The sequence below is a fragment of the Modestobacter sp. SYSU DS0511 genome, from assembly GCF_054050755.1.
On record NZ_JBJGZY010000016.1, the window covers coordinates 1 to 56885 of the forward strand.

A 56885-nucleotide genomic window follows, 5' to 3' on the forward strand; every position below is an offset into this window, starting at 1 on the left:
GCTGGCGCTCGCTGCGATGCTCACGCCCGCGTCACGGGACGACCGCTCTGGTCCCGTTCCGCGCGCGCTCCGCTCCTCACTCGCTGGCGCTCGCTGCGATGCTCACGCCCGCGTCACGGGACGACCGCTCTGGTCCCGTTCCGCGCGCGCTCCGCTCCTCACTCGCTGGCGCTCGCTGCGATGCTCACGCCCGCGTCACGGGACGACCGTCACCGGCCAGCGGCCCAGGCGCACGAGCCGCACCGCGACCGAGCCGACCACCCGGTGCCCGGCCTGCTCCGACGCGCCGACGACGACGGCGTCGGCCAGCAGCTGGTCGGCGATCCGGGTCAGCTCGGTGACCGGGTCGCCGTGCGCGGTGCGGTACTCCGCGTCCACCCCGAGCTGCTCGGCCGCCCGCCCCAGTTCGGCTCGCAGCTCGGCGTCCACCTCCGCCGCCGCGTCCCGGACCAGCGCCTGCGCGGTCGGCACCCAGCCCGCCATCGTCGGCACCGCCTCGGTCACGAAGACCGCGATGAGCCGGGACCGTTGCCGTCGGGCGAGCCCCGCCGCGTACGACGCCGCCCGCAGCGACGTCGGCGACCCGTCGACGCCGACCAGGATCACCCGCGGGCCATCGGTCCCCCGCTCGAACGGGCCCACCTCGGTCACGGCGTCATCCAAGCGCACCGGCGGCGGCGGCGGAGGTCAGGCGCTCGCGCGGTGCTCCAGTTCGGCGGCCCGGTCCAGGGCGGCGCACTCGGCCACGAAGTCGGCCAGAGCCCGGCGCAGCGCAACGCCCAGCCGGTCGGAGCGCACGTGCAGCTCGTCGCGCAGCAGCAACGGCAGGCCCGTGGTGGCGGTGCCCGCCACCAGGTGGAGGTCCTCGGCCAGCGCCGCCTGCTCGGCGGCCACCTCGGCCGCGACCACCTCGGCCGGCAGCGGCCGTCCGTCGGTGCCGGCGAGGAAGAGGCAGGTGAAGACCCGGGTCGAGTCGGCGTCCTCCGGCTGCAGCAGCGTGACCACGGTCGTCCCCGTGCCGTCGGGCGGGGTGAGCCGCAGCAGCAGCTGGAACGGGACCCGGTGCACGTAGGTGGCCTGCAGCACGCCGTCCGCGACGGCCCGCTCCTGACTGCTGCAGAACCCGCCGGGCTCCCGGACGACCGGCTGGTCGGGCACCTCCGCGTCGAGGCCGGCTGCCGTGGCGTGCACGAACGGCACGTGCGCGACGTCGACGAAGGCGTCGAGCAGCGGGCCGGCCGGCGCCGAGGTCCGGGCCGGGGGGAGCCAGGCGGCGGTGAACCGTGGGTCGGTGGCCTCGGGCACGGGCAGTGGCCGGTCCAGCGGCTCGTCGGGGGCCAGCCAGATCAGCCCGAGGCGCTCGGCCACGGCCCACGCCGGCGGCTCGGCGTGCAGCTCGCTGCCGCGCCGGTGCACGGTCCAGTTCCGCCCCAGGAGCCGTACCTGCACGTACCCGCCTTCCCGCAGCTCGCCGGCCAGTGCGATCGGGTGCCAGGCGTGCTCCAGTGCCGGGTCGAGGTTGCCGAACACCGGACCGGTCGGCTCGGGCAGTTCGGGCACCTGCTCCGGATCGGGCGCCGGGCGCGAGCCGCCGGCCCGGGGCGGCCGGGCGGCCGTCGTGCGGTCGGGGGCCAGCCACACCCAGCCGTCGCGTTCCTCGACCGCCCACGGCACCGCGAGGTCCGCGCGCGGCGGGGGCGTGCCCTGCGGGCCGAGCGCGGGGATGAGGGTGCAGCGGCCCTCGGCGTTGAACTCCCAGCCGTGGTACCCGCACCGCAGCCGGCCGTCGACGACGGTCGCAGTGGTCAGCGGCACCAGCCGGTGCGGGCAGCGGGCGCCCACGGCGGTGACCTCCGCGCCGGGCGCCAGTCGGACGACGACGTACGGCCGGCCGCCCGCGCCCACCGGCAGCGGCGTCGTCCCGACGTCGGACGAGCGTGCCACCGGGTACCAGCCGGCGCCGTCTCCGGCCGTCCCCGGCGTGGTCCGCGCGTCCGTGCCCCGAGTTCCGCCAGCCCAGGAGAACGCCATGTGCTCATGTCAGCAGGGGCGGGTTACCCCGGCGTTGCACCCGGGTGGAGTTCTGTGGCCGTTGCGGACGTTCTCGCAACTTTTCCGCAACGTGTCGCCATGTGATCTTTTCCATGCGGAGGGCGATCAGCCTATGGTGACCGCGATCACGACTCAGGCGATGCACAGAGAGGTGTGCCCGTGACCGCACCGAACGACCGCAGGTTGCTGACCGCGGAGGAGTACCGCCAAGCGCAGGACTCCCCGGAGTTCACCGAGCTACGGCGCCGCTTCCGCAGCTTCGCCGTCCCCATGACGGTCGCCTTCCTGGTCTGGTACGCCCTGTTCGTCCTGCTCTCCACGTACGCCGGTGACTTCATGTCCACCCAGGTGTTCGGCAACGTGAACCTCGGCATCCTGCTGGGGCTGGGCCAGTTCGTGAGCACCTTCCTGATCACCCAGCTCTACGTGCGGCACGCGAGCAAGAACACCGACCCCATCTCCGACGAGATGCGCACCCGTCTCGAGGCCCACGAGTTCGCCGCCCCCCGCACCGAGGAGACCCCCCGTGGCTGACGTGTTCGCCGCCGAGAGCGCGACGATCGGCGAGCCGGCGATCAACATCTCCATCTTCGGCGCATTCGTGCTGGTGACCCTGTTCATCACCTTCCGCGCCAGCCGGACCAACAAGAGCGCGGCCGACTACTACGCCGCGGGCCGCAACATCACCGGCACCCAGAACGGCCTGGCGATCGCCGGTGACTACCTGTCGGCGGCCTCGTTCCTCGGCATCGCCGGCGCCATCGCCATCTACGGCTACGACGGCTTCCTCTACTCGATCGGCTTCCTCGTCGCCTGGCTGGTGGCGCTCCTGCTGGTCGCGGAGCTGATGCGCAACACGGCCCGGTTCACCATGGCCGACGTCCTGGCGTTCCGGATGCGGCAGGGGCCGGTGCGCACCGCCGCCGCCATCTCCACCCTGTTCGTCTCGCTCTTCTACCTGCTGGCCCAGATGGCCGGTGCCGGGGGCCTGGTCGCCCTGCTGCTGGGCGTCAGCGGCGCCGCCGCCGAGGCCCTGGTGGTGGTCGTCGTCGGCGCGTTGATGATCTTCTACGTGCTGGTCGGCGGCATGCGCGGCACCACCTACGTGCAGATGATCAAGGCGACGCTGCTCATCGCCGGTGCGCTCGTGATGACGATCTGGGTGCTCGCCGAGTACGGCTTCAACTTCTCCGCGCTGCTGGGCGGGGCGGTGTCCTCGGAAGGGCAGCAGGTGCTGGAGCCCGGGGCCCAATACGGGGCGTCGAACGCCACCCGGCTGGACTTCATCAGCCTCGCGCTGGCCCTGGTCCTCGGCACCGCCGGCCTGCCGCACGTGCTGATGCGCTTCTACACGGTGCCCACCGCCAAGGACGCCCGGAAGTCCGTCGTCTGGGCCATCTGGCTGATCGGCGCCTTCTACCTGTTCAGCCTGGTCATCGGCTACGGCGCCGGCGCCCTCGTGGGCTCCGAGGCGATCCTCGCGGCGCCCGGTGGGGTGAACGCGGCGGCTCCGCTGCTCGCGTTCGAGCTCGGCGGCACGGTGCTGCTGGGCATCATCGCGGGCGTCGCCTTCGCCACGATCCTCGCGGTCGTGGCCGGGCTGACCATCACCGCGTCGGCCTCCTTCGCCCACGACGTCTACGCATCGGTGCTGAAGAAGGGCCAGGTGGCGGCGAACGCGGAGGTCCGGGTCGCCCGGATCACCGCCCTCGTCATCGGCGCGATCTCCATCGGGCTGGGCATCCTGGCACTGCAGGCCGGGATCAACATCGCCTTCCTGGTGGCGCTGGCGTTCGCGGTGGCGGCCTCGGCCAACCTGCCGACCATCCTCTACACGCTCTTCTGGAAGAACTTCACCACCCAGGGCGCGCTGTGGTCGATCTACGGCGGGCTGATCGTCTGCATCGGCCTGATCATCTTCTCGCCGGTGGTCTCGGGGTCGGAGACGGCGATGTTCTCCAACTTCGACATCGCGTGGTTCCCGCTGCGGAACCCGGGTCTGGTCTCCATCCCGCTGTCGTTCTTCCTGGGCTGGCTGGGCACGAAGGTCTCGAAGGAGAAGCCGGACGTCGACAAGTACGCCGAGCTCGAGGTCCGGTCGCTGACCGGCATCGGCGCGGAGAAGGCGGTCGCGCACTGAGGAAGGACCCTCCTGCCCCCCACCACTCGCAGGCTCGCGGCGGGACCCTGCAGGAGGGCCGTTCCAGCACGTTGCGCTGACACGAGGCCCGTCCCCGACAGGGGGCGGGCCTCGTGTGGTCACGGGCGCCGGCGGTGCGGACGGCGGCCCGGTGGTTCAGGCGGTGGCGCGAGCGGGCTCCTCGACCAGCGGTGACGCCGGCAGCGCGGTGTCGACGGCGTCCCGGGCGACGGGGACCGCCGCGACCACGGACCGGCGCCGGCGGACGGCCCAGCGGCCGACCAGCCCGGCGAGCACGAGGCCGCCGGCCAGGGCCTGCTCGGCCGGGGCGGCCAGCGCCACGGCCAGGGCGGCGAGGTAGACGGCCGTCAGCAGCGCCGACGCGGCGGTGACCCGGGTGGGGAGGCGCAACGTGGGCAGGTGGACGGCCGGCAGGTGCGGGGTGGGCACGGACATGTGCACGGGGACCTCCAGCAGGTCGGGCGCCCGCCGGCCGGCGCCCCGCTCCGCCCGGAGGCGGGTCGGGGCGCCGGCACGGCGGCGGCGCGAGGGGACGCCTTACTTCAGGGCGTCCTTCGCCTTCTGGATCAGCGTGTTCATCTTCGTCTGCGGCGTCGGGTACAGCCGCGGGTCACCCGGGGGCAGGATCGGCGCATCGGCGTTGGCCGCGATCGGGGCCGCGCGGAGCTGGTTGTCCGTGCCGTCCAGCGCCGGCCCGTTGGCCCAGCGGCCGTTGGCCGCGTCGGGGCCGTCGGAGGCGTCGATGAAGGTGTAGGCGAACTCGGGGAGCTCCTCGTCCATCGGGAACGCCTCGGGCACCGGGATGCCCTCGATCCCGTCGGACTTGAGCTCCTCGATGGCGGCGAGCCACTGCATCTGGTGCATGTGGTCACGGGCCAGGTTGAACCGCAGCATGTCCTTGACGCCGTGGTCGTCGGTCATGTTGAACAGGCGGGCGGCCTGCAGACGACCCTGCATCTCGGCGGTGGCGTTGTAGTGGAAGTCCGCCATCAGGTTGCCGCTCGCGGTCACGTAGCCACCGCTCCACGGCAGGCCCATGCTGTCGCGGTAGTAGGCGCCGGCGCCGTTGACGATCGCGTGCTGCGGGTTGTGCTGCCCGTAGCCGGCAGCCGCTTCCTTGGTGCGGTCGGCCGAGTCCGGCTTCAGCGGGACGTGGTCCAGCAGCCGGTCGATCATCGTCACGATCATCTCGACGTGGGCCAGCTCCTCGGTGCCGATGGCCAGCAGCATGTCCTTGTACTTGCCGGGCAGCCGGCAGTTCCAGCCCTGCAGCAGGTACTGCATGGCGACGGTCATCTCGCCCCACTGACCGCCCAGGATCTCCTGGAGCTTGCGCGCGAAGTCCGGGTCCGGGCCGTCGGGCTTGGCCTCGTACTGCAGGGCGTGGGTGTGCGTGAACACGGGCGTCTCCTCTGGTCGAGCCGTTCGCCGTCCGCCCCGTTCGGGGCGACACACTCCAGATGCCCCCGCCCGGTGACACCCCCGTGCCGTCCGGTGGCCCTCAGGGGCCGACCTGGTCAGCGGTCGGGGAGGCGCACCACCAGGGTGAAGGCGCCGTCCTCGGCGCGGCACCAGGCCAGCCGACCACCCAGCTCCCGGGTCTGCCGCTGCACCGACCACAGCCCCAGTCCGGTCAGGTCGACCGGGGGCGTGGGCCGGCTGAGGTGCCCGAGCACGCGCTCGGCCGGCACGCCATGCTGGGTCAGCGCCAGCTCGACCCAGCCGCGGGTTCGGCGGACGACGAGCCGGACCTCCTCGCCCCCGCCGTGCCGGTGGGCGTTCTCCAGCAGGTTGGTGAGGATCCGCTGCACCCGGGCGTCGGCGACCGCGACGTCCCCGGCGTCCGGCGCCAGCTCCAGCCGCAACTGGTGTTCGGGCAGGCCCGAGGCGCCGACGGACGCCCGGATCACCTCGGCCAGCCGACGCACCCCGCGCCGCTCGGGGGCCCCGGCGGTGGCGTTCGCGGTGCGCAGCATGGAGGACAGGTGGTGGGCCTGGTCCCGGGCCAGCTGGAGCAGCTCGGTGCGGCCGGCGGCGTCGCCGTCCAGCCGGTCGAGCACCGACTCCAGCGCGGCCAGGGGGCTGCGCATGTCGTGGCAGAGCGCGCGCACCAGCGCGTCGCCGGTGCTCACCGCCTCCTGGCCGGGCGTGGGCAGGTGGCTGCGCACCACCCGGACCAGGTCGGTGACCAGGGCGGGGAGTGACGCGGGTCGTGTGTCGGCAGCGAGGGTCACGGGCACCTCCGGGGTTGCCCCCCGGTCAGCCGCGCCGGGCGCGGTCGACCGGAGGGGAGTGACGTGGAGGGACCCGGAGCCGGAGCTGAGCACCGTCCCCCCGTGGACGTGGTCGTCATCGACGACCACCCGTTGTTCAGCCGGGGCCTGGAGCTGCTGCTCCCCCCGGAGAGCGGTGGCCGGGTCCGCGTCGTGGGCACGACGGACGACGCCTCCGCCGGTGCGGCGCTGGTGCGCCGGCACCACGCGGACGTCGCCGTCGTCGACCTGCACATGCCGCCCCCCGGCGGCGCCCGGGCGATCGCGGCGATCCGCCGGGCCGACCCGATGGTGCGCATCGTCGCGCTGTCCGGGCTGGCCGAGGCCGACGCCGCCCTGGAGGCGCTGCGCGCCGGGGCCAGCGGCTTCCTGCCCAAGACGGCCAGCCCGGAGGCGCTGGTGCGGCCGCTGCTGGCCGTGCTCGACGGCTGGTCGGTGATCCCCGAGTCGCTGCTGCGCCAGCTGCTCGACGACGCGGCCCCCGTGGCCGACCAGAGCATCGCCGCCCAGCTGTCCGCCGACGACCGGCGGCTGTGGCGGCTGATCGCCGCCGGCACGAGCACCGTCGACATCGCCACGACCCTGCACGTCTCCGAGCGCACGGTGAAGCGGCTGGTGGCCAACCTGCTGCGCCAGCTGAAGGTGTCCACCCGGGTGGAGGCCGCTGCGCTGGCCGGCCGCATCGGGCTCGGGCAGGACGGCGCGGCCTGAGAGCTCGGGGGCCACACCGCTGGTCTCCATCGCCCGCGCCCTACCCGGCGCGCTCGGCCGCACGCGCGGACCGGATAGTTCCGTTGTGCGCGAGCTGACGGTGCTCGGCCGGGCGCCTACCGTTCCCGCATGGCATCCCGGATCGTGCTCCTCGGCGCCACCGGCCACACCGGCGGCCGGACGGCGGCGGCGCTGGTCGCCCGCGGCGCCCGCCCGGTGCTCGCCGGTCGCGACCCCCACCGCCTGGCGGACCTGGCCGGCCGGCTCGGAACCGGCGACGGCCCGCTGGAGACCGCGGTGGTCGACGTGGGTGACGCCGCCTCGGTCCGCGCCCTGCTGACCGCCGGAGACGTGCTGGTCAGCACGGTGGGCCCGTTCCTCCGGCTCGGCGAGCCGGTGGTCACCGCCGCGGTCGAGGCCGGCGCGGTCTACCTGGACTCCACCGGTGAGCCCCCCTTCCTCCGCCGGGTGTTCGAGCGGCACGGCCCTCGCGCCGCGGCGACCGGTGCCGCTCTGCTCACCGCCTTCGGGCACGACTACGTGCCCGGCAACCTCGCCGCCGCGCTGGCCCTGGCCGACGCCGGGTCGCGGGCGCACCGGGTCGACGTGGGCTACGCCCTGGACGGGGTGCGCGGCCAGGCGTTCTCCCGGGGGACGTTCAGCTCGCTGGCCGGGGTGGTGCTCGAGGAGGGGCACGCCTTCACCGGCGGCCGGCTGGTCGACGAGCCGGCCGGCGCGCGCACCTGGGTGTTCGATGCGGCCGGGCGCCGTCGCGAGGGGCTGTCGGTCGGCGGGTCGGAGCACCTGGCCCTGCCCGGGCTCGCCCCGACGCTGCGGGAGGTCGGCGTCTGCCTGGACTGGTTCGGGCCGGCGACCCCGGTCGTCCACCGGCTCGCGCCGCTGGCCCCCCGGGTGCGGCGGGTGCCGGGCGCGCAGACCGGCCTGACCCGGCTCGCCGACCTGGTCGCGGGCCGGCTCGCCGAGGCGCCGTCGGACCGCGGCGACGTGCGCACCGCGGTCGTCGCGGAGGTGCGCGATCCGCGGGGCGTGCGGGTCGCCCGCGTCGAGCTGAGCGGCCCCGACCCGTACGCGATGACCGCCGACCTGCTCGCCTGGGGTGCGGTGCGCGCCGCCGCCGGTGGCGTGACCGGGGTCGGCGCCCTCGGGCCGGTGCAGGCGTTCGGGCTGGCGGAGCTCACCGCCGGTGCCGCCACGGCCGGTCTCGTCCGGCGGTGACCGACCGGCTGGCCTGCGTCGACATCGGTTCCACGTGGACCAAGGCGGCGCTGGTCGAGCTGCCGGGCGGGCGGCTGCTGGCCACCCGGCAGGCACCGACCACCCCGGACGACGTCGTCGCCGGGGTGCTCGCCGCGACCGCGGGGTGGGACGCCGAGGTGCGGGCCTGCTCGAGTGCCGGCGGTGGGCTGCGGCTGGCGGTGGTCGGCTACGAGGAGCTGATCAGCGCCGAGGCAGGGCACCGCGCCGCCCTCTCCGCCGGCGCCCGGGTGGTGCACGTGGCCGCCGGCCGGCTGGACGGGGCCGCCCTGGCCGCCCTGGCCGCGGCCGGGCCCGACGTCGTCCTGCTGGTCGGCGGCACCGACGGCGGCGACGCCGCGGTGCTCCGGCACAACGCCGCCGCGCTCACCGCGTCGGACTGGTCCGTCCCGGTGGTGCTGGCCGGCAACGCCGCGGTCCGCGACGAGGTGGCCGCGGTGCTCACCGCGGCCGGCGTCCCGGTGAGCCCCGTCGGCAACGTGCTGCCCGACATCGGCCTCCTGGCACCGGAGCCGGCCCGGGCCGCGATCCGCGAGGTGTTCCTGACCCACGTGATCGGCGGGGAGCGGCTGTCGACCGACGAGCGGCTGCGCCGGTGGGTGCGCGCGGTCACCCCGGACGCGGTGCTCGACGGGGTCGCGGCGCTGGCGGCGCTGCGCGCCGGCACCGAGCGCCCGGGGGTGCTGGTGCTCGACGTCGGCGGGGCCACCACCGACGTGCACTGCGTGCCGGCGGTCGACGCCGAGCAGGCCGGGCTGCAGCGCGCGGCGGTCGGGGTGCCGGCCCGGCGGCGCACCGTGGAGGGCGACCTCGGGGTGCACGCCAGTGCCGACGCCCTGCGGGCCGCCGCCCGGGCGGAGGGCCTGACCGACCCGGGGGAGGAGCCGCTGGCCCTGGGCGAGGCCGCGGCCGTCGTCGCGCTGCGCCGGCACCTGCGCGCCGAGGCCGCCTACGGGCCCGGCGGGGCCAGCGCCCGCGGGGTGGGGCTCGTCGTCCTCTCCGGCGGGGTGTTCCGGCACGCCGCGCCGGCCGACGTCGCCGCGGTGGTCGACCGGGTGGCCGCGGACCGGGGTGGCGCGGGTGGCGTGCTGGCGGAGGCCGACGTCGTCGTCGACACCCGGTACGTGCTGGGCGCGGCCGGGTTGCTCGCCGGTGACGAACCCGCGGCGGCGGCCGGACTGCTCGGCGCGCTGCTGCCCGGCTGAGCGCCGGTCAGCGGGAGAGGGTGCCCGCCCAGGGGCCGGAGGCGACGACGGCGAAGCCCGCCGCCTCGTCGGCGGCCATGTCCACCGCCGCGTAGCCGCCGCTGCCCGCTCCCACGCAGGCCTGCACGGTGGCCAGCCCGGCCCGCCGCTGGAAGAAGGTCTGCCGGACCTGCCAGCCCACGACGGCCCGCCGCTGCAGCACGACGTGCTCGCGGACCAGCCAGCCCGACCGCACCGCCAGGGTCGGGCCGCCGGCCGCGTGCCCGAGCGAGGCGTACCGCGCCCGGGCGACCGGGAAGGCCAGCACGGTCAGCACCCCGCCGACGGCGACCAGCGGCCACCAGTCCGACGACCGCGCTGAGAGCACCACCCCCGCCAGCAGGACGACGACGCCGGGCACGAGCGCGCGGAGCACCCGGCGGCGCAGCGCGGCCTTCGGGTGGGGGTGGAGCGGCCCGGGGCTGGGCACCAGCGAGTCGCTCAGCAGCCAGGCCTGCGCGCGCGGCCCGAGCGGGAGCAGCTGACCGCGCCGGGTGGCGTCGCCCAGGCCGGTGACCAGGGCGGTCGCCCGTGCGGCGCCGACCAGCCGCATCCCCAGCCCGTCGCTCACCGCGCAGCCGCGGATCCGGTCGACCTCCAGGTCGGTGTGCCGGCGGGTGAGCAGGCCACGCTCGGCCACCAGCGACCCACCGCGGCGGACCAGCCGGAACCGCCAGTTGACCACCGCGGCGCCGAGCACCGACGCGACCGCCAGGAGCAGCAGCGCACCGGCCACCACGGCGGCGATGAACCAGCCGTCGACGACGTCCAGCTGCTCGACGTCGGGGGTGAGCTCGGGCAGGTAGTCGTCGGGCAGCTCGTCGACGAGCCGGAACAGCGCGCCGACCGCGGCCAGCGGCACCACCAGGTAGGTGCCGATCAACGGGGCGTACAGCAGCCACCGGGGGCGCAGCCGCAGCAGCTCCTCCTCGGCCGGCTCCGGTGCGGAGTGCCGCCCGGTCGCCACCGCCGGGGCCGCGTGCCGGTGGGAGAGCAGGTGCTCCCGGAGCCGGTCGCCCTCGGCGCTGGGCACGCCGTCGACGACGAGCTCCTCGTCGTTCCCGGCGGCGCCGGCGGCGGCGTCGATCCGCACCCGCACCAGGCCGAACAGCCGGTGCAGCGGCGGGGTCTCGATCTCCACGCCACGGATCCGGTCGATCGGCACGGTGCGGGTGGAGCGGGACACCAGCCCGCGGGTGACCACCACCGAGGTCTCACCTGCGGTGTAGGTGAACCGCCACCAGGTGAGCGCGGCCCACACCAGGGACAGCACGGTGACCCCGACGACCAGCACGACGGCCGCCCGGGGGCCGCCCTCCAGCCCCCGCCCGGCGGCGATCGCCAGCGCGACCGGCACCAGCGAGCGGGCCTGCTTGAACGTGATCGTGTGCACCAGCAGCACCCGCGGGGAGGTGCGCCGGCCCACCGGCGCCTCCGGCTGGGGCGGTGCGGTCACGTCGCGACGTCCCGCACCTGCTCGGCCCGGCGGGCGAGGTCCTCGGCGACCTGCCGGGCGACGTCGACCTCCAGGTGCCAGATCCGCACCGTGCCCTGCGAGGAGGCGGTGAGCACCGCCACCGTGGCCAGCCCGAACATCGTCTGCAGCAGCCCGCGGTTGACGTCGACGGTCTGGATCCGCGAGATCGGCACCAGGGTCCAGGTGCGGTTCAGCCAGCCGGTGAGGGTGTAGACCGCCTCCCCGGTGACCTCCCAGCGGTGCACCCGCCAGCGCAGCCGCGGCTGCACGCCGATGGCGAGGACGGCGTCGACGGCGAGCAGGGCGACCCCGAGCCAGCGCACGACCTGCACCCAGCCGCCGGCGTCCGGTGGCACGAACAGCCAGAAGGCGGCGACCGCGACCGCCCAGAAGAGGGTGCTCAGCGCGCCCTGCACCGTCCACAGGCCGATGGCCGAACGGGACAGCGGCCAGGCGGGGTCCCGGGCCGGTGGGGGAGCGGACATCGCCGTCCATCCTCGCAGGGTGGGGCGCCCGGACCGCGTTCCGGCGCCCGGAACGGGCGGCGGACCCGCGGCACGCCGTGCCACGATGGAGTGATGATGCCTCAGCAGGTCCCGACCGTGCCGGCTGCCGAGGTCCCCGAGGACGCCGTCGTGCTGGACGTCCGCGAGGACGACGAGTGGGCCGCCGGCCACATCGACGGGGCCACGCACATCCGGATGGGCGACGTGCCGGCGCGGCTGGACGAGGTGCCCGAGGGCGACCCGGTGTACGTCACCTGCCGCAGCGGGGGGCGCTCGGCCCGGGTGGCGGCGTGGCTGAACCAGAACGGCTACGACGCGGTGAACGTCGGCGGCGGGATGGGTGAGTGGGACGCCGCCGGCCGCCCGATGGTCAGCGAGACCGGCCGCCCGCCCTACGTCGTCTGACGCCCGCGGGAGCATCGCAGGGAGCGCCAGCGACCGAGGAGCGGACCGTGGGCGGAGGGCGACCGGGTGCGACGTCGTCTGACGCCCGCGGGAGCATCGCAGGGAGCGCCAGCGACCGAGGAGCGGACCGTGGGCGGAGGGCGACCGGGGTGCCCCGTCGTGTGAGGAAGGACCCCGCCGCCCCCCCACCGCTCGCAAGCTCGCGGCGGGCCCCTGCGGCGGGGCCGACGCGGTGCCGGTCCCGGGCCCCGCGCTCAGCTGCGAGACGGGAACTCCGCGAAGCGGGCGCGCAGGTCCTTCTTGGAGAACTTGCCGACGCTGGTCTTGGGCACCTCGTCGATGAACTCGACCGCGTCGGGCAGCCACCAGCTGGCCACCTGCGGCCGCACGTGGTCGAGGATCTCCTGCTCTCCGGCGGTCTCGCCCGGCTTGAGCACGACGCAGGCGAGCGGACGTTCGCCCCACTTCGGGCTGGGCACGGCGACCACCGCGGCCTCGGCCACCGCCGGGTGGCTCATGATCGCGTTCTCCAGCTCCACCGAGGAGATCCACTCGCCACCGGACTTGATCAGGTCCTTGGTGCGGTCGGCGATCCGGATGCTGCCGAAGGCGTCCATCGCGGCGACGTCGCCGGTCCTCATCCACCCGTCGGGGGTGGTCAGCTCCGCGCCGGGGTCGGCGGCGTAGTACTCCTGCGCGCACCACGGCCCGCGCACCTGCAGCTCACCGGTGGCGACGTCGTCCCAGGGCAGCTCGTCGGTGGTGCCGGCCTCGACGATGCGGGCCTCGACGCCGAACAGCGGGATGCCCTGCCGCGCCCGCTGGGCGGTGACGGTCTCCGGGTCGGCGTCGGCGTACCGCCGGGCCAGGACGCCGCCGGAGGCGACCGGGTGGGTCTCGGTCATGCCCCAGGCCTGGTAGATGGGCAGCCCGACCTGCTCCTCGTAGGCCTGCGACAGCGCGGCCGGCACGGCAGAGCCGCCGCAACCGATCTTGCGCAGCCGGTGCGGGCGGCCGGCCAGGTGCGGCAGCATCCCCTGCCAGATCGTGGGCACCCCGGCGGTGAAGGTGACGCCCTCGTCGATGATCAGGTCGGCCAGCGCCTGCGGCTGCATCATCGGCCCGGGGAACACCATCGCCGCCCCGGCCGCGGGAGCCGCCTGCGCGATGCCCCAGGCGTTGGCGTGGAACATCGGGACGACGGGCATCGCGACGTCGTCGACGCCGATGCCGAAGCCGTTCGGGGCGATCACCGCCATCGTGTGCAGCACCGTCGAGCGGTGCGAGTAGACGACGCCCTTCGGGTTGCCGGTGGTGCCGCTCGTGTAGCACATGGCAGCGGCGGACCGCTCGTCCCGGACCTCGAACTTGACCGGATCCGCGGCGGCCAGCAGCTCCTCGTAGTCGTGCACCCGCGGGTCGTCGGGCACCTCGGCTTCCCCACCGTCGTCCATCACGACCACGTGCCGGACGGTGGTCATGGTGTCGACCAGCGGCCACAGCAGCGGCAGCACCGTGCGGTCGACGAAGACGACCTCGTCCTCCGCGTGGTTGGCGATGTAGGTCAGCTGCTCGGGGAACAGGCGCACGTTGAGGGTGTGCAGCACCCGCCCGGTGCACGGCGCGGCGAAGTAGAGCTCCAGGTGGCGGGCGGAGTTCCAGGCGAAGGTGCCCACCCGGCCGTCGGCGCCGACCCCGAGGGCGTCGAGCACGCCGCCGAGCCGCCGGGTGCGCCGGGCCCACTCGGCGTAGGTGGTGCGGACCTTCCCCGCGGGGCCGTTGGTGAGGATCGGGACGTCACCGTGGTGCTGCTCGGCGTGCCGGAAGATCGTGTCGATCGTGAGGGGGACGTCCTGCATCAGCCCGCGCATGGCGGCATGGTGCCAGTGACGTCGCTCACGATCCACTGGGGCAGGATCGGCCCGTGACGGAATCCCCGCAGCAGGTCATCCGCGTCGACGGCGACCGGCTCGTCGGGCCCGGCGGTGGCACCGTGGTGCTCCGCGGCCTGGGCCTGGGCGGCTGGCTGAACATGGAGAACTTCATCACCGGCTACCCGGGAACGGAGTCCCAGCAGCGCCGCGCGCTGCGCTCGGCGCTGGGCGAGGAGGGGTACCGGCGCTTCTTCGACCGGTTCCTCGACGACTTCTTCACCGACGCCGACGCCGCGTACCTGGCCTCCCTCGGCCTGAACTGCGTGCGGATCCCGTTCAACTACCGGCACTTCGAGGACGACATGCGCCCCGGCGAGTTCGAGGCCGAGGGCTTCCGCCGGCTGGACCAGGCGGTGGACGCCTGCGCCCGCGCCGGGATCTTCGCGATCCTCGACCTGCACGCCCTGCCCGGCGCGCAGAACCAGCACTGGCACAGCGACAACCCCACCCACTGGGCGCACTTCTGGACCCACCGGCACTTCCAGGACCGCGTCGTCGGGCTCTGGGAGGCGCTCGCCGAGCACTACCGCGGCAACCCCTGGGTGGCTGGCTACAACCCGGTGAACGAGCCCGGCGACGCCGTCGGTGAGGCGATCGGCCCGTTCTACCGGCGGCTGGAGTCCGCGATCCGCGCCGTCGACCCCGACCACGTGCTGTTCCTGGACGGCAACCGCTACTCCACCCAGTTCGACCAGCTGGGCGACCCGCTGCCCAACACGGTCTACACCGCGCACGACTACGCGCTGCCCGGCTTCGTCGACGGCGGCCCCTACCCCGGGGTGAGCCGTGGGAGGTTCGTCGACCGCGCGGTGGTCGAGCAGACGTTCCTGGAGCGGACGGCGTACATGCGCGAGACCGGGACGCCGATCTGGGTCGGTGAGTTCGGGCCGGTGTACACCGGCGACCCGGAGCGCGACGCCCAGCGCTACCAGCTGCTGCGCGACCAGCTGGAGATCTACCGCGAGCACGGGGCGAGCTGGGCGCTGTGGACCTACAAGGACATCGGCCTGCAGGGCCTGGTCACCGTTCCGCCCTCCTCGCCCTACCTGCAGCGGATCGCCCCGGTGCTGGCGAAGAAGGCCCGGCTGGGCGTCGACTCGTGGGGCTCGACGGACGCCGGCGTGCGGGACGTCCTGGAGCCGATCGAGCAGCTGGTCGCCCGGGAGTTCCCCGACTTCCAGCCGTATCCGTGGGGTCAGCACCGGTGGCTGCACGGGATCATCCGGCACGTGGTGCTCGCCGAGGCCATGGTCGGTGACTTCGGGCGGGCGTTCGAGGGCGTGGCACCGGAGGAGGCCGAGGAGCTGGCCGGGGCGTTCGCGTTCGACCGGTGCGTCGTCCGGGAACCGCTGGCCGAGCTGCTGCGCACCTCCGCCTGACCGGTACGTCGTCCGGGACGGACGGGGTCGGCTCGCTCCGGCCCGAAGCCCGATGAACCCGCCGTTACGGGAACGTGACCACCGATCGGGTCACCGAACTTGACGCACCAGGGTTGTTAGCGCTCACACTGTCTCGGCTCGCACAGGCGCGGGCCTGCCGCCCCACGGGTGCTGGCAGCGTCTCGAGGAGGAGATGTAGTGCGCAAGGAGCTCAAGCTGACCGCCCTGGGGGCGGCGCTGGCCGTTGGTCTGACCGCCTGCGGCGGCGGCGGCGCCGGCAGCAACTCGGACACCGCGGACGCGGACCCGGGCGACCTCACCATCGGCGTGGCGATGCCGACCGAAACCTCGGAGCGGTGGATCGCCGACGGCGACAACGTGAAGTCCCAGCTCGAAGAGGCTGGTTACACGGTCGAGCTGCAGTACGCCGGTGACGACATCCCCACCCAGTCCCGCCAGATCGACCAGATGATCACCGAGGGTGTGGACCTGCTGATCGTCGCCGCGATCGACGGAACCGCGCTGGCCCCGCAGCTGGAGGCCGCAGCGGCCGAGGGCATCGAGGTCATCTCGTACGACCGGCTGATCCGCGACACCGAGAACGTCGACTTCTACGTGACGTTCGACAACGAGGCCGTCGGCGAGGCGCAGGCCAACGCGCTGCTCGTCGGCCTGGGCCTGCAGAACCCCGACGGCTCGCCCGGCGAGGCCACCGGCCCGTTCAACATCGAGCTGTTCGCCGGCTCGCTGGACGACAACAACGCCTTCTTCTTCTGGGAGGGCGCCATGTCGGTCCTCCAGCCGCTCATCGACGACGGCACGCTGGTCGTCCCCTCCGGGCAGACCACCATCGAGCAGGCCGCCACGCTCCGCTGGCAGCAGGAGACCGCGCAGTCGCGCATGGAGACCCTGCTGACCTCCAACTACAGCGGTGACACCCAGCTCAACGGCGTGCTGTCCCCCTACGACGGCATCTCGCGCGGCATCATCACCGCCCTGCAGAACGCCGGCTACGGCCCGGCCCTCGACTCGCAGCCGCGGCCGCTGCCGGTCGTCACCGGTCAGGACGCCGAGATCGCCTCGATCAAGCTGATCGCCGACGGCGTGCAGCACTCGACCATCTTCAAGGACACCCGGCTGCTGGCCGAGCAGGCCGTGGCCGCCGCCGAGGCGTTCCTGGAGGGCGAGGAGCCCGAGGCCAACGACACCGAGACCTACGACAACGGCATGAAGATCGTGCCGTCGTACCTGCTCCCGGTCGAGACGGTCTACGCCGACAACATCCAGTCGGTGCTCGTCGACTCCGGTTACTACACCCAGTCCGAGGTGGAGTCCGGTCAGGCCGACTGACCTGCTGGTTGCGGGAGGGCGTCGACCCGGCCTCCCGCACCACGCGGTCGGCCCGGCCCCGGCCGGTCCGACCGCGGCCGGGCCCGGTGGCGCACGCTGCCGGGCCCGGCCGTCCCAGCGGCACGCCTGCCCGGGCGTGCCCGCGCCACCGGCACACCAGCACCAGTGAACGAGACGACGGAGTCCATGGCCGACCACATCCTCGAGATGCGCAGCATCACCAAGACGTTCCCGGGCGTGAAGGCGCTGTCGGACGTGACGCTGGCCGTGCAGCGCGGTGAGGTGCACGCGATCTGCGGCGAGAACGGCGCCGGCAAGTCCACCCTGATGAAGGTGCTGTCCGGGGTGTACCCGGCCGGCACCTACGACGGCGAGATCTTCTTCGACGGGCAGCCCTGCTCGTTCGGGGGCATCCGCGACTCCGAGCACGCGGGGATCGTGATCATCCACCAGGAGCTCGCCCTGGTGCCCTACCTGTCGATCGCGGAGAACATCTTCCTCGGCAACGAGCGACGCGGTCGCGGTGGCCTGATCGACTGGAACAAGGCCAACGCCGAGGCCGCCGACCTGCTCCGCCAGGTGGGCCTGGACGAGAACCCGACCACCCCGGTCGGCCAGCTCGGCGTCGGCAAGCAGCAGCTGGTGGAGATCGCCAAGGCGCTCTCCAAGGACGTGAAGCTGCTGATCCTGGACGAGCCGACCGCAGCGCTCAACGACACCGACTCCGCGCACCTGCTCGGCCTGATCCGCGGTCTGCGCGAGCGCGGGATCACCTCGATCATCATCTCGCACAAGCTCAACGAGATCGACGCGATCGCCGACCACACCACGATCATCCGGGACGGCCAGACCGTCGAGACGCTGGACATGGCCGACCCGGCCGTGACCGTCGACCGGATCATCAGCGGCATGGTGGGCCGCACCCTGGACTCCTACTACCCCACGCGCGAGTCGCACCCGGGGGAGGAGGTGCTCCGGGTCGAGGACTGGACGGTCAAGCACCCGACCCAGGACCGGCTCGTCGTCGACCACGCCTCCTTCGACGTGCGCGCCGGCGAGGTGGTCGGCATCGCCGGGCTGATGGGTGCCGGGCGGACCGAGCTCGCCATGAGCATCTTCGGCCGTTCCTACGGCACCTACGTCGGGGGCCGCCTGTTCCTGCACGGCCGGGAGGTCACGGCCCGCAGCGTCGCCGAGGCGATCGACGCCGGCATCGCCTACGCCACCGAGGACCGCAAGAAGTACGGCCTCAACCTCATCGACGACATCACGCGCAACGTCTCGGCCGCGGCGCTGGACAAGCTCTCCCGCCGTGGTTTCGTCGACGCCAACGAGGAGACGAAGGCGGCGGAGGAGTCCCGGACGTCGATGAACATCAAGGCGCCGTCCGTGCTGTCCGTCGTCGGCAAGCTCTCCGGGGGCAACCAGCAGAAGGTCGTGCTGAGCAAGTGGCTGCTCACCGACCCCGACGTGCTGATCCTCGACGAGCCGACCCGCGGCATCGACGTCGGCGCCAAGTACGAGATCTACACGATCATCAACCGGCTCGTGGCCGCCGGGAAGGCCGTCGTGGTGATCAGCTCCGAGCTGCCCGAGCTGCTCGGCATCTGCGACCGCGTCTACACCCTCTCGGCCGGCCGCATCACCGGTCAGCTCCCCGTGCGGGAAGCAACCCAGGAACGCCTCATGACCCTCATGACCCAGGAGAAGGAGCCGGTCGGATGACCCACACCGTCGGTCCGACGTCGGAGCCCGAGGCCCAGTCGGCCACCGCGCCCAAGGACGTCGCCCCCGCTGTCGCGAGCAAGAGCGGGACGAGCGACGTGCGCTCGCTGTTCACCCGCAACCTGCGGACCAGCGGCATCTACATCGCCTTCGTGGCGATCGTGGTGCTGTTCACGATCCTGACCGACGGCCGGCTGCTGTCGTCGGGCAACGTCACCAACATCGTCCTGCAGTACTCCTACATCCTGATCCTGGCGATCGGGATGGTCATCGTGATCATCGCGGGGCACATCGACCTGTCGGTCGGGTCGGTGGTCGCGGTCACCGGCGCGGTCTCCGCGGTCCTGGTGATCCGCGAGGGGCTCCCGTGGTGGGTCGGCGTGCTGGCCGCACTGGCCACCGGGCTGGCGATCGGGGCCTGGCAGGGCTTCTGGGTGGCCTACGTCGGCATCCCGGCCTTCATCGTGACCCTGGCCGGCATGCTGCTGTTCCGCGGCCTGACCCTGCAGGTGCTCGACAACGTCTCCCTGTCGCCGTTCCCCCGCGAGTACGGCCAGATCGCCTCCGGCTTCAGCAACGGGCTGATCGGTGGCAACGGCTACGACGCGTTCACGCTGCTGATCTTCGGCGTCGCCGTGGTCGTCTACGCCTACACCCAGTTCCGCAACCGGCAGACCCAGCTGCGCTACGACCAGGACGTCGAGTCGTTCCCGCTGTTCGTGGCGAAGATCCTGGCGGTCGCCGCCGTCGTCATGGCCTTCGCCTGGAAGCTGGCCACCGCCCGCGGCCTGCCCTACGTGCTGGTCATCCTGGCGGTGCTCATCCTGGTCTACGGCGTGGTCACCAAGCGGACCGTCTTCGGCCGCCAGGTGTACGCCATCGGTGGCAACCTCGCCGCGGCGACGCTGTCCGGGGTGAAGGTCAAGACGGTCAACTTCTGGATCTTCGTGAACATGGGCTTCCTGGCCGCCGTGGCCGGGATCGTGTTCTCCTCCCGGTCGAACGGGGCGCAGCCCAGCGCCGGCCAGATGTTCGAGCTCGACGCCATCGCGGCCGCCTTCATCGGCGGCGCCGCCGTCACCGGCGGTGTGGGCACGGTGGTCGGGGCCATGGTCGGTGGTCTGATCATGGCCGTCATGACCAACGGCATGACCATCATGGGCGTCGACCAGTCGCTGCAGTCGGTGGTCAAGGGGCTGGTCCTGTTGCTGGCGGTGGCCTTCGACGTCTACAACAAGCGGCGGGCGGGCGCCTCGCGCTGACGCCGGGGTCCTCGCACCGACGTCGTCGGCGCGAGGACCACCGCGACCGGGGTGGCAGCGGAGCCACCTCCACGGGAGGGGGAGACGGTGCTGACGCAAGGGCCGGCACGAGCGCGGGCGATGTCCGACGTGGCAGCGCACGCGGGGGTCTCCCACCAGACCGTGTCCCGGGTGGTCAACGGCCACCCCAACGTCGCCCCCGGCACCAGGGCGCGGGTGCTGCAGGCGATCGCGGAGCTGGGCTACCGGCCCAACACCGCCGCCCGCGCCCTGGTGACCGGCTCGACCCGGACGCTGGGTCTGGTCATCTCGCACATCAACCAGTACGGCCCGGCGCAGACGCTGCTGGGCCTGGAGAAGGCCGCGCGCGCCGCGGGCTACTCCCTCGGCGTCGCCATCCTGGACGAGGACAGCGAGGCGGCGATGCGCGAGGCGGTCGACCGCTTCGTGGCCCAGTCGGTCGACGCCGTCGTCGCGCTGTCCACCTACGGCCAGGCGGTGGACGCGCTCCGGCGTTTCGAGTCGCCGGTGCCGCTGATCGCGGTGCAGGTCGGCCGGGACGAGAACCGGCCCACCGTCTGGGTCGACCAGCAGGTCGGTGCGGCGCTGGCCACCCGGCACCTGCTCGCGCTGGGGCACCACACGGTGCACCACGTGACCGGCCCCGGTGACTCCCTGGAGGCCCGCGGGCGGGTGATCGGCTGGCAGGCGGAGCTGGAGAAGGTGGGCGCTCCGGTGCCGGACCTGCTGCACGGCAACTGGCTGGCGTCCTCCGGGCACGCCGCGGGGCTGGAGCTGGCCCGGCGGGCCCGCTCCGGTGAGGACGTGACCGCCGTCTTCGTGGCCAACGACCAGATGGCGCTCGGGCTGCTCAACGCCCTGCACCGGGCGGGGCTGTCGGTACCCGGCGACGTGAGCGTCGTCGGCTTCGACGACATCCCGGAGGCGGCGTACTTCACCCCGCCGCTGACGACGGTGCGCCAGGACTTCGCCGAGCTGGGCCGGCGCGGGGTGCAGCTGGTGCTCTCCCGGCTGCGGGGCGAGCAGAGCGAGTCCCAGCCGGTTCTGCCCGCCCTCGTCGTCCGGGGGAGGACCGGCCCCGCACCCGTCCGCTGAGCGCCCGGCCCGTGGTCCACCGCGGCGAGCGAGGGCGGCTTGACCGAACCTTTGTTAGCGCTAACAATCCACTCACGTTCCGCGGCCCACGGTCGACCGGATCATCGGCACCAGATCACGGGACCAGGCCTGTCACCGATGGGCGGAAGGGACTCCTGACATGACGATCGACGCTGTCGCAGCGATCACCTCGAACCGCACGGCGCTGGGCATCGAGCTCGGCTCGACCCGGATCAAGGCGGTGCTGATCGGCCCCGACCACTCGCCGCTCGCCGTCGGGGCCTCCGACTGGGAGAACCAGCTGGTCGACGGGTTGTGGACCTACTCGCTGGACGCCGTCTGGGCCGGCGTGCAGCAGAGCGTCTCGGCCCTGGCCGACGACGTGCGGCAGCGCCACGGGGTGGAGCTCGCCGGAGTCGGTGCCCTCGGGGTGTCGGCGATGATGCACGGCTACCTGCCGTTCGACGCCGAGGGCCGGCTCCTCACCCCCTTCCGCACCTGGCGGAACACCAACACCGGCCGGGCGACCGAGCGGCTCAGCGCGGAGTTCGGGGTCAACATCCCGCACCGGTGGAGCGTCGCGCACCTCTACCAGGCCGTGTTGGACGGCGAGGACCATCTCGGCCGGCTCGACCACCTGACGACCCTCGCCGGGTACGTGCACTGGCAGCTCACCGGCGAGCAGGTGCTCGGCATCGGGGACGCCAGCGGCATGTTCCCGATCGACCCCGCCACCGGCGGCTACGACGCCGCCATGCTGGCCCGGTTCGACCAGCTGGCCGCCGAGGCCGGGGTGGAGCTCACCCTCGCCGAGCTGCTGCCGGCCATCGCCGTCGCCGGGCAGCCGGCCGGCACGCTCACCGCGGCGGGCGCGGAGCTGCTCGACCCGACCGGCCGGCTGCGCCCTGGCGTCCCGCTCTGCCCGCCCGAGGGCGATGCGGGCACCGGCATGGTCGCCACCAACTCGGTGGCGCCCCGCACCGGCAACGTCTCCGCCGGGACGTCGATCTTCGCGATGGTCGTGCTCGAGGGTGAGCTCGCCGGGGTGCACCGCGAGCTGGACCTGGTCACCACGCCGGCCGGCGACCCGGTGGCGATGGTGCACTGCAACAACGGAGCCAGCGAACTGGACGCCTGGGCCGGTCTGTTCGCCGAGTTCGCCCGGGCGCTGGGCTCCCCGGCCGACCCGGCGGAGGTCTTCGCGACCCTGTTCACGGCTGCGCTGGACGGGGCCGCCGACTGCGGCGGGATGCTCGCCTACAACTACCTCTCCGGCGAGCCGATCACCGACCTCGAGGAGGGCCGCCCGCTCTTCCTGCGGTCCCCCGACAGCCGGCTCGACCTGGGCACCTTCATGCGCACGCACCTGTTCTCCTCGCTGGCCACGCTGCGCATCGGCATGGACGTGCTGCAGAAGGCCGAGGGCGTGCGGCTGGACCGGATGTTCGCCCACGGCGGCATGTTCAAGACCGCCGGCGTGGCCCAGCGGTTCCTGGCCGCCGCGATCGACACGCCGGTCGCCGTCGGCGACGTCGCCGCGGAGGGGGGTGCCTGGGGCATCGCCGTCCTGGCCGCCTTCGCCACCGGGCGGGCGCCGGAGCAGAGCCTGCCCGACTACCTGGACACCGCGGTCTTCGCCGGCACGAGCCTGGTGACCGCCGAGCCCGACCCGGCCGACGTCGCGGGCTTCGACGCCTTCATGCAGCGGTACGTCGCCGGGCTCCCGGTCGAGCGCGCCGCCGTCCAGCACGTGGCCACCGGCTCCCAGCCGACCGAGCCGTCCGACACCACCTCCGCACCCCTGACCGAGGAGCAGCCGGCATGACCGCCACCGCCGACCCGCAGGCCCGCACCGAGCGGGGCACCCACCGCGCGCAGCGCGAGCACGTCGCCCACCTGCACTCGTACCTCACCCGCTACGAGCTGGTCACCTGGACCTCCGGGAACGTCTCCGAGCGGGTGCCGGGCGAGGACCTGTTCGTCATCAAGGGCAGCGGCGTCGAGTACGACGAGCTGACCTGGGAGGGCATCACCGTCTGCGACCTCGACGGCAACGCCGTCGACGGGGTGAAGGCGCCGTCGTCGGACACCGACGCGCACGCCTACGTCTACCGGAACATGCCCGAGGTCAACGGCCAGGTGCACACGCACAGCACCTACGCCGCGGCCTGGGCGGCCCGGCACGAGGAGATCCCCTGCGTGCTGACCGCGATGGCCGACGAGTTCGGCGGGCCGATCCCGGTCGGGCCGTTCGCGCTGATCGGCGACGACTCCATCGGTCAGGGCATCGTCGCGACGCTGCAGGGGCACCGCTCGCCGGCGGTGCTGATGAAGAACCACGGCGTCTTCACCATCGGCGCATCGGCGAAGGCGGCGGTGAAGGCGGCGGTCATGACCGAGGACGTCGCCCGCACCGTGCACCTCTCCCGTCAGCTGGGGGAACCCGTCCCGATCGCGCAGGCGGACATCGACTCGCTCTACGCGCGCTACCAGAACGTCTACGGCCAGCGCTGACGCGCCGGCCCCGAGGTAAGGACCTGTACGTGGCATTCGAGGACAACGAGGTCTGGTTCCTCACCGGCAGCCAGGGGCTGTACGGCGAGGAGACCCTGCAGCAGGTGGCCGAGCAGTCCCAGCGGGTGGCGGCCGCCCTCGACGGGTCGTCCGACGTCCCGGTGCGGGTGGTCTGGAAGCCGGTGCTCACCGACGCCGGCGCCATCCGCCGGCTGATGGGCGAGGCCAACGAGACGCCGTCCTGCATCGGCGTCATCACCTGGATGCACACCTTCTCCCCGGCGAAGATGTGGATCCCCGGTCTGGACGCGCTGCGCAAGCCGCTGCTGCACCTGCACACCCAGGCCGACGCCGCCCTGCCGTGGGCGACGATCGACATGGACTTCATGAACCTCAACCAGGCCGCCCACGGTGACCGGGAGTACGGGTTCATGCTCACCCGGCTGCGCACGCCGCGGACCACGGTCGCCGGCCACGTCAGCAACCCGCGGGTCGCCCGGCGGGTGGGCTCCTGGGTGCGGGCCGCCGCAGGCGCGGCCGAGGCCCGCGGGCTGAAGCTCGCCCGGTTCGGCGACAACATGCGGGACGTCGCGGTGACCGAGGGCGACAAGGTCGAGGCGGAGATCCGCTTCGGCATGTCGGTGAACACCTGGGGTGTCAACGACCTGGTGGCCGCGGTGGAGCGGGTGGCCGAGCCGGCCGTCGACGCGGTGATCGCCGAGTACGCCGACCTGTACGAGATGGACGCCGACCTGCGCCCCGGCGGCGACCGGCACCACAGCGTCCGCTACCAGGCGCGGATCGAGGTGGCGCTGCGCCAGTTCCTGACCGAGGGTGGCTTCGGCGCGTTCACCACCAACTTCGAGGACCTCGGCGGGCTGCGTCAGCTGCCCGGCCTCGCCGTCCAGCGCCTGATGGCCGACGGGTACGGGTTCGGCGGTGAGGGCGACTGGAAGACCTCCGCCCTGCTGCGGGTGCTCAAGGTCGCCGGCGCCGGGCTGCCCGGCGGCACCTCCTTCATGGAGGACTACACCTACGACCTGGCGGCCGACCGGCCGACGATCCTCGGCGCCCACATGCTCGAGGTGTGCCCGACGATCACCGGGGAGAAGCCGCGCCTGGAGGTGCACCCGCTCGGGATCGGCGGCCGCGAGGACCCGGCCCGGCTGGTGTTCACCGCCGCGCCCGGCGCCGGGGTCACCATCGGCTGGTCGGACCTGGGTGACCGGTTCCGCTGGGTGGCCAACGAGATCGACGTCGTCGAGCCCGCCGAGGCGCTGCCCAACCTGCCCGTCGCCCGGGCCGTCTGGGCACCGCGGCCGGACTTCGAGACGGCGACCGAGGGGTGGCTCACCGCCGGCGGCCCGCACCACACGGTGCTCACCACCCAGCTCGGCGCCGACGAGCTGACCGACCTGGCGGAGGTGTTCGGCACCGAGCTGGTGCTCATCGACGCCGACACCACCCGGCGCTCGCTGGCCAAGGAGCTGCGCTGGAGCGCGGCCTACCACCGGCTCAACCAGCGCCTCTGAGACCCCCGGCCGCTCGTCGCCGTTCCCCCCGTGCGGCGGCGGGTGGCCGGGCTCCACGACGAGGCACAGGAGGCTCTGCACCCGGTTCCAGGCCAGGAACCGGGGGCAGAGCCTCCTGTGCCTGGGTGGGCGGCAGGCGTCAGCGGGGAGCCGGGTCCAGCCGGGTGCCCTCGGCGCACCGGTAGCTGCGTGCCTCGGCCGGGTCGCGGTGCCCGGTCAGCCGGGCCACCTCCGGGTAGGCGCACAGCGGGCGGGTCTGCACGACCGTGCCGTCGTCGTCGACCACCTGCGCGTCGAGCGTCCTCGGGGCCTTTCCGTGCTCGACCCAGTCGACCAGCGCCTCGAACTGGCCGGTCGGTTGCGGGCCGGCGCCGCCGCCGCAGTGGCCGACGCCCGGGGCGAGGAACAGCCGGAGGAACTGGTCGGTGCGCTTGGCCCCGAACAGCTCACGCACCCGCTCGTAGTAGTCGACCGTGCCCTGGAACGGCACGCCGAAGTCGGCCGCCCCGTGCCACAGCAGCGCCTTGCCGCCGCGCTCGGCGAACGCGGACAGGTCGGGGTCGTCGGCGCCGAACACGTTCCCGTACATCTCCACGGCCTGGGCGAAGAACGCCTCGAACGCGGGGTAGGTCAGCGTCCGCCAGTCCCACTCCGGGTCCTGGGCGAGGAACAGCCCGAACCACCACAGGTCGTAGACGAACGGCTGGCCGACCAGCTGCCCGTCGACCTCCACGACGTCGTTGAGGCCGGCGTAGGGGGTGCCGGGCGCCAGGCCGTACCAGAGGAAGCTGCCGTCCTGCCCGCGCGGCCCCTCACCGATCCGCCGCATCACCTCGACGTCGGCCGCGGTGATCTCCCCGCAGTCGGTCTGGGTGCCGATCAGCTGGCCGAGGTCGAAGTCGCAGGCCAGCGGGTCGCCGATGACCCCGTCGACCACACCGTCGCCGACCTCGTCGCAGGCGGCGATCGTGGCCTCGAGGGCGGCGGCGAACCTGCACGGCGCGACCGGGTTCTGCTCCTCGAGCATCACGACCTGGCCCCACATCTGGCCGGTCTGCATCTGCGGGTAGTTGATCACCGGGGCGCCGGCCAGCACGCCGTCGTAGTCGTCGGGGTACCGCTGCGCCTCCATCAGCCCCTGCCGGCCGCCGGTGGAGCAGCCGTTCCAGTAGGAGTACTCGGGGCCCCGGCCGTAGAAGGCGGTGATGACGGCCTTGGCGATGACGGTCATGTCGTGCACGCCGACGTGCCCGAAGTCGCGGATCCGCTGCCAGTTCAGCGTGCGGTCGGGGTTCAGCGCGAAGTCCGCCGTCGCGCCGGTGTGCCCGGCGTCCGTGGCCGCGGTGGCGTAGCCGTCCCGCAGCGGCGCCAGCAGGGACTCCGGTGACCCGCCGCTGAACCCGCCACCGCCCATCGCCTGGAAGCGGCCGTTCCAGGTGGTGGTGGGCAGGTGCACCCACACCGTGACCGCGTCGTCGGCCGGCGGGTGGGTGACGGTGAGCTGCACCCGGCAGGACGCCGGGGTGGTCTCGTCGCCGGGGTCCTCGACGGCGGAGTCGACGGTGGTGTTCGGCAGACCGAGCGACTCGGTGGTGAGGTCCGCGCAGGCCTTCGCCGGCGGGGGCGGCGGGGGCGGCGTGCGTGGGTGGGCACTGGCGGCGGGCACCGACATCAGGCCCACCCCCAGCGCCAGAGCCGCCATGATCGTCAGTGCCCGTGCCGGCCGGTGTCGTCGATGCCCCATGTGCCTGTCCGCTCCTCGCGAGCTCGTCGCCGGACCTCGGCTGCGCCGGCGCCACCCGCGGCGTCCGCGGAGCTCCTGTGCGTCAGCCAACTTCCCGATGCGCGAGTGTGGCACGGGGGTGTGACCGTGGCCATACCGTCTTCCGGGGAGCGGTCAGGCGGTGAGGACGACGGGCAGGTCGGCCAGCCCGCGCATCACGAACTCCGGCCGGCGCTGCGGTCGCGCGCCCAGCTCCAGCGACGACGTGCGGGACAGCAGTGCACCGAAGGAGGCCTGCAGCTCGACCCGGGCCAGCGGCGCGCCGATGCAGAAGTGCACCCCGGCGCCGAAGGAGATGTGCGGGTTGTCCGTGCGCCCGACGTCGAGGGTGTCCGGCTCGGCGAAGACGGCGGGGTCGCGGTTGGCGCTGCCCAGCAGGGCGGCGATCCGCTGCCCCTCGGCGACGGTGACCCCGCCGATCGCCACGTCGGCGGTGGCGGTGCGCTCGAACAGCTGCAGCGGCGAGTCGAAGCGCATGAGCTCCTCGATCGCGGTGGGCAGCAGCGCCGGGTCCTCGCGGAGCCGCCGCAGCTGGTCGGGGTGCTCCAGCAGGGCGAGCAGGCCGTTGCCGCTGACGTTCACCGTCGCCTCGTGGCCGGCGTTGAGCAGCAGGATGCAGGTGGTGACCAGCTCGTCCTCGGTCAGCCGGTCGCCGTCGGAGTCGCGCACGGTGACCAGGTGGGTGAGCAGGTCCTCGCCCGGGGTGCGGCGGCGCAGGTGCGCCAGCTCGCGCAGGTAGGTGACGAACTCGGCGGCGGCCCGCTCGGCGTCGTCCTCGATGGCCGTCGTCCGGCCGTACTCGTACATCTTCACGATCGCGTTGGACCACGGCCGCAGCAGCGGCCGGTCGGCGGCCGGGACGCCGAGCAGCTCGGCGATCACCGCCACCGGCAGCTCCTCGCTCATCCCGGACAGGACGTCGACCGGTGCCGACCCGGCCGACCGCTCGACCAGCTCGTCGACCAGGGAGTCGGCCAGCTCCTGCACCCACGGGCGCAGCCGCTCGACGTGCCCGCGGGCGAACGCGGCGCTGATCAGCCGGCGCAGCCGGGTGTGCTCCGGCGGCTCCATCTCCAGGATCGCGTTGCGGTGGATCAGGTTGAACTGGTCGAACCGCTCGGCGGGCGCCTTGTCGCGCCAGATGCGGCCCAGCCGCCGGTCGCGCAGCACCGCGTTGGCCTCGGCGTGGGTGAAGGCCAGCCACATGCCGAGGCCCGCGTCCCACTGCACCGGCGCGACGGCCCGCGCTCGCGCGAAGGTGGGGTACGGGTCGGCGACCACGGCCGGGTCGGCCAGGTCCAGGGGAGCAGCAGCCAGCGTCACTGGAGTGACTCTAGCGAGTTGGCGCCCGAGGAGTCTCCTACCCTCGCAGCATGGCCCGTTCCGCATCCCGCAGCCGTCCCGCCGCCCCGGCCGCCGACGGCGAGATCAACCCGAAGGCCCCGTGCCCGTGCGGCTCCGGCCGGCGGTACAAGCACTGCCACGGCTCCGGCTACGCGGCGCCGGTGCGCCGTCCCTTCGAGGGCCTGACGGGCGAGGCCGACTGGGTCGCGCTGCGCGAGCTGGTGCCGGCCGCCACCGCGAAGCTGCGCACCACCGACGGCCGGGAGGTGACGCTGGCCAGCGTGCTGCCCGGTGGCACCCCCGCGCTGGTGCGCGCCAACGGCGAGATCCTGCTCGGCGTCCAGCTGCCCACCTCCTCCGACGACGTCAGCCGCGACCTGGGCACGGCGCTGGCCGCCGCGCTGGAGGCCCCGGCGGGCGCACCGGTCGACCCGGGCCCGATCGGCGCCGCCGGGTCCGCCGGACCGCGGCTGCAGGAGCTGCTGGACACCAGCGCGCCGATGGAGGTCACCGTCCACGACGACTTCGGCTTCTGGCTCGAGGGCGCCGAGCCGAACCCGGCCGCCCAGGCCGGCCTGCAGCAGGCCAACGAGATGGTCATGCCGACCGTCCGGCTCGAGGGTCTGGAGGCCGCGTACTGGTGCCGTCCCTCGGTCGACCGGGCGCACGTGCGCTGGGCGCGGCCCGAGGCCGAGGAGCCGCTGCTGGACGCCCTGGCCCGGCTGGCGGCCGCCGGCCAGCTGACGCTGGGGGAGGACACCCGGTACGCCGGCGCCTTCCGCGCTCTCGGCCTCGTCGTCCCGGTGTGGGACGTGCCCGCCGACGTCCCCGGTGCCGACTGGGCGGCCCCGGCTGCCGAGCTGCAGACCCGGCTGACGGCGGCGCTCGCCGTCGACACCCCGCTGACCGCCGACGAGCGGCGGGCCCGCGCGGGTCTCCTCTCCCGCCAGGTCACCCTCCGGTAGACCCGGGTGCCGCCGTGGCCCGCGGCCGCGGCGGCACCCGGAGGCATACCGTGGTGCCCGCACGGCACGGCTGAGGAGGACGAACGTGGACCACGAGCACGGCGGGATGCACCTGCCGGAGCTGCCGCCGACCACGGGCCGGGTGCTGGCGCTGGACCTGGGCGGGGCCTCCCCCGTGGCCTGGCTGGCCGTGCTGCTCGCCCTGGTCTACGGCGTCGGTCTGTGGCGGCTGCACGCCCGCGGCGTCCGGTGGTCGCCGCTGCGCACCGCCTCCTGGTTCGCCGGCTGCGCCACCACGTTCTACGTCTGCGCCAGCGGGCTGCAGACCTACGGCATGGGGTTGTTCAGCCTGCACATGGTCCAGCACATGGTGCTGACCATGATCAGCCCGCTGCTGTTGCTCGGGGGTGCGCCGGTCACCCTCGCGCTGCGGGCCCTGCCGGCGTCCCCCGGCACCGCCGGGATGCCCCGGCGGCTGGTGCTCTCGGCGCTGCACAGCAGGCTGGGCCGCGCGCTGTCGCACCCGCTGTTCACCGTGCCGCTGTTCATCGCCAGCCTCTACGGCGTCTACTTCACGCCGATCTTCGACGACCTGATGTCGACGGTGCCCGGGCACACCTTCATGCTGCTGCACTTCCTGGTCACCGGGTTGCTGTTCTTCGGCCCGATCCTGGCCATCGACCCGTGGCCGCGCCGCTCCGGCCACGGCGGCCGGATGCTGGAGCTGCTGCTGCCCGCGCCCTTCCACGCCTTCTTCGGTGTGATCGTGATGATGAGCAGTGGCCTGCTGCTGACCAGCTACGCGAACCCGCCGGAGTCCTGGGGCGTCGACCCGCTCTACGACCAGGGCGCGGCCGGCGGCATCGCCTGGTCCTTCGGGGAGTTCCCGACCGTGCTGGTGCTCGCCGTGGTGTTCTTCCAGTGGACCCGGTCGGAGGAGCGGGCCAACCGGGCCGCCGACCGGGCCCGGGAGCGGGCGATCGCCCGGGGGGAGAGCGGCGAGGACCCGGAGCTGACCGCCTACAACGAGCGCCTGCGCCGCCTCGCCGCCCAGAACCCCTGACCCCGTCCGCTTGCGGGCCGCCGGGTGGCGCCGACCCTAGGGTGCGCGTGTGCCGTTCACCCTGGCCCACCCCGCCGTCGTCCTGCCGCTGCTGCGCACCCCGCTGGTGCCCTCCGCGCTGGTCGCCGGGTCGGTGGCGCCGGACCTGCCCTACTACGTCTCGCTGCAGTGGCTCGGCGGTGACTACAACCTCACGCTGAGCCACGAGCTCACCTCCGTCCTGTGGCTCGACCCGCTCATCGGGCTGGTGCTGCTCGCCGCGTTCCAGGTGGTGGTGAAGCGCCCGCTGCTGGCGCTGCTGCCGCCGGCCGCCGCGGGACGTGCCGTCCCCGCCGCACGCGGGTTCCGCTGGCGCAGCCCGGTGGCGCTGGCCTCGATCGCCGTCTCGCTCGTGGTCGGGGCGGCCAGCCACGTGCTGTGGGACGACGTGACCCGCGCCCCCGGGGCCCCGTGGTCGCTGCGACTGGAGGTCGCGTTCACCGTGCTCGGCGGCGGGGCGCTGCTGTGGTGGCTGGTCCGCTGGTGGCGCGCGGCCCCGCCGTCGCCCGTCCCGGCCGCCGTGCTGCTGCCCCGGACGGTGCGCGTCGTCGTCCCGGCGCTGCTCGGGGTGGTGGCGGTGCTGGCCGGGGCGGTCTCGGGGTTCCGGATGCTGCCGGAGTTCCGGGAGGCCTACCGGCTGGAGGGCGCTGTGGACTGGGCCGGGGTGGCCGAGGCGGAGCTGCGGACGTTCCTCGTCGACGGCGGGACGGCGCTCCTGGTGGCGCTGGTGCTGTACGCCGTCGCCTGGCACCTGTTCCGGCTGCGCTCCGCTTCCGAGCCCGCCGCCCAGAACTCCTGAGCGGTCAGGAGGGGCGGCGGGTGCGGGGGTGGTCGGCGGCGACCAGCGCCTCGACCAGGTCGGCGCGGGCCCGGGCGACCCGGGAGCGGATGGTGCCCACCGGGCAGCCGACGACCTCCGCGGCCTCGGCGTAGGGCAGCCCGATCAGCTGGGTGAGGACGAACGCCTCCCGCCGCTCGGGGTCGAGCCGGTCGAGCACGTCCTGCGCGGCGACCGTGCCGCCCACCTCGTCGGCCGGGGCGTCGCGCACCAGGTCGCCCAGGTCGGTGTCGTCGTCGACCAGCACCAGCCGGCGGCGCCTCCTCGAGCGCAGGTGGTCGGCGCACACCCGGCGGGCGATCGACAGCAGCCAGGTGCGCACGCTCGAGCGGCCCTCGAACCGGGCCAGCGCCGGCAGCGCCCGCAGGTAGGTCTCCTGGGTGAGGTCCTCGGCCACCTGGCGGTCGGCCAGGTGGGCGCACAGCCGCCACACCTCGGCCTGCGTCTCGCGCACGAACGCCGCCTGCGCGGCGCCGTCGCCCGCTGCCGCCCGGGCCGCGAGCCGTTCCAGCTGCTCCACGACCACCCTCCGGGAACCCTGCGACTGCCGGCGGCGACTATGCCAGTCGTGCGGTGCGTTCCCTTTCGTGAGGCGATCTCGGCGGGTCTGGACGGCGAGGACCCGGGCATGCCCCAGCGCTGGGTCGACGAGCACCTGGCCGGCTGCGCGGCCTGCCGCGGCTGGGCGGAGGCGGCCGCGGAGGTGACCCGCCGGGCCCGGCTCGCGCCGGCTGCCTCAGTGCCCGACGTGACCGCGGCGGTGCTCGGCCGGCTGCCGGCGGCCCGCGTGCGGCGGAGCTGGGTGGACGCCGCGCTGCGGCTGGCCCTGCTCGCGGTGGGCGCCGGTCAGCTCGCGGTCAGCCTGCCGGCGTTCCTCGGTGCGGGGACGAGCGCACCGGTGCACCTGGCGCACGAGACCGGCGCCTGGAACCTGGGCCTGGCCGCCTGCTTCCTGGTGGTCGCCGCCCGGCCCCGGCTGGCCGCCGGCGCGCTGCCGTTCCTCCTCTCCTTCACCGCGGTGCTCGTGGGGGTGACCCTCGCCGATCTCGGCGCCGGCCACGTGCACGCCGGCCGGGCCGGGGCGCACCTGCCGCTGGTCGGCGGCGCCGTCCTGGTCAGCGCGCTGGCGTGGCGCGCCCGCACCCCCGGCCGCGGGCCGGTGGGCGCCGTCCGCGAGTGGGCCGGCCGGCTTCCCGCCCGGGGCGGGTCCGGAGGCGTCGGGACGACGGTGCACCGCGCTGCCGTCCGTTCGCTACCGACCGAGCCGGTGGCCGAGCAGCGCGCGGCCTGACGTCACCGCCCATGATCACCTCGGGCTGAGCCGGGCCATTCGCGACCGGTGGCCCCGCTGGACCCGAGGTGATCATGTGACACCCGGCGTTCACCTGGCCTCCCTACGCTTCCGGGGCCATGAGCACCCCCAGGGACTCGTCGCCGGGGACCGGCGCCCTCGCCCGCCGGCTGGGCACCGGCGACGCCGTCGTCATCGGCCTGGGCTCGATGATCGGGGCGGGGGTGTTCGCCGCGTTCGCGCCGGCGGCGCAGGCGGCCGGCGCCGGTCTGCTGATCGGCCTGCTCCTCGCCGGGCTGGTCGCCTACGCCAACGCGACCGCCTCGGCGCAGCTCGCCGCGCAGTACCCGGCCTCCGGTGGCACCTACGTGTACGGCCGGGAGCGGCTGGGGCCGTGGTGGGGGTTCCTCGCCGGCTGGGGCTTCGTCATCGGCAAGACGGCGAGCTGCGCGGCGATGGCGCTGACCTTCGCCGCCTACGCGGCGCCCGACGGCTGGCAGCGCCCGGTGGCGGTGGCCGCCGTCGCCGCGCTGGCCGCGGTCAACTACTGCGGAGTCACCCGCACCGCCCGGCTGACCCGGGTGATCGTCACCGTGGTGCTCACCGCGCTGACCGTCGTCGTGCTGGCCAGCCTGGTCGGTGGCTCGCCGACGTGGTCGCAGGTCAGCCCCTGGGACGGCGTCAGCGGCGGCTGGTACGGCGTGCTGCAGTCGGCCGGCCTGCTGTTCTTCGCCTTCGCCGGCTACGCGCGGATCGCGACGATGGGCGAGGAGGTGCGCGACCCCGCACGGACCATCCCGCGGGCGATCCAGCTCGCCCTGGGCCTGGCGGTCGCCGTCTACGCGGTCGTGGCGGTCACCCTGCTGGCGGTGCTCGGCCCCGACGGGACGGCGGCGACGGCGGCACCGTTGGCGGCCGCGGTCGACGCGGGCAGCTGGTCGGCGGCGGCGCCGGTGGTCCGGATCGGGGGCGCGGCCGCGGCGCTCGGTGCGCTGCTCGCGCTGATCGCCGGCATCGGGCGGACCAGCCTGGCGATGGCCCGGGAACGCGACCTGCCGGGCTGGCTCGCGGCCGTGCACCCGCGGTACTCCGTGCCGCACCGCACCGAGGTGGCCCTCGCCGTCGTGGTGTGCCTGCTGGTGCTCACCGTCGACCTGCGCGGCGCGATCGGGTTCTCCTCCTTCGGTGTGCTGCTGTACTACCTGATCGCCAACGCCTCGGCGTTCACCCAGGACCGCTCGCACCGCCGGTTCCCCCGCGCACTGCAGGTGTTCGGTGCGGTCGGCTGCGTCGTTCTCGTGGTCACCCTGCCGCCGAGCGCCATCGCGGTCGGCGCCGCAGTGCTGGCGGTCGGCGCCGTGGCCCGCCTGGTGCGCGTCTCCCGGGAACGACGGGCCGCGTGACCCGGTGGGCGGCCGCCGGGCCTGGTTGACTGCCCGTGGTGATCACCGGCCTCCTCGGTGCGGGGGTCCGGGGCACCAGCGAACAGCAGCCTGTCGTCGAGCGCGGAGAGTGACCACGTGAAGAGTCGTCTGTCGGCTGTGCCGCTCGCCCTGCTGCTCCTGGTGGCCGGGTGCACCGGCTCGGGCGACGACGGCGAGGACGCCGCGGCGTCGAGCGCACCGGCCCGCGAGGTCGAGTGGGGCGCCTGCGAGTTCGACGTGCCGGCCGGGGTCGACATCGAGTGCGGCACCCTCGAGGTGCCGGCCGACCGGGCCGACCCGGACTCGGGGACGATCAGCCTCGCCTTCGGCGTCGTCGCCGCGCAGGCCGACGACCCGGCCGAGGACCCGCTCGTCTACCTCTCCGGCGGGCCGGGCCAGGGGGCGCTGGAGTTCGTGCCGCTGGCGTTCGGCGAGCTGTACGAGCCGCTCACCCAGGACCGGGACCTGGTCGTCCTCGACCAGCGCGGCACCGGGCTGACCGAGCCGTCGCTGGCCTGCGACGAGTACAGCTCCTGGGTGCGGGAGTCGCTGGGGTCGGAAGAGCCGGTCGAGGAGCTCGCGGAGCAGGCGGCCGCCTCGCTGGAGGAGTGCCGGCAGCGGCTGGTCGACGAGGGCGTCGACTTCGCCGACTACGACAGCTCGGCCTCCGCCGCCGACCTCGACGACCTGCGCCGCGCGCTGGGCCACGAGGAGTGGAACCTCTACGGGATCTCCTACGGCACCCGGCTGGCGCAGACCGCCATGCGCGACACCCCCGAGGGCATCCGGTCGGTGGTGCTCGACGCCTCCTACCCGATCGACGCCGACCTCTACGAGGAGACGCCGGGCAACGCGGCCCGGGCGATCGATGCGCTGTTCGCCGCGTGCGCGGCCGACGCCGGGTGCGCCGAGCGGTACCCCGACCTGGAGCAGACGGTCACCGACCTCGTCGCGGAGCTCGACGCGGCACCCGTTCCGGTCACGGTGCTCGACCCGACCACCGGTGAGCGGGTGGAGAGCCCGCTGGACGGCGCCGGCTTCGTGGGCTTCCTCTTCCAGAGCATGTACTCGACCGAGCTGATCCCGTTCCTGCCCGAGGTCATCGAGGCCGCGGCGAGCGACGAGTTCGGCACCATCGGCCTGCTGCTCACCGCCTTCACCCAGCAGCTGGACATGGTGAGCGTCGGCCAGCAGCTGGCCGTGCAGTGCGAGGAGGAGGTCAGCTTCAGCGACCCGGACGCGGTGGCGGACGCGGTCGCCGAGCACCCGCTGGTCGAGAGCTTCTTCGCCAGCACGCCCACGATGGGGCCGGGCATCTTCGACGTCTGCGCCAGCTGGGACGCCGGCGAGCCAGGCCCCGCCGAGAACGAGGCGCTGAGCAGCGACCTCCCCACCCTGGTGCTGGCCGGGGAGCTCGACCCGATCACCCCGCCGCGGTGGGGCGAGCAGCTGGCCGACGAGCTGGGCAACGCCGTCTACGTCGAGTTCCCCGCCACCGGGCACGGCTCGGTGGGCACGCACGAGTGCGCGGTGCAGCTGACCCGGGAGTTCCTCGCCGACCCGGGCAGCGAGCCGGACACCTCCTGCGTCGACGACGTCGAGACCCCCGCGTGGACCGCGGAGGGCACGCAGGTGGAGATGACGGACTGGGAGAGTGAGGAGCTGGGCCTCACCGGGGTCCGGCCCGACGGGTGGTCGGAGGTGCTCCCCGGCGCGTTCCAGCAGTCACCCCTGGTCTCGCTGGTGCAGCAGGTGGTGCCCGGCGCGACGGCCGACCAGGTGCTGCAGCAGCTGGCGGCGCAGCTGGGCTCCGGCGACCCGGTCGAGCCGGTGGACCAGCTGGAGACGGCGTCGGCCACCTGGGACCTCTACCGGCTCGACGACCTGGGTCAGCGGGTCGACCTCGCCCTCGCCGAGACGGACGCGGGCCTGGCCGTGGTGCAGCTGACCGCGAGCCCGGAGCGCAGCGACGTCTACCGGGAGCAGGCCTTCCTCCCCGCCGTCGAGGCGTTCGACCCGGGGGCCTGACGGTCGGGCGGGGCGGCTACGTCGGGACGGGGTCGCGGAGCACGGGGCAGGACATGCACCGCGGGCCGCCGCGGCCGCTGCCCAGCTCCGACCCGGCGATCGCGATCACCTCGATGCCGGCCTTCTCCAGCGCCGCGTTGGTGACGGTGTTCCGCTCGTAGGCCACCGCCAGCCGGGGCGCGAGCGCGAGGGTGTTGTTGCCGTCGTCCCACTGCTCCCGCTCGGCGGTGACCGGGTCGAGTCCGGTGTCGATCACCCGCAGCCGGTCGATGCCCATCGCCTCGGCCGCGGCGTCCAGGAACGGCCGCGGCCCGCGCACCGTCAGCTCCACCGTGTCCGCGTCGTCGGGCAGCTCGTCGCTGGTCACGGTCCAGGCCTGCAGCGAGTCGGCGACCGCCGGGTACATCACCATGGCGTCGACGTCGACCATCGTGGCGATGGTGTCCAGGTGCATCGTGGCCCGCTCCTGGGCGATCGGGACGACCAGCACGGTGTGCGCCAGCCCCCGGGCGAACACCCGCCGGGCCAGCCGTTCGGCCCCGCCCGGCGTCGTCCGCTCGCCGACGCCGACCGCCACCACCCCGGGCGCGAGCAGCAGCACGTCGCCGCCCTCGAGGTGCTCCAGGTGCGCGCCGTAGAGCCGCTCGGCGCCGGCGAACCGCGGGTGGTGGGTGTACAGCGCCGCGGTCAGCGCGCTCTCCCGCGCCCGGGCCGGCATCGCCAGTGACGTGACGGCCACCTGCCCACCGACCCACACCGACGAGTCGCGGGTGAACATCAGGTTGGGCAGTGGCGGTACGACGAAGTCCCCGTGTCCCATCAGCTGGTAGGCCAGGCCCCGGCCACCGCGCAGCTCGTCGTGGGCGACCCCGGCGATCAGCGCCTGCGCGAGGTCGTCGGGCGCGAGCCCGGACAGGTGCGCGGTGGTCGCGTGCTGCAGCGTCGCGCCCAGCCGCGGGTCGTCGACGGCGGCGGCGATCACCTCGTCGCGCGCCGCGGGCACCGCCATCGTCTCGGTGAGCAGCCGGTGCAGGTGCAGCACCTCGACGCCGCGCTCGGTCAGCGCCGCGGCGAACGCGTCGTGCTCCTCCTGCGCCCGGGCCACCCACGGCACGCCGTCGAAGAGCAGCTCGTCGTTGTTGCGCGGGGTGAGCCGGCGCAGCTCCGCGCCCGGCCGGTGCAGCAGCACGGTGCGCAGCCGGCCGACCTCGCTGGTCACCGAGCAGGGGGCGGTCATGCCGTCGAGCCTCGCCGATCGGGACGGCGGCGGCCAGCCCGGAACGGGTGAGGCCGGCGGCCGTGGTCCACTACGGGTGTGACGCCGGTCGACCCGCCCCCACCGCCGCCCACTCCCGGCGGCCAGCCGCGGTGGCTGGTCGTGCTGCTCGCCGCGGGGCTCTCCCTGCTGGTGGGCGCGGTGCTGCTGCTCCTGCTGCAGGTGGCGGGCGTCGGACGGATCGGCTTCCTCGGGCTGCTGCTCGTGCTGATCGCGGCCGCCGTCGTCGGCGGCTACGCCACCCGGGCGCTCGCCACCCGGCTGCCGCCGGTGGGCCGACGCCCGCGCGGCTGACCGGCGTGTCGCGCGGCCTCTCCGGAAAGGCCTGGTCAGGCGCGTAGGTGCAGCTCAGGTCAGCCTTCCCTGGCTGGCGGGGTCGGTCGGGTGCTGCCAGCCTGGGGTCATGACCCAGATGCTGGACATGCCCCAGGTGCAGGACTGCTCGGTCGACAGCTGTTCGTACAACGCCGAGCACACCTGCCACGCCGGCGCCATCACCGTCGGCGGCGACCACGCCCACTGCGGCACCTTCGTGGAGATCTCCTTCCGCGCCGGGCTCGACCGCACCGGCGTGGTCGGTGCCTGCCACCGCTCGGACTGCGTGCACAACGAGGCACTGGAGTGCCGCGCGTCCGCAGTGCAGGTCGGCTCCGCCGCCGACAAGGCCGACTGCCTCACCTACACGACGCGCTGACCCACCGGGGCCCGGGTCAGCCGACCAGCTGCTCCAGCTGGTCGGCGCAGGGCACCGGCTCCAGGGCCAGGGTCGGCGTGCGCAGCGCGCCGTCGGCCACCGACAGCGCCGCGACCGGGTCGCCGTCGTCCACGAGGACGGCCCGCCCCGCCGTCGCGACCCCCCGCAGCGCGGCGAGCACCGTGTGCCGGTCGCGCGCGGCCAGTCCGTCGGTCAGGTGGTCGACGAGGACGACGGACGCCGCGCCGGCGCGCGCCTGCTCGACGGCGCCCAGTCGGTGCCGGACGTCGTCGTCGGGCGAGGCGGTCAGCCGCAGCACGGGCAGCGACGCGTGGCCCCCGGCGCACCGGGCGCTGCCCGGGTCGAGCGCGGCCATGGTGGCCGCCCGCGTCGCCGCCGGCCCCAGCAGCACCGTCACGCCGCCGACCGGCAGTCGCAGACCCATCGAAACCCACCTCACGTCGAGTGAGGCGAGGCTAACCTGATCGACTGCCCAGGCGCCAGCTGCGCAGGTCAGGCAGGCGCGGCCCGGTCGTCGGGGCGCGGCAGCAGCCAGGACAGCCCGGCGCGTTCCAGCACGGGGCGCAGCCGGTCGGGCAGGTGCAGCAGCTGCAGCTCGGCGCCCCGGCGGCGCGGCTTGCGGGCGAGGTGCACCAGCAGTTCCAGCCCCGCCGCCTCCAGGGCGGTCACCGCCTCGAGGTCGACCCGTTCCGGCCACGACGACGGCGGCACCTCGCGGCGGAACCGGCGCACGGTCTCCCGGTCGATCCGACCGCTGAAGCGGAGCAGGGGGCCGGAGCCGTCCTCCGCGAGGACGACCGCGCCCGATCCGCTGCGATCCGGGCCGATGGTCACGGGGGGCTGGGTACCCGCTCATCCCGGCTGAAACGTGGTCCGGGGTGAAGCCGCAGGTCAGTCGGGCGGGCTCGCCCGGAGGGGGTGGGCGGCCACCCGGTGGCGGCGGTGCGCCCGGAGGCGGTGGGGGAGCTGGGGTCAGCGGGGCGGGCGGCGGTGACCGTTCGAGCCCGGCCTGCCGATGACGGTTGCAGAGCGCGCCGACTTCCCCGGCGCGGTCGTCGAACAGTGGGGGTCTCTGGCGTGAGTGCGTCGAACGGGCACCAGCCCAGGACGGCGGTGGGGCGGGGTGCCGACGCCGCCTGGTGGCTGGTCGACGAGGACGGCGTCGTCCTGGCCGGGCCGTTCCCCAGCCAGCTGGACGCCGCCGTCACCGGGCTGACGGCCGACGGCTGGTTCGCCGAGCCGGGCTACGGCTCGTGCCGGCCCGACGGGACCCTGTCGCGGCAGTTCTCCCCCGAGGACCGCACCTGGCTGGCGCACCTGTCCGCGCTGCTGGACCGGCTGGCCGACGACTGGGACCCGCTGATCTCCGACGCCGACCCGCTCACCGGCCTGGTCTGCGAGATCACCGCCGCCGTCGCCGAGGCCGGACTGCCGCTGCACGACTGCGCGGGCCGGACGGCGGACCGGGCGCTGGGCGGGGTGTGCCTGACGCCGAGCCCCGAGCGGGACGGCGTGGTCGTCTCCTGGACCCAGCACGACCGGACGTCGGTGGGGCGGGTGCGCGGCCCGGAGACCGACGCCGCGGTGCAGCAGACGATGAACGCCGCGGTCGCCGAGGTGCTGTCGGCGTCCGGGTTCCTGGTCGAGGCCCTCGGCGCGGTGTCCGTCGTCCGCGCCGCCGACAATCCCACCTCATGGGAGTGACGTCCCACTGCATGGTCTGACTCGGGGATCCTGCGCGGGTGGACACCTACACGCACGGGCACGCCGAGCCGGTCCTGCAGTCGCACCGCTGGCGCACGGTGGAGAACTCCGCCGGGTACCTGCTGGCCTCGTTGCGTCCCGGCATCGACGTGCTCGACGTGGGCTGTGGGCCGGGCACGATCACCGTCGACGTCGCCGCCCGGGTGGCGCCGGGGCGCGTCGTCGGGCTGGACGTCGCGCCCGCCCCGCTGGCCGAGGCCCGGGAGCTCGCCGCCCGGGCGGGGGTGGACGTCGAGTTCGCCGTCGGCGACGGCTACGCGCTGGCCTTCCCGGACGCTTCCTTCGACGTGGTGCACGCCCACCAGGTGCTGCAGCACCTGACCGACCCGGTGGCTGCGCTGCGCGAGATGGCCCGGGTCTGCCGGCCCGGGGGAGTGGTCGCCGTCCGGGACGTCGACTACGCCGCGACCACCTGGTTCCCCGCCGCGCCGGGCCTGGACCGCTGGCTGGAGCTGTACGGGCAGGTGGCCCGGCGCAACGACGCCGAGCCGGACGCCGGGCGGCGGCTGCTGTCCTGGGCGCACGCCGCCGGACTGCGGGAGGTCACCGCGACCACCTCGGCCTGGTGTTTCGCGAGCCCGGCCGAGCGGGAGTGGTGGGGCCGGTCGTGGGCCGGGCGGGCGACGGCGTCGGCGTTCGCCGAGCAGGCGGTGGCCCACGGGCTGGCCAGCCCGGCGGAGCTGCAGGAGGTCGCGGACGCGTGGCTGGCCTGGGTGGCGGCCGACGACGGCTGGCTCGGCATGCTGCACGGCGAGCTGCTCATCCGGGTGTGAGTCGGCAGCAGGGTGTGATGCTCTGTGCGCAAGTGGGGGTTCGAATCGGAGCACCGGCGAGGCGATGCGGCGTCCTTCAGCCGTCAGGTCATGGGGTGAGGCCGGCGGCTGCGCCAGCTGAGGACCGACAGCCACGCCAGGCCCGACAGGAAGCTCACCCCGACCAGGGCCGTGGGCGTCCAGGCCGGCTCCTGGCGGACGACGATGCCGGTGGCAGGGTCCGTCCACGTGCAGGTGAGACCCAGCGGAAGCCAGGACTCAGCGGTGTTGACGCCCCAGCTCTCATAGGGCGGGGAGTACGGCACTCCCCGGTCGAGGCAGACCTGGCTGCGGCCGTCTCCGAGTGCCGGTGCCCAGGCCATCGCGAGTGTGCCCACGGTCAGCCAGCAGCCAGCAGCAGGAGCGCGACGCCCGGATGCGCGCGCACACGGGGCTGCCCCGTGGTCGGTCTGGTCATCTCGCCCAACTGATGCACCGGGGGCCGTCAGCCGTCGTCACGCCACGGAGGATGCCGGGTCAACACGCCGCAGCACTGCAGAAACGCGCCGGCGGTACTGGCGTCCCGAGCTGCCGGAACGTCGTTCGACTTGCGCACATCTGTCAAACGACCTTGCTGCCGAGCTCAACCGGTGTCGGCCCGGCGAGGCGGCCAGGCCCCGGGCGGCGGCGCGGCCGGTGGCGACCCGGCCGCGCAGCGCGTCCTCGTCGTCCCAGCACGTCGGCGGAGACCAGCAGCCAGCCGTCCAGCTCCCGGCCGCGCATCACCATCCGCGCCACGCCGTCGTCGGCAAGGGTCAAGCGGTGTCGGACGCCGCGGAGGAGGCGAGCAGCCACCGGGAGCTGCGCCCCAGCCGTGCCGGGGACGAGGACCTCACCGACGCGGCTCACGAGCACCGGAGCTCAACCGGGCTCGAGGACGGCGTCGTCCGGTCCCCGCCGAGGGCGGACGTTCCACGTGCAACCGCGGAGGCGGCTCAGGCGGCCTGGGGGAAGCGGACGTGCGCCTCGAGGGTCGCCAGCGAGCGGTGCATCCCGATGGTCACCGCCGCGAGGGCGAAGAAGCCCTCGTCGTCGCCGATCTCGGAGCCCCGCAGCAGCGCGGTCAGCCGGTCCGCCGCGGTCAGCGCCGTCGTGATGGCCGCATCCCGGTCGTCCGGCTCGGTGTCGGTGGCGTGGTACGGGATCCGGACCACGCCGGCCAGGCCGTCCAGCGCATCGGCGAGCACCCAGCCCGTGCCGTCGTCCACCCGGTCCAGCCCGCGCCGGTGCGGCTGGAACTCCACCACCAGCGTGGTGAGGTCGTCGATCAGGACGGCGACGCGGTCCAGCGCGCGGGACTGCTCGCGGATGCTGCTCGCCGTGCCCCGCCAGCGCCGGGCCCGGGGGTTCGCCCGCCGCGCACGCTCGACCATCGCCTCGGCGGAACGCATCCGGTCCAGGGCGCGGTCCAGCTCCTCCCCGCGGACCTCCCACTCACCCAGCTCGGGCACCTGCCCGCTGCGCAACGACGTCGCGATCGTCTCCAGGTGCTCGCCGAGCAGGGTCCGGGTGCGGGCGATCCGCTGCTCGGCGGTGGTCAGCTGCAGCGGTGGGAACAGCAGGCTGGTCACCAGCACGCCGATCACGGCGCCCAGCAGCGTCAGCCCCGCGTACCGGAGCGCGTACTCGGCCGGGTCCGCCGTCCCCACGGTGAGCATGAGGACGGCGGCGAAGCTGACCCAGCCGGCCTGCTCGCGGAACAGCCACCGCCACTGCTCGACCACGATCGCCAGCGCGACGATCAGCGCGATGGTGATGGCGTTGGAGACGCCCCGGGTGGCCTCGAACAGCGCCACGGCGAGGGCGAACCCGACCAGGATCGCCACGATGCTGCGCCAGGCCGCCGACGCGGAGTCCGCCACCGTGGGGCTCACCGCGATCACCGCGCCCAGCGGCGCGTAGTAGGCGTACGCGGCCAGCGACGGCGGCAGCAGCAGCGCGACCTGCCAGGACAGCCCCGCCGCCAGTGCCGCCCGTACCGCCCGCTGCACCCACGGCTGCTGCAGCCGCGCGATCACCCACCCCACCCCGTCAGCATGCGGGCGGCCGGCCGCGGTGCGCACGTGGCCCGGAGGTGACGTCCACCTCCCGGGGGAGGCGCCGGGCGCCGGGTCGACCCGCCCCGCCTGACGGTGAGCCGCGCCACAGCGTGGCTCACCGTCAGGGTCCGCGGCTCAACCCGGGCCGGCGTCGCCGTCCTGCCGGGCGGCGTTGGCCTGGACGGCGGCGCTCACGTACTGCGCCAGGCCGGGGGCGATCCGGTCGTAGTGCGCGGCGAACCGCTCGTCCTCGACGTACATCCGGCCCAGGCCGGCGTGCATCTCCGGAGAGCAGTCGTAGAACTCCCGGCTGATCTGCTGCCGGTGCTCCTCCGCGATCTCCATGGCGGTCGCGGAGTCGGCGGGGACGCCGGCGGCCATCGCGGCGGCGAACCGGCGCTCGACGTCGTCGGTCTCCGCCTTGACCCGCAGCCAGTCGTCCTTGCTCATCGCCGTCGTCCGGCGCTGCGACTGCGCCCAGGCGTCGGTGCCGCCCCACTTCTGCTCGGCCTCCGCGGCGTACTCCTCCGGGAGCCAGTCGCCGAACACCTCGAACCGTTCCTCCGGGGTCAGGGAGATCCCCATCTGCCGTGCCTCCATCTCCTTCTCCACGGCCGCGACCATCGCCCGGGTGCGCTCGAGCCGGTCCCGCAGCAGCCGGTGCTGCCGGCGCAGGTGCACCGCGGGGTCGGCGTCGGGGTCGTCCAGCAGGGTCGCGACCTCGTCGAGGGGGAACCCGAGCTCGCGGTAGACCAGCACCTGCTGCAGCCGGTCCAGGTCGTGGACGTCGTAGCTGCGGTAGCCCGCCGACGTGCGCTCGCTGGGCCGCACCAGCCCGATCCGGTCGTAGTGGTGCAGCGTGCGCACCGTGACGCCGGCCAGCCGGGCCAGCTCGCCCACCGTCCAGCTCATCGCCCCTCCTCTCTCTCGTCGACGGAGACCACGGAACAGCCTGACGTCGGGTCAGGGTCAAGCCGTTTGCGGCAGGTGCGCCACGGGGAGCATCTGGGCATGGCCGATGACGCCCGCACGCCCGTGCCCGCTGACGACCCGTTCCCGCGCTCCCGGGTGCGGGTCGGTGACCACGAGATGGCCTACGTCGACGTGGGGGAGGGCGATCCCATCGTGTTCCTGCACGGCAACCCGACGTCGTCCTACCTGTGGCGCAACGTGATCCCGCACGTGCGCCACCTGGGCCGCTGCATCGCCCCCGACCTGATCGGCATGGGGGAGTCGGACAAGCTGCCCGACCCGGGGCCGGGCAGCTACTCCTTCGACCGGCACGCCCAGTTCCTGGCCGGCTTCCTGGACGCGGTCGGCGTCACCGAGCGGGTCACCCTCGTGCTGCACGACTGGGGCTCGGGGCTGGGCTTCGACTGGGCCGCCCAGCACCCCGACGCCGTGCGCGGCATCGCGTTCGCCGAGGCGATCGTCACCCCGATGATCTGGGCCGACTGGCCCCGGGCGGCCAAGCCGGTGTTCCAGGCGATGCGCGGGGCGGACGGTGAGCGCAAGGTGCTCGACCAGAACGTGTTCGTGGAGAAGATCCTGCCGGCGGAGGTGCGGCGCGGGCTGTCGGCGGAGGCGCACGACCGGTACCGGGCCCCGTTCCGCGAGCGGGCGGACCGCTGGCCGACGCTGGAGTGGCCGCGGCAGATCCCGATCGAGCACGTGCCGCCGGGCGTGCACGACGTCGTCGACCGGTACGGCCAGTGGCTGGCGCACAGCGAGGTGCCCAAGCTGTTCCTCAACGCCGAGCCGGGGTCGATCCTGGTCGGCCGGCAGCGCACCAAGGTGCGGCGGTGGCCGGCGCTGACCGAGGTCACGGTGCCGGGCGGGCACTTCGTGCCCGAGGACTCCCCGGATGAGATCGGCCGCGCGCTGGCGGAGTGGATCCCGACCCTGCGCTGAGTTCCCGGACGAGGCAGAGGAGGCTCTCCACCCGGTTGTCCGCTGGGACCGGGTGCGGAGCTTCCTCTGCCTGCGGAGAGGGGCGGGTCAGCCGTGGCGGCCGCTGCCCTGGCGCTCGTGCCGGATCCGGGTCATCGACTCGTTCGCCGAGGCGATCAGCGACTCGGGGGTCGACGCCCGCCCGGACAGCGCCACACCGACGCTGAGCCGGATCCGGCAGCAGAGCTCGGGAGCGGGCTGCAGCGGTGCGTCGAAGGCCGCGGCGACCCGGCGGGCGATCCCCTCCGCGTCGGCGGGGTCGATGATGCCGGGGCACAGCAGCACGAAGGTCTGCGCGCTGATCCGGGCGACGACGTCGCCCTGGCGGACGGCAGAGACCAGCCGGCCGGCGGCCTCGGCACGGGCAGCGTCGGCGACCGGACGGCCGTGGGTGTCCTCCACGGCGGTGATCCCGTCGAGGTTGCAGGAGAACACCGCCAGCCGGCCGGCGTCCGGCCCGGTGGCGGCGAGCGCGAGCTCGAGCCGGTCGATGAGCAGGCTGCGCACCGGCAGACCGGTCAGCGGGTCGGGGACCGTGCGCTGCCGCAGCCGCTGCGCGAACTGCCGCTGGGCGGCGACGACGGCGGCCGTCTGCACCAGCACATCCTGCGACTGCTCGAAGCGGATGGTCTCCATGGTCGGTGCTCCCGTTCGCTGGGCGGCCGCACCTCGGCCGTCGCATCAGGAGTCGGCAGCACCGGCCGCCGGCTTGAGCGCCGGTTGACCCCGGGGGAGGAGTCAGCCCGCCAGGGTGCGGACGGTCTCCACGACCGCGACGACGGCGAAGACGGCGAACAGCACGGCGGCGACCCGGCGGATCAGCGCGACCGGCAGCCGGTCGGCGAGCTTGCGGCCGAGGAAGGCGGCCAGGCCGGAGACGACGAGCAGCGCGGCCCAGGAGCCGAGGAAGACCGACAGCGGCTCCTCGTAGCGGGCGGCGAGCCCGGCGGTGGCCAGCTGCGAGAGGTCGCCCCACTCGGCGGCGAACAGCACGCCGAAGGAGATGGCCGCCGCGCGCAGGAAGGACGTCTGCTCGCGGGCCGCGGCGGCCTCGGCGTCCTCGGGCCCCTCCTTCGCGCTGCGCCACAGCAGCACCGCGCCGACGAGGAAGAGGGCAGCGACCACCCCGCTGACCAGCGCGTCGGGCAGCAGCGACAGCAGCGAGCCGGCGGTGACGGCGATCGCCACCTGGAGCCCGAACGCCGTGCCGACGCCGACGAAGACCGGGAGTGCCGGGAACCGGGTGGCGAGCACCAGGGTGGCGAACAGCGTCTTGTCCGGCAGCTCGGCAGGCAGGATCAGGACGAAGGCGGCCAGGACGACCGAGGGGACCACAGTGCTCTCTTCCGCTCGGCGCCGCCGGGCGGGGATGCGGGGCAGCCCTCGACCGGCGGCGCACCATCAAGGTGGCCGCGAGGCCGAAGGTCTCGCCCACCCGCGCCGGAGCACGGGCCCGCTGACCGGGCGCGCGAGCGCGCCAGCATGTCGACCAGCGGTCGGGGGGCTACTCCCCTTCTCGGCCCAGGAGACTAGCCGATGCCCCGGGGTGGGCAGCACGGCCACCGCCGCGGCGGGCACCCACGCCCGATCGGCCCCGCCCCGGCGGGTGGCGTGCGGCGGCCGGCGCGCGGGAGGGGTCAGTCGCGGGCGGTGCGGCGGGCGATGCGGGCGGCGAAGACGCCGGCGGACCAGCCGTTGTCGATGTTGCTCACCACGACGCCGGGCGCCGCGGAGTTCAGCATGGTCAGCAGCGCGCTGAACCCGCCGAAGGTGTTCGCCTGCCCGGCGGAGGTGGGGACGGCGACCACCGGCACCTCGGTGAGGCCGCTGACCACGCTGGCCAGCGCGGCGTCCAGGCCGGCGACGACGACCAGGCAGTCGACGTCGGAGAGCAGGGAGGGGTCGGCCAGCAGCGGGCGGATCCGGCTGCCGCCGACGTCCTCGACCCGCACCACCTCGGCGCCGCTGACCCGGGCGACGAACGCGGCCTCGGCGGCGATCGGGGTGTCGCCGCTGCTGGCGCACAGCACCGCGATCCGGCCCACCGCCTCGGGCACCGGGCCGACGGCGGCGGCCATCGCCACGCCGTCCATCGTCGTGTACGCGTCGTGCTCGCTGGCCAGCGCGACGAGGGTCTCGGCGCTGGCCCGCACCACCACGGCCGGGTGGTCGGGGTGGTCGCGGCGGGCCTCGCGGACCAGCGCCAGCACCTGCTCGGTGCTGCGGCCGGTGGCCCAGATGACGTCCGGCCCGAACGGGGTGACCACCGGGTGGGCCGCCGGGGCGGGCGCGGGCGCCGGCGCCGGGGTGGGCGCGGGGGCCGGGGCGGGCTCGGGATCGGCCGGCTGCTCGGTGCGCGGCCGCCGGGCCGCGGGGACCGAGCCGAAGAGCTCGTCCAGCGGGCTGCGCGGGCGCGCCGGCTGCACCGGCGGCTCCATCAGCAGGGACGCGAAGCCGTTGAGGTCGCTCTCCGGCTGGTCGTCGGTGGGGCGGTCGGCCAGCGGGGAGGTGCTCACGTCGCCGACGATAAGCGCCACGCCGGCCGAGCCCGGGACCTCGCCGGAGGCCGTGCCGGGCGCCGTCACACCGGCCCCATCGGCCCCGTCCGCGGCCCGGGTCTGGGTCACCCCGGACAGCCGGACGACGCGGTCGCGGCCGGCCCGCTTGGCGTCGTAGAGGACGCCGTCGGCCGCGGCGAACAAGGTGCGGCGGTCGTCGCCGCGGGCGGCCTGGGCGATGCCCACGCTGATCGTGACCGGCCCCTCGACGCCGAGCGCCGACCAGTCGTGGGTGGCGATCGAGCGGCGGATCCGCTCCATCGCCCGCTCCGCCTGCTCGGCCGTGGTCTCCGGCAGCAGGATGACGAACTCGTCACCGGCCCAGCGGCACACCTCGTCGGTGTCGCGGCAGCCGTCGACCAGCAGCTGGCCGACCGCCCGGAGCACCGCGTCGCCTCCGGGGTGGCCCGCGGCGTCGTTGATCGCCTTGAACCGGTCGATGTCGACCACCGCGAGCGCCGGGGCGGCGCCGGAGGTGAGCAGCCCGTCGAGCCGGGCCTCGGCGTACCGGCGGTTGGGCAGGTGGGTCAGCGGGTCCTCGTAGGCCTGCCGGCGCAGCTGGCCGGCGGCCCGCTCGGTCTCCAGCAGGCTCTTGCGCCGGCCGAACAGCTCCACCCAGCGGGTGCGCCGCTCGTCGACCCGGTCCAGCTCGTCGGCGAGGTAGGCCTGCAGGTAGGGCAGCGCGCGGGCGGCGTCGTCCAGGTCGGCGTGCAGGGTGCACAGCTCGCGCAGCGCTGCCCGGCGCAGCCGGGCCAGCCCGTGCTCGGTGGCCACGGTCAGCGCGGCGGCCAGGTGGTCGTCGGCGCGGCGCGGCTCGCCGGACCGGCGCAGTGCCCGGCCCAGGCCCAGCTCCGCCGAGGCCAGCAGCGACCGGTCGCCGGCCTGCTCGGCGGCGCTGACGACGGCGCCCAGCAGCGGCAGGGCCGCGGTGTGCTCGCCCAGCCCGACCAGCGCCCAGCCGTGGACCACCTGGGCGTCCAGCACGGCGGGGTCGTCGGCCGGCAGCTCCTCCAGGGCGCGCTCGGCCAGCCGGCGGGCCTCGGTGAAAGCGGCGTGCGCCGACTCCAGCCCGCCGTCGTCGAGCACGCCCTCGCCGACCTCGGCGGACAGCGCGGCCAGCCGGGTGGCGGCCTCGCCCACCAGGCTGCGGGCCAGGTCGCCGTCGTCCGCGGTGGCCGCCGCGGCGGCGGCGACCTCGGCGGCGCGACGCTGGTAGTCCAGCGCCAGCGGCATCAACTCCAGGTCGGCGAGCACCCCGGCCAGCGCGCTGAGCGTGTGCACCAGCAGTGGACCGGGCGGCATGGCCGGGTCCAGCAGGCTGGCCGCCTCCACCGCCTCGTCCATCGCGGCGTCGACCCGGTGGGACAGCAGCTCGATCCGCGCGTGCCGGACCAGCCCGGCGGCCCGCTGCAGGCCGTCGTCCTGGGCGTCGAACGCGGCGCGCGCCGAGCGCACCAGCGCGATCGCCTGCGCGGCCCGCTCGGCGGACTCCGACCGCGTCTCCCGGTCGACCGGCTCGTCGTCGCCGGCGGCGCTGCCCTGCAGGTCCAGCGGCGGTTCCTGCTCGGGCCCGCCGTCGACGAGCGGCTCGCCCAGCAGCGACCAGCCGGCCAGCCGCAGCCGGCGGACCAGCAGTTCCGCGCGCAGCGTGTCGGCCCAGGCCCGGGCCAGCGACGCCCGGGCGCCGCCCCGCTCGTCGGCCGGCGGGGCGGGCAGCTCGCCCTCGACCTCGGCGAGCAGCCTCTCGGCCTGGTCGAGCTCCCAGTTGGCCAACGCGGAGCTGACCCGCTGGTGCAGGAGTCCGGGCGGCACGAGGGCACTCTGCACGGTGGCCCCGGGCGTGTCACGCACCTGGGCGTCGGCCCGCTGGGCGGTGTCGTCGCCCCGGGAGCCGTTCAGGCGCAGGGTCACGAGACCACCTCGCCGTCGTCGAACGCCCAGCCGGGCCGGCGGGGTGCGCCGCTGAGCACCCGGGAGACCAGGTCGTCGACCGAGGTGGTGGCGGCCGGGGCGCGGGCCGGCGTGGCCGGTGGCTGGTCGCCGCCCGGGGCGCGGACCCGGTTGCGGCCCCCGCGCTTGGCCGCGAAGAGGTTGAGGTCGGCGCAGTCGAACAGCTGCCGCCACGTCCGGGCGCCGGCGGCTCCGGGCGCGTCGGTGCTGGCGACCCCGATGCTGACCGTCAGCGGTGCCGGGACCTGCAACGCGGCCCAGTCGGCGTCGGCGACGGCGCTGCGCAGCCGCTCCATGGCGACCACCGCCTGCGCCTCGCCGGTGTCGGGCAGCAGCACCAGGAACTCGTCGCCGGCCCAGCGGAAGACCTCGTCGCCGGTGCGGCTGTGCTCCTCGAGCAGCGTCGCGACCGTGCGCAGCACGGCGTCGCCGTGCAGGTGGGAGTACTCGTCGTTGAAGGACTTGAAGCCGTCGATGTCGACCACCGCCAGCGAGACCGGCTCCCGGTCGTCGCGCAGCTCGGCCATCCGCTGCTCGGCGCTGCGCCGGTTGCCCAGCCCGGTGAGGGTGTCCTCCATCGCGTGCCGCCGGAGCACCGCCGTCTGCCGCTCGGCCTCCCGCAGCCGGCTGCGCCGGACGAACATCTCCGCCCACAGCTCCCGGCTGCGCAGGTGCGCCCGGCTCGTCTCGGACCGGTAGGCGTCCAGCCAGTGCAGCGCCTCCCCGGTGAGCCCCAGGGCCGCGGTCGCCTGGCCCAGCTCCAGCAGGCACTGGCGGTAGCGGCGCAGGTCACCGGCCGCGGCGAAGGCGCCGGTGGCCGAGACGAGCAGCTGCAGTGACTCCTCGCCCAGCTCTGGCGGCGGGGTGCCGGCGCGTGGGCCGGGACGGGCGGCGGCCTGCCGGGCGCACAGCCGGGCCAGCAACCGGGCCAGCGCCAGGTCGGCGTAGCCGGCCAGCCAGGGGCCGGTGTCACCGGCGGCGAGGTGGCGCCGGACGCGCCGCAGCGGGGGGAGCGCGGAGTCCAGGTCGCCGGTGAGGGCCAGCGACCAGGCCTGCACCACGTCGAGCAGGTCGACGTCGGCATCGGTGGGCTCCCAGGCGAGCTCCCGGGCGGTGGTGGCGTAGCGCAGCGCCGCCTCGGCCAGCTCGCGGGACCGGGCCAGGTCGCCCCGCCGCTGCACCGTCTGGGCCAGCTCGACGTGCTGCTGGGCGCACAGCCTCAGCAGCTGCCAGCGGTCGCCCAGGTCGGGCAGCCGATCGGCCACGCGGGCACCGCGCCGGGCCTGGCTGACGGCGAGCTCCTCGAGGTCCAGCCGGGTCAGCGCGAGCGAGAGCCAGTGGTGTGCCTGGTGCAGCGCCCGGGAAGGGGTGCCGGACGCGCCGATCTGCTCGCCGAGCTGGTCGGCCAGCAGGCTCGCGTCGACGGCGAGGTGCAGGGCGGCGTCGTACCGGTCGGCGCTCACCTCCACGTGCGCCAGGTAGGCCAGGGTCAGCGCGCGCTCGGCCGACACCGGGCAGCGCTCGAGCGCGGCGCGGGCGGCGGCGACGGCGGAGGCGGCCCCGTCGGTGTCGCCGTCCAGCAGGAGGGCGCGGGCGCTGAAGGCGTGCGACCAGGCGCTCCACGAGGGCTGCCGGGTGGCGGTGAGCACGACGGCGGCCCGGTCCAGCTCGGCGGTGAAGGCCCGGGCGTCCCCGGCGCTGCTGGCCGCCAGGAGGCGCCAGCGGACCGTGTCGAGCATCGGCTCGAGGGTCTCGGGCGCCGCGGTCACGCGTACCTCCTGTCAACTGTCGGGGGACGTGACGAGCACGTACCCGGCCGGTGACGAGGCAGCTCCCCCCGCGCCGGGACCTGGATCCGGCGCGGCCGCACTACCCTCACCGGATGCCGCGCGCAGACTCCCGCACAGCGCCGACGAGGTTCGCCTATCTCGGTCCCGAGGGTACCTTCGCCGAGGCCGCCCTCGCCGTGCTGACCTCCGGTGCCGAGGCCGGTCCCCCCGTCGACGTCCACCCCGCGCCCAGCGTCGCCGCCGCGCTCTCCGCGGTGCGCGCCGGTGAGCGCGACGCCGCCCTCGTGCCGCTGGAGAACTCGGTGGAGGGCTCGGTGCCGGCCACCATGGACGGGCTGGTCGACGGTGCGCCGTTGGTGATCACCCGCGAGGTGTTCCTGCCGGTCGCCTTCGTGCTGGCCGTGCGCCCCGGCACCGACGCCGCCGCGGTGCGCTCGGTGGCCAGCCACCCGCACGCCCTCGCCCAGTGCCGGGCCCGGGTCGCCGAGCTGGTGCCCGGGGCCGACGTCGTCCCGACCGGGTCGACCGCCGACGCCGCGCGCCGGGTCGCCGCCGGCGAGCACGACGCCGCGGTCTGCGCCGCCATCGCCGCCGAGCGGTACGGGCTGGTGGCGCTGGCCGGCGACGTCGCGGACCACCCGGGCGCCGTGACCCGGTTCGTGCTGGTCGAGCGGCCGGGACCGCTGCCGGAGCCGACCGGGTCGGACAAGACCACGGTGACCGCGGTCGTCGCAGACCGCACCGGCGCCCTGCTGGACCTGCTGGCCGAGTTCGCCGTGCGCGGGATCAGCCTGACCCGGATCGAGTCGCGCCCCACCCGGGAGCGGCTGGGCGTCTACTCGTTCTCCATCGACTGCGAGGGGCACGTCGCCGACCAGCGGGTGGGCGACGCGCTGGCCGCGCTGCACCGGCAGGCCGACGAGGTGCGGTTCCTGGGCTCGTACCCGCGCGCGGACGCGCAGCCCGGGAAGCCGGTGGCGGAGCGGGTCGGCGACGCCGCGTTCGCGGCGGCGCAGGAGTGGCTGGCCCGGGTGCGCGCCGGGTCCGCCGGGCAGGGCTGAGCCACCGTCCCGGGGTCGCGCACCGACCGTCATGATCACCCAGTGTGCGCGCACAGGGACGCTCTGAACACCCCTGGGTGCCGGACCGTTCCGTCCCTTCGACTCCGGTGGGCGCACGACGTCACTCCTGCCCCGCTGGACCGACGACGAACGCACGCCGGGGCGAGGCGCCCTGCCTCAGAGGTAGAGGCCGGTGTTCTCCTCGATCCGGGCGGCGGCGACGGCGTGCACGTCGCGCTCGCGCAGGATGATCAGGTCCTCGCCGTGCACCTCGACCTCGTGCTGGTCCTCCGGGGAGAAGAGCACCTGGTCGCCGACCTTGATCTGCCGCACGTTCGGGCCGATGCCCTTGGCCTCGCCCCACACCAGCCGCTTGGCCACCTGGGCGGTCGCGGGGATCAGGATGCCGCCGGTCGAGCGCCGGTCGCCGTCCTCCTTGCGGAGGGCGACCAGCAGGCGGTCGTGCAGCATCTGGATCGGCAGGCGGGGGGCGGTGCGGTCGGCGTCCTCGGGCACGTGGCCAACGCTAGGTGACGGACTGGAACGGCCCCCGTGCAGGGCCCCGTCCCGAGCCCCCGAGGGGCGGGGGCAAGGCTGTCCTTCATCAGCCCCAGCCGAGGGCGTGGAGGCGTTCCTCCTCGATGCCGAAGTGGTGCGCGATCTCGTGCACGACGGTGACCGCGACCTCGTCGACCACCTGCTCCTCGTCCTCGCAGACGTCGCAGATCGCCACCCGGTAGATCATGATCCGGTCCGGCAGCGCCCCGCCGTAGTCCCAGCCGCGCTCGGTCAGCGCGAAGCCCTCGTAGATGCCGAGCAGGTCCGGCTCCTCGGGGTTCCGGTCCTCGACCAGGACGACGACGTTGTCCAGCAGCGCCATGAGCTCGGCCGGCACCTGGTCCAGCGCGTCGGCGACCAGCTCCTCGAACCGCTCCTGCGGCAGGGCCTGCATCACCGGGCCTCCGTCACCAGCTGGTGGGCTGCGGGCGGCCCTCCTCGTAGCCGGCCGCGCTCTGCACGCCCAGCACGGCCCGCTCGTGCAGCTCGTCGACGGTGCGCGCGCCGGCGTACGTGGCCGAGGAGCGGACGCCGGCCACGATCTGGTCGATGAGGTCCTCGACCCCGGGCCGGGCCGGGTCCAGGTACATCCGGGAGGAGCTGATGCCCTCCTCGAACAGCCCGGCGCGGGCCCGGTCGAAGCCGCTCTGGGTGGCGGTGCGGGCCTTGACCGCCCGCGCCGACGCCATGCCGAAGCTCTCCTTGTAGCGGCGGCCGGTGCCGTCGTCGTACAGGTCGCCGGCGCTCTCGTAGGTGCCGGCGAACCAGGAGCCGATCATCACGTTCGCCGCGCCGGCGGCCAGCGCCAGGGCGATGTCCCGGGGGTGGCGGACCCCGCCGTCGGCCCAGACGTGCTTGCCCAGCTCCCGCGCCGCGGCCGCGCACTCCTCGACGGCGGAGAACTGGGGGCGGCCGACGCCGGTCATCATCCGGGTGGTGCACATGGCGCCGGGACCGACGCCGACCTTGACCACGTCGGCCCCGGCCTCGACCAGGTCGCGGGTGCCCTCCGGCGTCACCACGTTGCCGGCCACCACCGGCGTGGTCCCGGCGACGGCGCGGACGGCGCGCACCGCCTCGACCGCCTTCTCCTGGTGGCCGTGGGCGGTGTCGACCACGAGCACGTCGACACCGTGCGCCAGCAGCGCCTCCGCCTTGCCCGCGACGTCGCCGTTGATGCCGACAGCGGCGGAGGCGAGCAGCCGGCCCTGCGCGTCGAGCGCCGGGGCGTAGATCGCCGAGCGCAGCGCGCCCTTGCGGGTGATCAGGCCGACCAGCTGGTCGCCGTCGACGACCGGGGCGGCGCTGATCCGCTCGGCGGAGAGCACGTCGAAGACCTTGGGCAGGTCGGTGCCGGCGGGGATGGTCAGCGGCTCGGCGGTCATCACCCCGGACAGCTGGGTGAACCGGTCGACGCCCTGGCAGGCGCCGTCGGTGACCACGCCGACCGGCCGGCCTCCCTCCACCACGACGACGACGCCGTGCGCCCGCTTGCCCATCAGCGACAGCGCCTCGGCGACCGTGGACGTCGGGCTGAGCGTGATCGGGGTGTCGTAGACGGTGTGCCGGGCCTTGACCCAGGAGACGACCTCGCCGACGACGTCGATCGGGATGTCCTGCGGCAGCACCGCCAGCCCGCCGCGGCGGGCCACGGTCTCGGCCATCCGCCGGCCGGAGATCGCCGTCATGTTGGCGACGACGATCGGGATGGTCGTGCCCACCCGGTCGGGGGTGGTCAGGTCGACCTCGAGGCGGGAGCCGACCGTGGAGTGCCCCGGCACCATGAACACGTCGCTGTAGGTGAGGTCGTGGTCCGGGCGGCGGTCGCCGAGGAAGCGCATGGCACCAGTGTCCCGCACCTGGACACCCGCGCACCGGCGGACTGCGAGGGTTCGGTGGCGCCAGGGCCCGGCACCTACGATCAGCGGTGTGATCGACCTGCGACTCGTGCGTGAGGACCCCGAGCGGGTCAAGGCCAGCCAGCGCGCCCGGGGCGCCGACGACTCCCTCGTCGACCGGCTGCTGACCGCCGACGCCGACCGCCGGGCCGCGGTGAAGGTCGCCGACGACCTGCGCGCGGAGCAGAAGGCGGCCTCGCAGGCGGTGAAGAAGGCCACCCCCGAGGAGCGCCCCGCCGTCCTGGAGCGGGCCAAGGCGCTGGCCGCGCAGGTGAAGGAGGCCGAGGAGGCCGAGCGCGCCGCGGACGCCGCGCTGACCGAGCTGCACCTGCGCATCCCCAACCTGGTGCACGACGACGTCCCGCCCGGCGGCGAGGACGACGCGGTCACCCTGCGCACCGTCGGCGAGGTCCCCAGCTACGACTTCGAGGTAAAGGACCACCTGCAGATCGGGGAGGCGCTCGGCGCCATCGACATGGAGCGCGGCGCCAAGGTCTCCGGCGCCCGCTTCTACTTCCTCACCGGCCCCGGCGCGCTGCTGGAGTTCGCGCTGGCCCAGCTGGCCATCACCCGCGCCGTCGCGGCCGGCTTCACCCCCGTCGTCGCCCCCGCCCTGGTCAAGCCGGAGGCGATGGAGGGCACCGGCTTCCTCGGCGAGCACGACGAGGAGGTGTACCGGGTCGAGCGCGACGACCTGTACCTGGTCGGCACCTCCGAGGTCGCCATCGCCGGCATGCACGCGCGTGAGGTGCTCGACCTCTCCGCCGGCCCGAAGCGGTACGCCGGGTGGTCCTCCTGCTTCCGCCGGGAGGCCGGGTCCTACGGCAAGGACACCCGCGGCATCATCCGGGTGCACTGGTTCGACAAGGTCGAGATGTTCAGCTTCTGCGCGCCCGAGGACGCTGCCGCCGAGCACCGCCGGCTGCTGCAGTGGGAGGAGGAGTTCCTCCAGGCCCTCGAGCTGCCGTACCGGGTGGTCGACATCGCCGCCGGCGACCTGGGCACCAGCGCGGCCCGCAAGTTCGACATCGAGGCGTGGTTCCCCTCCCAGGGCACCTACCGGGAGCTGACCAGCACCTCCGACTGCACGACGTTCCAGGCCCGCCGGCTGCAGATCCGGCACCGCGACGCCGACGGGAAGCCGCAGCCGGCGGCGACGCTGAACGGCACGCTGTGCGCGATCGCCCGCACCATCGCCTGCCTGCTCGAGGTGCACCAGCGGGCCGACGGCTCGGTGCACGTGCCCGCGGCGCTGCGCCCGTGGCTGGGTGGCCACGAGGTGCTCACCCCCGGCATGGCGCTGGCTGCGGTCGCCCCCGGCCCCGCCGCGTGAGCGCTGGCCGGCCCGACGGCGGCGGGTTGACCGCACCCGCGGCCGCCGCGGCGGCGGGTGAGGTGGTCGACCTGGGCGACCTGGGCGCCCGCCTGGGGTCGTGGCGGCCCCGGCTGGTGGTCAGCGACCTGGACGGCACCCTCCTGGGTGCGCACGGGGAGGTCAGCCCGCGCACCGCGGCGGCGATCGCCGCCTGCCGGGCCGCCGGCCTGCCGGTGGTCGGCGCCACCGGCCGTGGGCCGCGGCTGCTGGAGAGCGTCCGCGCCGCCCTCGCCGGGCAGGGGATCGCGGTGCTGGCCCAGGGCGGCTACGTCGTCCGGTTCGGGTCGGACGGCGCCCCCGACGAGGTGCTCCGCACGGTCGGCATGCCCCGAGAGGTCGCCACCGAGGTGATCGCGGCGATCGAGGGCGTCGCCGGCGACCTGATCGTCGCGGTGGAGGACGCCGCCGAGCAGTCCGAGGCGATGCGCCCGCTGCGGGTGCAGCACGGCTTCGACTGGCCCTACCCCGAGCCGGCCCACCTGCTGCCCCGGCACCAGGTGCTGCCCGTGGGGGCGGTGCTCAAGGTGTTCCTGCGCTCCCCCCGCCTGGGGGAGGACCAGCTGGTGGAGCTGGCCCGCCGCGTCGTCGACCCCTCGGTCGCCGAGCTCACCCACGCCGGCCTCGGGTTCATCGAGGTGCTGCCCCCGGGGGTCACCAAGGCCACCGGGCTGCAGGTCGTGCTGGACGCCCTGGGGCTCGGCTTCGGTGACGTCCTCGTCTTCGGCGACATGCCCAACGACCTGCCGATGATCGAGGCCGTGCGGGACGGGGGCGGCCGGGCGGTCGCCGTCGCCAACGCCCACCCGCTGGTCCGCGCCGCCGCCGGCGACCGGACCAGCGGCCACGAGGCCGACGGGGTGGCGCGGTACCTGGAAGCCCTGCTGGAGCTGGAGGGCACCGGTGGCTGACCGGCCGAAGCTGATCGTCAGCGACCTGGACGGCACGCTGCTGCGCAGCGACGAGACGATCAGCGACGCGACGCTGGCCGAGCTGCGCTGGTGGGACGCCGAGGGGGTGCCGCTGGTGCTGGCCACCGGGCGGCCGCCACGCTGGATGCTCGGGGTGCGCGAGCGGCTGGGCGGGGGGACGGCGATCTGCTGCAACGGCGCCGTGCTGCTCGACCTGACCGGGTTCAGCGTGCTGGAGGAGCACCCGGTGCAGCCGGAGGTGCTGCAGGAGGTCACCGCGCAGCTGCGCCGCCGGCAGCCGGACACCTGGTTCGCCGTCGAGTACGGCGACCAGTTCCGGCACGAGCCGATCTACCGGCCGCGCTGGGACAAGGACGCGCCCGGCGTGGCGGTCGCGACCCTGGAGGAGATGGTCGCCCAGCCGGTGGCCAAGCTGCTCGCCCGGCACGAGCGGCTCGGCCGCGACGAGTTCGTGGCGCTGGTCGCCGAGGTGGTGGGGGACACCGCCACGGTGACCACCTCCTCCTCCGACGCGATGGC

The 56885-nt window shown here is 74.7% G+C and carries 53 protein-coding genes (1 of these 53 running past the window's edge); 29 read left to right on the plus strand and 24 right to left on the minus strand.

Translation table 11 applies throughout. The annotated features are described in order from the left end of the window. Nucleotides 1-195 precede the first annotated feature (195 nt). Nucleotides 196-651: a universal stress protein gene (locus tag ACI783_RS09915; RefSeq protein ID WP_457140292.1), complete on the minus strand. Its 456-nt coding sequence runs from the start codon at nucleotides 649-651 to the stop codon at nucleotides 196-198. 36 nt (nucleotides 652-687) lie between these two features. Then, a complete protein-coding gene (locus tag ACI783_RS09920; protein WP_457140293.1) occupies nucleotides 688-1944 on the minus strand; it encodes a Rieske 2Fe-2S domain-containing protein in 1257 nt (418 codons plus the stop codon). Between the two features lie 267 nt (nucleotides 1945-2211). Between ACI783_RS09920 and ACI783_RS09925 the strand changes: the two genes are divergently transcribed. Then, complete coding sequence (locus ACI783_RS09925; protein ID WP_457079243.1) at nucleotides 2212-2586, plus strand: DUF485 domain-containing protein; 375 nt, start codon at nucleotides 2212-2214, stop codon at nucleotides 2584-2586. Continuing rightward, nucleotides 2579-4192: a solute symporter family protein gene (locus ACI783_RS09930; RefSeq protein ID WP_457140294.1), complete on the plus strand. Its 1614-nt coding sequence runs from the start codon at nucleotides 2579-2581 to the stop codon at nucleotides 4190-4192. The genes ACI783_RS09925 and ACI783_RS09930 overlap by 8 nt, the downstream gene beginning before the upstream one ends. Nucleotides 4193-4348: 156 nt before the next feature. Here the strand turns inward: ACI783_RS09930 and ACI783_RS09935 are convergent, their stop codons facing one another. The 3 genes from ACI783_RS09935 to ACI783_RS09945 form a co-directional block, all read right to left on the minus strand. After that, a complete protein-coding gene (locus ACI783_RS09935) occupies nucleotides 4349-4648 on the minus strand; it encodes a hypothetical protein (protein ID WP_457140295.1) in 300 nt (99 codons plus the stop codon). A 102-nt stretch (nucleotides 4649-4750) separates the two neighbouring features. Beyond that, nucleotides 4751-5614 carry a manganese catalase family protein gene (locus ACI783_RS09940; RefSeq protein ID WP_457140296.1) on the minus strand — a complete coding sequence of 288 codons (864 nt, stop codon included), beginning with the start codon at nucleotides 5612-5614 and terminating at the stop codon, nucleotides 4751-4753. 116 nt (nucleotides 5615-5730) lie between these two features. Beyond that, nucleotides 5731-6447 carry a sensor histidine kinase gene (locus ACI783_RS09945; protein ID WP_457140297.1) on the minus strand — a complete coding sequence of 239 codons (717 nt, stop codon included), beginning with the start codon at nucleotides 6445-6447 and terminating at the stop codon, nucleotides 5731-5733. 102 nt (nucleotides 6448-6549) lie between these two features. On the opposite strand from ACI783_RS09945, the gene ACI783_RS09950 reads away from it, so the two are divergent. The 3 genes from ACI783_RS09950 to ACI783_RS09960 all read left to right on the plus strand — a co-directional run bounded on the left by ACI783_RS09950 (nucleotide 6550) and on the right by ACI783_RS09960 (nucleotide 9677). After that, a complete protein-coding gene (locus tag ACI783_RS09950; RefSeq protein ID WP_457140298.1) occupies nucleotides 6550-7197 on the plus strand; it encodes a response regulator in 648 nt (215 codons plus the stop codon). Nucleotides 7198-7326: 129 nt separating this feature from the next. Continuing rightward, nucleotides 7327-8433 carry a saccharopine dehydrogenase NADP-binding domain-containing protein gene (locus tag ACI783_RS09955; protein WP_457140299.1) on the plus strand — a complete coding sequence of 369 codons (1107 nt, stop codon included), beginning with the start codon at nucleotides 7327-7329 and terminating at the stop codon, nucleotides 8431-8433. Then, entirely contained in the window at nucleotides 8430-9677 is a 1248-nt protein-coding gene (locus ACI783_RS09960; protein ID WP_457140300.1) for a glutamate mutase L, read from the plus strand. The genes ACI783_RS09955 and ACI783_RS09960 overlap by 4 nt, the downstream gene beginning before the upstream one ends. 7 nt (nucleotides 9678-9684) lie before the next feature. Here the strand turns inward: ACI783_RS09960 and ACI783_RS09965 are convergent, their stop codons facing one another. Further along, complete coding sequence (locus ACI783_RS09965; protein ID WP_457140301.1) at nucleotides 9685-11172, minus strand: PH domain-containing protein; 1488 nt, start codon at nucleotides 11170-11172, stop codon at nucleotides 9685-9687. Further along, entirely contained in the window at nucleotides 11169-11678 is a 510-nt protein-coding gene (locus ACI783_RS09970; protein WP_457140302.1) for a PH domain-containing protein, read from the minus strand. Before ACI783_RS09970 ends, ACI783_RS09965 begins: the two co-directional genes overlap by 4 nt. 96 nt (nucleotides 11679-11774) lie before the next feature. Here ACI783_RS09970 and ACI783_RS09975 point away from each other — a divergent pair, with 96 nt between their 5' ends. Continuing rightward, nucleotides 11775-12104, plus strand: a complete 330-nt coding sequence (locus ACI783_RS09975) for a rhodanese-like domain-containing protein (protein ID WP_457140303.1) — start codon at nucleotides 11775-11777, stop codon at nucleotides 12102-12104. Nucleotides 12105-12358: 254 nt separating this feature from the next. On the opposite strand, the gene ACI783_RS09980 is transcribed toward ACI783_RS09975, so the two are convergent. Beyond that, nucleotides 12359-13975, minus strand: coding sequence for a long-chain fatty acid--CoA ligase (locus ACI783_RS09980; protein ID WP_457140304.1), 1617 nt, complete (start codon nucleotides 13973-13975; stop codon nucleotides 12359-12361). Between the two features lie 53 nt (nucleotides 13976-14028). On the opposite strand from ACI783_RS09980, the gene ACI783_RS09985 reads away from it, so the two are divergent. The 8 genes from ACI783_RS09985 to araA all read left to right on the plus strand — a co-directional run bounded on the left by ACI783_RS09985 (nucleotide 14029) and on the right by araA (nucleotide 24916). After that, the gene (locus ACI783_RS09985) at nucleotides 14029-15417 is read left to right on the plus strand and encodes a glycoside hydrolase family 5 protein (protein ID WP_457140305.1); all 1389 of its coding nucleotides are present in this window, start codon (nucleotides 14029-14031) and stop codon (nucleotides 15415-15417) included. A gap of 198 nt (nucleotides 15418-15615) precedes the next feature. Then, nucleotides 15616-16767 carry a multiple monosaccharide ABC transporter substrate-binding protein gene (gene chvE, locus ACI783_RS09990; RefSeq protein WP_457140306.1) on the plus strand — a complete coding sequence of 384 codons (1152 nt, stop codon included), beginning with the start codon at nucleotides 15616-15618 and terminating at the stop codon, nucleotides 16765-16767. A 165-nt stretch (nucleotides 16768-16932) separates the two neighbouring features. Continuing rightward, nucleotides 16933-18492, plus strand: coding sequence for a multiple monosaccharide ABC transporter ATP-binding protein (gene mmsA, locus ACI783_RS09995; protein WP_457140307.1), 1560 nt, complete (start codon nucleotides 16933-16935; stop codon nucleotides 18490-18492). Continuing rightward, nucleotides 18489-19754, plus strand: coding sequence for a multiple monosaccharide ABC transporter permease (gene mmsB, locus ACI783_RS10000; RefSeq protein ID WP_457140308.1), 1266 nt, complete (start codon nucleotides 18489-18491; stop codon nucleotides 19752-19754). Before mmsA ends, mmsB begins: the two co-directional genes overlap by 4 nt. 120 nt (nucleotides 19755-19874) lie before the next feature. Continuing rightward, entirely contained in the window at nucleotides 19875-20870 is a 996-nt protein-coding gene (locus ACI783_RS10005) for a LacI family DNA-binding transcriptional regulator (RefSeq protein WP_457140309.1), read from the plus strand. A gap of 160 nt (nucleotides 20871-21030) precedes the next feature. Next, the gene (locus ACI783_RS10010) at nucleotides 21031-22695 is read left to right on the plus strand and encodes a xylulokinase (protein ID WP_457140310.1); all 1665 of its coding nucleotides are present in this window, start codon (nucleotides 21031-21033) and stop codon (nucleotides 22693-22695) included. Then, entirely contained in the window at nucleotides 22692-23384 is a 693-nt protein-coding gene (locus ACI783_RS10015) for an L-ribulose-5-phosphate 4-epimerase (protein WP_457140311.1), read from the plus strand. Before ACI783_RS10010 ends, ACI783_RS10015 begins: the two co-directional genes overlap by 4 nt. 29 nt (nucleotides 23385-23413) lie before the next feature. Beyond that, nucleotides 23414-24916, plus strand: coding sequence for an L-arabinose isomerase (gene araA / locus ACI783_RS10020; RefSeq protein ID WP_457140312.1), 1503 nt, complete (start codon nucleotides 23414-23416; stop codon nucleotides 24914-24916). A gap of 139 nt (nucleotides 24917-25055) precedes the next feature. Here araA and ACI783_RS10025 read toward each other — a convergent pair whose 3' ends face one another. After that, on the minus strand, nucleotides 25056-26618 hold the full coding sequence (locus ACI783_RS10025; RefSeq protein WP_457140313.1) for a tannase/feruloyl esterase family alpha/beta hydrolase: 1563 nt from the start codon (nucleotides 26616-26618) through the stop codon (nucleotides 25056-25058). 195 nt (nucleotides 26619-26813) lie between these two features. Beyond that, entirely contained in the window at nucleotides 26814-28022 is a 1209-nt protein-coding gene (locus tag ACI783_RS10030; protein ID WP_457140314.1) for a cytochrome P450, read from the minus strand. Between the two features lie 50 nt (nucleotides 28023-28072). Here ACI783_RS10030 and ACI783_RS10035 point away from each other — a divergent pair, with 50 nt between their 5' ends. The 3 genes from ACI783_RS10035 to ACI783_RS10045 all read left to right on the plus strand — a co-directional run bounded on the left by ACI783_RS10035 (nucleotide 28073) and on the right by ACI783_RS10045 (nucleotide 30909). After that, nucleotides 28073-29008, plus strand: coding sequence for a DUF5926 family protein (locus ACI783_RS10035; protein WP_457140315.1), 936 nt, complete (start codon nucleotides 28073-28075; stop codon nucleotides 29006-29008). An 85-nt stretch (nucleotides 29009-29093) separates the two neighbouring features. Next, complete coding sequence (locus ACI783_RS10040; protein WP_457140316.1) at nucleotides 29094-30071, plus strand: cytochrome c oxidase assembly protein; 978 nt, start codon at nucleotides 29094-29096, stop codon at nucleotides 30069-30071. A 49-nt stretch (nucleotides 30072-30120) separates the two neighbouring features. Then, complete coding sequence (locus ACI783_RS10045) at nucleotides 30121-30909, plus strand: DUF4184 family protein (protein ID WP_457140317.1); 789 nt, start codon at nucleotides 30121-30123, stop codon at nucleotides 30907-30909. Nucleotides 30910-30913: 4 nt separating this feature from the next. Here ACI783_RS10045 and ACI783_RS10050 read toward each other — a convergent pair whose 3' ends face one another. Beyond that, the gene (locus tag ACI783_RS10050) at nucleotides 30914-31468 is read right to left on the minus strand and encodes a sigma-70 family RNA polymerase sigma factor (protein WP_457140318.1); all 555 of its coding nucleotides are present in this window, start codon (nucleotides 31466-31468) and stop codon (nucleotides 30914-30916) included. 39 nt (nucleotides 31469-31507) lie between these two features. Here ACI783_RS10050 and ACI783_RS10055 point away from each other — a divergent pair, with 39 nt between their 5' ends. The 3 genes from ACI783_RS10055 (at nucleotide 31508) to ACI783_RS10065 (ending at nucleotide 35691) form a co-directional block, all read left to right on the plus strand. After that, nucleotides 31508-32239 carry a zf-HC2 domain-containing protein gene (locus ACI783_RS10055; RefSeq protein WP_457140319.1) on the plus strand — a complete coding sequence of 244 codons (732 nt, stop codon included), beginning with the start codon at nucleotides 31508-31510 and terminating at the stop codon, nucleotides 32237-32239. A 119-nt stretch (nucleotides 32240-32358) separates the two neighbouring features. Beyond that, a complete protein-coding gene (locus tag ACI783_RS10060; protein ID WP_457140320.1) occupies nucleotides 32359-33642 on the plus strand; it encodes an APC family permease in 1284 nt (427 codons plus the stop codon). Nucleotides 33643-33759: 117 nt separating this feature from the next. Beyond that, complete coding sequence (locus tag ACI783_RS10065; protein ID WP_457140321.1) at nucleotides 33760-35691, plus strand: alpha/beta hydrolase; 1932 nt, start codon at nucleotides 33760-33762, stop codon at nucleotides 35689-35691. A 16-nt stretch (nucleotides 35692-35707) separates the two neighbouring features. Here the strand turns inward: ACI783_RS10065 and ACI783_RS10070 are convergent, their stop codons facing one another. After that, entirely contained in the window at nucleotides 35708-36928 is a 1221-nt protein-coding gene (locus tag ACI783_RS10070; RefSeq protein ID WP_457140322.1) for an arginine deiminase, read from the minus strand. A gap of 78 nt (nucleotides 36929-37006) precedes the next feature. Between ACI783_RS10070 and ACI783_RS10075 the strand changes: the two genes are divergently transcribed. Both ACI783_RS10075 and ACI783_RS10080 read left to right on the plus strand, forming a co-directional pair. Continuing rightward, nucleotides 37007-37261, plus strand: coding sequence for a hypothetical protein (locus ACI783_RS10075; RefSeq protein WP_457140323.1), 255 nt, complete (start codon nucleotides 37007-37009; stop codon nucleotides 37259-37261). Nucleotides 37262-37370: 109 nt separating this feature from the next. Continuing rightward, nucleotides 37371-37661, plus strand: a complete 291-nt coding sequence (locus tag ACI783_RS10080) for a DUF1540 domain-containing protein (protein WP_457140324.1) — start codon at nucleotides 37371-37373, stop codon at nucleotides 37659-37661. A 16-nt stretch (nucleotides 37662-37677) separates the two neighbouring features. Here ACI783_RS10080 and ACI783_RS10085 read toward each other — a convergent pair whose 3' ends face one another. Together ACI783_RS10085 and ACI783_RS10090 are read right to left on the minus strand one after the other, a co-directional pair. Continuing rightward, nucleotides 37678-38106, minus strand: coding sequence for a hypothetical protein (locus ACI783_RS10085; RefSeq protein WP_457140325.1), 429 nt, complete (start codon nucleotides 38104-38106; stop codon nucleotides 37678-37680). A 68-nt stretch (nucleotides 38107-38174) separates the two neighbouring features. Continuing rightward, nucleotides 38175-38516 (minus strand): STAS domain-containing protein, encoded by a 342-nt coding sequence (locus tag ACI783_RS10090; RefSeq protein ID WP_457140326.1) that lies wholly within the window; start codon nucleotides 38514-38516, stop codon nucleotides 38175-38177. A 243-nt stretch (nucleotides 38517-38759) separates the two neighbouring features. Here ACI783_RS10090 and ACI783_RS10095 point away from each other — a divergent pair, with 243 nt between their 5' ends. Further along, nucleotides 38760-39386 (plus strand): hypothetical protein, encoded by a 627-nt coding sequence (locus tag ACI783_RS10095; RefSeq protein ID WP_457140327.1) that lies wholly within the window; start codon nucleotides 38760-38762, stop codon nucleotides 39384-39386. A 38-nt stretch (nucleotides 39387-39424) separates the two neighbouring features. After that, complete coding sequence (locus ACI783_RS10100) at nucleotides 39425-40219, plus strand: methyltransferase domain-containing protein (RefSeq protein ID WP_457140328.1); 795 nt, start codon at nucleotides 39425-39427, stop codon at nucleotides 40217-40219. An 83-nt stretch (nucleotides 40220-40302) separates the two neighbouring features. On the opposite strand, the gene ACI783_RS10105 is transcribed toward ACI783_RS10100, so the two are convergent. The 3 genes from ACI783_RS10105 to ACI783_RS10115 form a co-directional block, all read right to left on the minus strand. Next, nucleotides 40303-40581: a hypothetical protein gene (locus ACI783_RS10105; RefSeq protein ID WP_457140329.1), complete on the minus strand. Its 279-nt coding sequence runs from the start codon at nucleotides 40579-40581 to the stop codon at nucleotides 40303-40305. 612 nt (nucleotides 40582-41193) lie between these two features. After that, entirely contained in the window at nucleotides 41194-42285 is a 1092-nt protein-coding gene (locus ACI783_RS10110; protein WP_457140330.1) for an FUSC family protein, read from the minus strand. A 147-nt stretch (nucleotides 42286-42432) separates the two neighbouring features. Continuing rightward, a complete protein-coding gene (locus ACI783_RS10115; protein WP_457140331.1) occupies nucleotides 42433-43209 on the minus strand; it encodes a MerR family transcriptional regulator in 777 nt (258 codons plus the stop codon). 99 nt (nucleotides 43210-43308) lie between these two features. On the opposite strand from ACI783_RS10115, the gene ACI783_RS10120 reads away from it, so the two are divergent. Then, nucleotides 43309-44208, plus strand: a complete 900-nt coding sequence (locus tag ACI783_RS10120) for a haloalkane dehalogenase (RefSeq protein ID WP_457140332.1) — start codon at nucleotides 43309-43311, stop codon at nucleotides 44206-44208. Between the two features lie 87 nt (nucleotides 44209-44295). Here ACI783_RS10120 and ACI783_RS10125 read toward each other — a convergent pair whose 3' ends face one another. The 4 genes from ACI783_RS10125 to ACI783_RS10140 all read right to left on the minus strand — a co-directional run bounded on the left by ACI783_RS10125 (nucleotide 44296) and on the right by ACI783_RS10140 (nucleotide 50524). Then, nucleotides 44296-44883 (minus strand): diguanylate cyclase domain-containing protein, encoded by a 588-nt coding sequence (locus tag ACI783_RS10125; protein ID WP_457140333.1) that lies wholly within the window; start codon nucleotides 44881-44883, stop codon nucleotides 44296-44298. A gap of 102 nt (nucleotides 44884-44985) precedes the next feature. After that, nucleotides 44986-45582, minus strand: a complete 597-nt coding sequence (locus tag ACI783_RS10130) for a TMEM165/GDT1 family protein (RefSeq protein WP_457140334.1) — start codon at nucleotides 45580-45582, stop codon at nucleotides 44986-44988. 302 nt (nucleotides 45583-45884) lie between these two features. Further along, entirely contained in the window at nucleotides 45885-48716 is a 2832-nt protein-coding gene (locus ACI783_RS10135) for a diguanylate cyclase domain-containing protein (RefSeq protein WP_457140335.1), read from the minus strand. Continuing rightward, on the minus strand, nucleotides 48713-50524 hold the full coding sequence (locus ACI783_RS10140) for a GGDEF domain-containing protein (RefSeq protein WP_457140336.1): 1812 nt from the start codon (nucleotides 50522-50524) through the stop codon (nucleotides 48713-48715). Before ACI783_RS10140 ends, ACI783_RS10135 begins: the two co-directional genes overlap by 4 nt. Before the next feature lie 113 nt (nucleotides 50525-50637). On the opposite strand from ACI783_RS10140, the gene pheA reads away from it, so the two are divergent. Further along, on the plus strand, nucleotides 50638-51606 hold the full coding sequence (gene pheA / locus ACI783_RS10145) for a prephenate dehydratase (protein ID WP_457140337.1): 969 nt from the start codon (nucleotides 50638-50640) through the stop codon (nucleotides 51604-51606). 177 nt (nucleotides 51607-51783) lie between these two features. Here the strand turns inward: pheA and ACI783_RS10150 are convergent, their stop codons facing one another. The 3 genes from ACI783_RS10150 to ACI783_RS10160 form a co-directional block, all read right to left on the minus strand. Beyond that, nucleotides 51784-52122: a GroES family chaperonin gene (locus tag ACI783_RS10150; RefSeq protein WP_457079335.1), complete on the minus strand. Its 339-nt coding sequence runs from the start codon at nucleotides 52120-52122 to the stop codon at nucleotides 51784-51786. Nucleotides 52123-52210: 88 nt separating this feature from the next. Beyond that, nucleotides 52211-52558, minus strand: coding sequence for a metallopeptidase family protein (locus ACI783_RS10155; RefSeq protein WP_457140370.1), 348 nt, complete (start codon nucleotides 52556-52558; stop codon nucleotides 52211-52213). A gap of 13 nt (nucleotides 52559-52571) precedes the next feature. Beyond that, nucleotides 52572-54005 (minus strand): GuaB1 family IMP dehydrogenase-related protein, encoded by a 1434-nt coding sequence (locus tag ACI783_RS10160; RefSeq protein WP_457140338.1) that lies wholly within the window; start codon nucleotides 54003-54005, stop codon nucleotides 52572-52574. 88 nt (nucleotides 54006-54093) lie between these two features. Between ACI783_RS10160 and serS the strand changes: the two genes are divergently transcribed. The 3 genes in view from serS to ACI783_RS10175 are tightly spaced (at most 26 nt apart) and all read left to right on the plus strand, a layout consistent with a single transcriptional unit that may run on beyond the window. Further along, nucleotides 54094-55395: a serine--tRNA ligase gene (serS, locus tag ACI783_RS10165; protein ID WP_457140339.1), complete on the plus strand. Its 1302-nt coding sequence runs from the start codon at nucleotides 54094-54096 to the stop codon at nucleotides 55393-55395. A gap of 26 nt (nucleotides 55396-55421) precedes the next feature. Beyond that, a complete protein-coding gene (locus ACI783_RS10170) occupies nucleotides 55422-56345 on the plus strand; it encodes an HAD family hydrolase (protein ID WP_457140340.1) in 924 nt (307 codons plus the stop codon). Beyond that, nucleotides 56338-56885 carry the 5' portion of an HAD family hydrolase gene (locus tag ACI783_RS10175; protein ID WP_457140341.1) on the plus strand. The gene runs 259 nt beyond the window's last position, so only the first 548 of its 807 coding nucleotides appear in the window; its start codon is at nucleotides 56338-56340; its stop codon lies off the right edge, out of view. The genes ACI783_RS10170 and ACI783_RS10175 overlap by 8 nt, the downstream gene beginning before the upstream one ends.

Excerpts from the sequence above, each read along its gene's own strand:
- ACI783_RS09935 (WP_457140295.1), bottom strand. The coding sequence starts at position 4,648 with ATGTCCGTGCCCACCCCGCACCTGCCGGCCGTCCACCTGCCCACGTTG.
- ACI783_RS09955 (WP_457140299.1), top strand. The coding sequence starts at position 7,327 with ATGGCATCCCGGATCGTGCTCCTCGGCGCCACCGGCCACACCGGCGGC.
- ACI783_RS09970 (WP_457140302.1), bottom strand. The coding sequence starts at position 11,678 with ATGTCCGCTCCCCCACCGGCCCGGGACCCCGCCTGGCCGCTGTCCCGT.
- ACI783_RS09975 (WP_457140303.1), top strand. The coding sequence starts at position 11,775 with ATGCCTCAGCAGGTCCCGACCGTGCCGGCTGCCGAGGTCCCCGAGGAC.
- ACI783_RS09980 (WP_457140304.1), bottom strand. The coding sequence starts at position 13,975 with ATGCGCGGGCTGATGCAGGACGTCCCCCTCACGATCGACACGATCTTC.
- mmsB (WP_457140308.1), top strand. The coding sequence starts at position 18,489 with ATGACCCACACCGTCGGTCCGACGTCGGAGCCCGAGGCCCAGTCGGCC.
- ACI783_RS10005 (WP_457140309.1), top strand. The coding sequence starts at position 19,875 with ATGTCCGACGTGGCAGCGCACGCGGGGGTCTCCCACCAGACCGTGTCC.
- ACI783_RS10010 (WP_457140310.1), top strand. The coding sequence starts at position 21,031 with ATGACGATCGACGCTGTCGCAGCGATCACCTCGAACCGCACGGCGCTG.
- ACI783_RS10015 (WP_457140311.1), top strand. The coding sequence starts at position 22,692 with ATGACCGCCACCGCCGACCCGCAGGCCCGCACCGAGCGGGGCACCCAC.
- ACI783_RS10025 (WP_457140313.1), bottom strand. The coding sequence starts at position 26,618 with ATGGCGGCTCTGGCGCTGGGGGTGGGCCTGATGTCGGTGCCCGCCGCC.
- ACI783_RS10035 (WP_457140315.1), top strand. The coding sequence starts at position 28,073 with ATGGCCCGTTCCGCATCCCGCAGCCGTCCCGCCGCCCCGGCCGCCGAC.
- ACI783_RS10055 (WP_457140319.1), top strand. The coding sequence starts at position 31,508 with ATGCCAGTCGTGCGGTGCGTTCCCTTTCGTGAGGCGATCTCGGCGGGT.
- ACI783_RS10060 (WP_457140320.1), top strand. The coding sequence starts at position 32,359 with ATGAGCACCCCCAGGGACTCGTCGCCGGGGACCGGCGCCCTCGCCCGC.
- ACI783_RS10070 (WP_457140322.1), bottom strand. The coding sequence starts at position 36,928 with ATGACCGCCCCCTGCTCGGTGACCAGCGAGGTCGGCCGGCTGCGCACC.
- ACI783_RS10080 (WP_457140324.1), top strand. The coding sequence starts at position 37,371 with ATGACCCAGATGCTGGACATGCCCCAGGTGCAGGACTGCTCGGTCGAC.
- ACI783_RS10085 (WP_457140325.1), bottom strand. The coding sequence starts at position 38,106 with ATGGGTCTGCGACTGCCGGTCGGCGGCGTGACGGTGCTGCTGGGGCCG.
- ACI783_RS10105 (WP_457140329.1), bottom strand. The coding sequence starts at position 40,581 with ATGGCCTGGGCACCGGCACTCGGAGACGGCCGCAGCCAGGTCTGCCTC.
- ACI783_RS10115 (WP_457140331.1), bottom strand. The coding sequence starts at position 43,209 with ATGAGCTGGACGGTGGGCGAGCTGGCCCGGCTGGCCGGCGTCACGGTG.
- ACI783_RS10120 (WP_457140332.1), top strand. The coding sequence starts at position 43,309 with ATGGCCGATGACGCCCGCACGCCCGTGCCCGCTGACGACCCGTTCCCG.
- ACI783_RS10125 (WP_457140333.1), bottom strand. The coding sequence starts at position 44,883 with ATGGAGACCATCCGCTTCGAGCAGTCGCAGGATGTGCTGGTGCAGACG.
- pheA (WP_457140337.1), top strand. The coding sequence starts at position 50,638 with ATGCCGCGCGCAGACTCCCGCACAGCGCCGACGAGGTTCGCCTATCTC.
- ACI783_RS10155 (WP_457140370.1), bottom strand. The coding sequence starts at position 52,558 with ATGCAGGCCCTGCCGCAGGAGCGGTTCGAGGAGCTGGTCGCCGACGCG.
- ACI783_RS10160 (WP_457140338.1), bottom strand. The coding sequence starts at position 54,005 with ATGCGCTTCCTCGGCGACCGCCGCCCGGACCACGACCTCACCTACAGC.